Annotated in this window: 63 protein-coding genes and 1 pseudogene (1 of these 64 cut by a window edge); 33 read left to right on the top strand and 31 right to left on the bottom strand. The window is 64.7% G+C overall.

The window, feature by feature from the left end; genetic code table 11:
- Positions 1-253: pseudogene (locus J7024_RS12125) on the top strand (phosphoribosyltransferase); the annotation flags it as partial.
- On the opposite strand, the gene J7024_RS12130 reads toward J7024_RS12125, so the two are convergent.
- Positions 240-1,463 (bottom strand): polyhydroxyalkanoate depolymerase, encoded by a 1,224-nt coding sequence (locus J7024_RS12130; RefSeq protein ID WP_124829586.1) that lies wholly within the window; start codon positions 1,461-1,463, stop codon positions 240-242. The pseudogene J7024_RS12125 and the gene J7024_RS12130 overlap by 14 nt on opposite strands.
- A 169-nt stretch (positions 1,464-1,632) precedes the next feature.
- Here J7024_RS12130 and J7024_RS12135 point away from each other — a divergent pair, with 169 nt between their 5' ends.
- Complete coding sequence (locus J7024_RS12135) at positions 1,633-2,262, top strand: glutathione S-transferase family protein (RefSeq protein ID WP_234745095.1); 630 nt, start codon at positions 1,633-1,635, stop codon at positions 2,260-2,262.
- A gap of 231 nt (positions 2,263-2,493) precedes the next feature.
- A complete protein-coding gene (locus J7024_RS12140) occupies positions 2,494-2,691 on the top strand; it encodes a hypothetical protein (protein WP_096502972.1) in 198 nt (65 codons plus the stop codon).
- Positions 2,692-2,798: 107 nt separating this feature from the next.
- On the opposite strand, the gene proP is transcribed toward J7024_RS12140, so the two are convergent.
- Positions 2,799-4,283: a glycine betaine/L-proline transporter ProP gene (proP, locus tag J7024_RS12145; RefSeq protein ID WP_124829584.1), complete on the bottom strand. Its 1,485-nt coding sequence runs from the start codon at positions 4,281-4,283 to the stop codon at positions 2,799-2,801.
- Positions 4,284-4,823: 540 nt separating this feature from the next.
- On the opposite strand from proP, the gene J7024_RS12150 reads away from it, so the two are divergent.
- Positions 4,824-5,156 carry a YnfA family protein gene (locus J7024_RS12150; protein ID WP_124829583.1) on the top strand — a complete coding sequence of 111 codons (333 nt, stop codon included), beginning with the start codon at positions 4,824-4,826 and terminating at the stop codon, positions 5,154-5,156.
- Between the two features lie 34 nt (positions 5,157-5,190).
- Here the strand turns inward: J7024_RS12150 and dnaQ are convergent, their stop codons facing one another.
- From dnaQ to J7024_RS12165, 3 genes are read right to left on the bottom strand one after another with little or no spacing between them, the layout of a single operon-like run.
- A complete protein-coding gene (gene dnaQ, locus J7024_RS12155; protein ID WP_124829582.1) occupies positions 5,191-5,925 on the bottom strand; it encodes a DNA polymerase III subunit epsilon in 735 nt (244 codons plus the stop codon).
- A gap of 38 nt (positions 5,926-5,963) precedes the next feature.
- Entirely contained in the window at positions 5,964-6,407 is a 444-nt protein-coding gene (rnhA, locus tag J7024_RS12160; RefSeq protein ID WP_096502780.1) for a ribonuclease HI, read from the bottom strand.
- The gene (locus J7024_RS12165) at positions 6,404-7,216 is read right to left on the bottom strand and encodes a class I SAM-dependent methyltransferase (RefSeq protein ID WP_124829581.1); all 813 of its coding nucleotides are present in this window, start codon (positions 7,214-7,216) and stop codon (positions 6,404-6,406) included. Before J7024_RS12165 ends, rnhA begins: the two co-directional genes overlap by 4 nt.
- 18 nt (positions 7,217-7,234) lie before the next feature.
- Between J7024_RS12165 and gloB the strand changes: the two genes are divergently transcribed.
- The 8 genes from gloB (at position 7,235) to J7024_RS12205 (ending at position 17,758) form a co-directional block, all read left to right on the top strand.
- A complete protein-coding gene (gene gloB, locus J7024_RS12170; protein WP_124829580.1) occupies positions 7,235-8,041 on the top strand; it encodes a hydroxyacylglutathione hydrolase in 807 nt (268 codons plus the stop codon).
- Between the two features lie 151 nt (positions 8,042-8,192).
- Entirely contained in the window at positions 8,193-9,776 is a 1,584-nt protein-coding gene (locus J7024_RS12175) for a transglycosylase SLT domain-containing protein (RefSeq protein WP_124829579.1), read from the top strand.
- Between the two features lie 161 nt (positions 9,777-9,937).
- Positions 9,938-11,170 (top strand): MFS transporter, encoded by a 1,233-nt coding sequence (locus J7024_RS12180; RefSeq protein WP_124829578.1) that lies wholly within the window; start codon positions 9,938-9,940, stop codon positions 11,168-11,170.
- Between the two features lie 363 nt (positions 11,171-11,533).
- Positions 11,534-12,679, top strand: a complete 1,146-nt coding sequence (carA, locus tag J7024_RS12185) for a glutamine-hydrolyzing carbamoyl-phosphate synthase small subunit (protein ID WP_124829577.1) — start codon at positions 11,534-11,536, stop codon at positions 12,677-12,679.
- Positions 12,680-12,716: 37 nt separating this feature from the next.
- The gene (leuE, locus tag J7024_RS12190) at positions 12,717-13,376 is read left to right on the top strand and encodes a leucine efflux protein LeuE (protein WP_124829576.1); all 660 of its coding nucleotides are present in this window, start codon (positions 12,717-12,719) and stop codon (positions 13,374-13,376) included.
- Between the two features lie 59 nt (positions 13,377-13,435).
- On the top strand, positions 13,436-16,690 hold the full coding sequence (gene carB / locus J7024_RS12195; RefSeq protein ID WP_124829575.1) for a carbamoyl-phosphate synthase large subunit: 3,255 nt from the start codon (positions 13,436-13,438) through the stop codon (positions 16,688-16,690).
- Positions 16,691-16,808: 118 nt separating this feature from the next.
- On the top strand, positions 16,809-17,285 hold the full coding sequence (gene greA, locus J7024_RS12200) for a transcription elongation factor GreA (RefSeq protein WP_027784079.1): 477 nt from the start codon (positions 16,809-16,811) through the stop codon (positions 17,283-17,285).
- A gap of 14 nt (positions 17,286-17,299) precedes the next feature.
- Positions 17,300-17,758, top strand: a complete 459-nt coding sequence (locus tag J7024_RS12205; RefSeq protein WP_124829574.1) for a DUF4149 domain-containing protein — start codon at positions 17,300-17,302, stop codon at positions 17,756-17,758.
- A 50-nt stretch (positions 17,759-17,808) separates the two neighbouring features.
- Here J7024_RS12205 and J7024_RS12210 read toward each other — a convergent pair whose 3' ends face one another.
- Positions 17,809-18,336, bottom strand: coding sequence for a YhbY family RNA-binding protein (locus J7024_RS12210; RefSeq protein ID WP_124829573.1), 528 nt, complete (start codon positions 18,334-18,336; stop codon positions 17,809-17,811).
- Between the two features lie 193 nt (positions 18,337-18,529).
- Here J7024_RS12210 and J7024_RS12215 point away from each other — a divergent pair, with 193 nt between their 5' ends.
- The 11 genes from J7024_RS12215 to phoR all read left to right on the top strand — a co-directional run bounded on the left by J7024_RS12215 (position 18,530) and on the right by phoR (position 30,763).
- Positions 18,530-19,192, top strand: a complete 663-nt coding sequence (locus tag J7024_RS12215) for an RlmE family RNA methyltransferase (RefSeq protein WP_096502756.1) — start codon at positions 18,530-18,532, stop codon at positions 19,190-19,192.
- A 166-nt stretch (positions 19,193-19,358) separates the two neighbouring features.
- The gene (ftsH, locus tag J7024_RS12220; RefSeq protein WP_124829572.1) at positions 19,359-21,254 is read left to right on the top strand and encodes an ATP-dependent zinc metalloprotease FtsH; all 1,896 of its coding nucleotides are present in this window, start codon (positions 19,359-19,361) and stop codon (positions 21,252-21,254) included.
- A 76-nt stretch (positions 21,255-21,330) separates the two neighbouring features.
- Positions 21,331-22,224, top strand: coding sequence for a dihydropteroate synthase (gene folP / locus J7024_RS12225; RefSeq protein WP_124829571.1), 894 nt, complete (start codon positions 21,331-21,333; stop codon positions 22,222-22,224).
- Positions 22,225-22,253: 29 nt separating this feature from the next.
- On the top strand, positions 22,254-23,609 hold the full coding sequence (gene glmM, locus J7024_RS12230; RefSeq protein WP_124829570.1) for a phosphoglucosamine mutase: 1,356 nt from the start codon (positions 22,254-22,256) through the stop codon (positions 23,607-23,609).
- A 450-nt stretch (positions 23,610-24,059) separates the two neighbouring features.
- Positions 24,060-25,094 (top strand): phosphate ABC transporter substrate-binding protein PstS, encoded by a 1,035-nt coding sequence (gene pstS / locus J7024_RS12235; protein ID WP_124829569.1) that lies wholly within the window; start codon positions 24,060-24,062, stop codon positions 25,092-25,094.
- Between the two features lie 94 nt (positions 25,095-25,188).
- Positions 25,189-26,175 (top strand): phosphate ABC transporter permease PstC, encoded by a 987-nt coding sequence (gene pstC, locus J7024_RS12240; protein ID WP_124829568.1) that lies wholly within the window; start codon positions 25,189-25,191, stop codon positions 26,173-26,175.
- On the top strand, positions 26,172-27,065 hold the full coding sequence (gene pstA, locus J7024_RS12245; RefSeq protein WP_124829567.1) for a phosphate ABC transporter permease PstA: 894 nt from the start codon (positions 26,172-26,174) through the stop codon (positions 27,063-27,065). The genes pstC and pstA overlap by 4 nt, the downstream gene beginning before the upstream one ends.
- Before the next feature lie 15 nt (positions 27,066-27,080).
- Positions 27,081-27,929, top strand: a complete 849-nt coding sequence (gene pstB / locus J7024_RS12250) for a phosphate ABC transporter ATP-binding protein PstB (protein ID WP_124829566.1) — start codon at positions 27,081-27,083, stop codon at positions 27,927-27,929.
- 18 nt (positions 27,930-27,947) lie between these two features.
- A complete protein-coding gene (gene phoU, locus J7024_RS12255) occupies positions 27,948-28,652 on the top strand; it encodes a phosphate signaling complex protein PhoU (RefSeq protein WP_124829565.1) in 705 nt (234 codons plus the stop codon).
- A gap of 32 nt (positions 28,653-28,684) precedes the next feature.
- A complete protein-coding gene (phoB, locus tag J7024_RS12260; protein WP_006750313.1) occupies positions 28,685-29,386 on the top strand; it encodes a phosphate regulon transcriptional regulator PhoB in 702 nt (233 codons plus the stop codon).
- Between the two features lie 57 nt (positions 29,387-29,443).
- Positions 29,444-30,763, top strand: a complete 1,320-nt coding sequence (phoR, locus tag J7024_RS12265; protein WP_124829564.1) for a phosphate regulon sensor histidine kinase PhoR — start codon at positions 29,444-29,446, stop codon at positions 30,761-30,763.
- Positions 30,764-30,892: 129 nt separating this feature from the next.
- Here phoR and ppk1 read toward each other — a convergent pair whose 3' ends face one another.
- Positions 30,893-32,956 carry a polyphosphate kinase 1 gene (ppk1, locus tag J7024_RS12270; protein ID WP_124829563.1) on the bottom strand — a complete coding sequence of 688 codons (2,064 nt, stop codon included), beginning with the start codon at positions 32,954-32,956 and terminating at the stop codon, positions 30,893-30,895.
- Positions 32,957-33,234: 278 nt separating this feature from the next.
- Here ppk1 and ppx point away from each other — a divergent pair, with 278 nt between their 5' ends.
- Complete coding sequence (gene ppx, locus J7024_RS12275; RefSeq protein ID WP_124829562.1) at positions 33,235-34,749, top strand: exopolyphosphatase; 1,515 nt, start codon at positions 33,235-33,237, stop codon at positions 34,747-34,749.
- Positions 34,750-34,841: 92 nt separating this feature from the next.
- On the opposite strand, the gene J7024_RS12280 is transcribed toward ppx, so the two are convergent.
- The 23 genes from J7024_RS12280 to J7024_RS12390 all read right to left on the bottom strand — a co-directional run bounded on the left by J7024_RS12280 (position 34,842) and on the right by J7024_RS12390 (position 51,027).
- The gene (locus tag J7024_RS12280) at positions 34,842-35,273 is read right to left on the bottom strand and encodes a hypothetical protein (RefSeq protein WP_124829561.1); all 432 of its coding nucleotides are present in this window, start codon (positions 35,271-35,273) and stop codon (positions 34,842-34,844) included.
- 720 nt (positions 35,274-35,993) lie between these two features.
- A protein-coding gene (locus J7024_RS12285) for an IS3 family transposase (protein WP_234744731.1) occupies positions 35,994-37,081 on the bottom strand; the annotation gives its coding sequence in 2 pieces (ribosomal slippage) (positions 35,994-36,820 and positions 36,820-37,081; 1,089 coding nt in all).
- 342 nt (positions 37,082-37,423) lie between these two features.
- Entirely contained in the window at positions 37,424-38,527 is a 1,104-nt protein-coding gene (locus J7024_RS12290; RefSeq protein WP_206382650.1) for a site-specific integrase, read from the bottom strand.
- Complete coding sequence (locus J7024_RS12295) at positions 38,524-38,766, bottom strand: DUF4224 domain-containing protein (protein WP_206382651.1); 243 nt, start codon at positions 38,764-38,766, stop codon at positions 38,524-38,526. The genes J7024_RS12290 and J7024_RS12295 overlap by 4 nt, the downstream gene beginning before the upstream one ends.
- The gene (locus tag J7024_RS12300; protein ID WP_212166590.1) at positions 38,763-39,422 is read right to left on the bottom strand and encodes a hypothetical protein; all 660 of its coding nucleotides are present in this window, start codon (positions 39,420-39,422) and stop codon (positions 38,763-38,765) included. The genes J7024_RS12295 and J7024_RS12300 overlap by 4 nt, the downstream gene beginning before the upstream one ends.
- Entirely contained in the window at positions 39,419-39,658 is a 240-nt protein-coding gene (locus tag J7024_RS12305) for a hypothetical protein (RefSeq protein ID WP_212166591.1), read from the bottom strand. The genes J7024_RS12300 and J7024_RS12305 overlap by 4 nt, the downstream gene beginning before the upstream one ends.
- Positions 39,655-40,092, bottom strand: a complete 438-nt coding sequence (locus tag J7024_RS12310; RefSeq protein WP_212166592.1) for a hypothetical protein — start codon at positions 40,090-40,092, stop codon at positions 39,655-39,657. Before J7024_RS12310 ends, J7024_RS12305 begins: the two co-directional genes overlap by 4 nt.
- On the bottom strand, positions 40,089-40,487 hold the full coding sequence (locus tag J7024_RS12315; protein WP_212166593.1) for a DUF4031 domain-containing protein: 399 nt from the start codon (positions 40,485-40,487) through the stop codon (positions 40,089-40,091). Before J7024_RS12315 ends, J7024_RS12310 begins: the two co-directional genes overlap by 4 nt.
- Positions 40,484-40,699, bottom strand: a complete 216-nt coding sequence (locus tag J7024_RS12320) for a hypothetical protein (protein ID WP_212166594.1) — start codon at positions 40,697-40,699, stop codon at positions 40,484-40,486. The genes J7024_RS12315 and J7024_RS12320 overlap by 4 nt, the downstream gene beginning before the upstream one ends.
- The gene (locus J7024_RS12325) at positions 40,696-41,235 is read right to left on the bottom strand and encodes a hypothetical protein (RefSeq protein WP_212166595.1); all 540 of its coding nucleotides are present in this window, start codon (positions 41,233-41,235) and stop codon (positions 40,696-40,698) included. The genes J7024_RS12320 and J7024_RS12325 overlap by 4 nt, the downstream gene beginning before the upstream one ends.
- Positions 41,232-43,169 (bottom strand): hypothetical protein, encoded by a 1,938-nt coding sequence (locus tag J7024_RS12330; protein WP_212166622.1) that lies wholly within the window; start codon positions 43,167-43,169, stop codon positions 41,232-41,234. Before J7024_RS12330 ends, J7024_RS12325 begins: the two co-directional genes overlap by 4 nt.
- Positions 43,170-43,185: 16 nt before the next feature.
- The gene (locus J7024_RS12335; RefSeq protein WP_212166596.1) at positions 43,186-44,283 is read right to left on the bottom strand and encodes a DNA-methyltransferase; all 1,098 of its coding nucleotides are present in this window, start codon (positions 44,281-44,283) and stop codon (positions 43,186-43,188) included.
- Entirely contained in the window at positions 44,280-46,076 is a 1,797-nt protein-coding gene (locus J7024_RS12340; protein ID WP_212166597.1) for a DNA cytosine methyltransferase, read from the bottom strand. The genes J7024_RS12335 and J7024_RS12340 overlap by 4 nt, the downstream gene beginning before the upstream one ends.
- A 105-nt stretch (positions 46,077-46,181) precedes the next feature.
- A complete protein-coding gene (locus J7024_RS12345) occupies positions 46,182-46,973 on the bottom strand; it encodes a 1-pyrroline-5-carboxylate dehydrogenase (protein ID WP_212166598.1) in 792 nt (263 codons plus the stop codon).
- A gap of 9 nt (positions 46,974-46,982) precedes the next feature.
- Positions 46,983-47,306 carry a hypothetical protein gene (locus tag J7024_RS12350; RefSeq protein WP_212166623.1) on the bottom strand — a complete coding sequence of 108 codons (324 nt, stop codon included), beginning with the start codon at positions 47,304-47,306 and terminating at the stop codon, positions 46,983-46,985.
- A gap of 13 nt (positions 47,307-47,319) precedes the next feature.
- Positions 47,320-47,772: a hypothetical protein gene (locus J7024_RS12355; protein WP_234745096.1), complete on the bottom strand. Its 453-nt coding sequence runs from the start codon at positions 47,770-47,772 to the stop codon at positions 47,320-47,322.
- Positions 47,773-47,782: 10 nt separating this feature from the next.
- On the bottom strand, positions 47,783-48,094 hold the full coding sequence (locus tag J7024_RS12360; RefSeq protein ID WP_207996979.1) for a hypothetical protein: 312 nt from the start codon (positions 48,092-48,094) through the stop codon (positions 47,783-47,785).
- 2 nt (positions 48,095-48,096) lie between these two features.
- Positions 48,097-48,360, bottom strand: a complete 264-nt coding sequence (locus J7024_RS12365; protein ID WP_207996978.1) for a hypothetical protein — start codon at positions 48,358-48,360, stop codon at positions 48,097-48,099.
- A gap of 10 nt (positions 48,361-48,370) precedes the next feature.
- Complete coding sequence (locus tag J7024_RS12370; protein WP_105763283.1) at positions 48,371-48,595, bottom strand: hypothetical protein; 225 nt, start codon at positions 48,593-48,595, stop codon at positions 48,371-48,373.
- Between the two features lie 48 nt (positions 48,596-48,643).
- The gene (locus J7024_RS12375; protein WP_207996977.1) at positions 48,644-48,994 is read right to left on the bottom strand and encodes a hypothetical protein; all 351 of its coding nucleotides are present in this window, start codon (positions 48,992-48,994) and stop codon (positions 48,644-48,646) included.
- 30 nt (positions 48,995-49,024) lie between these two features.
- Positions 49,025-49,336 carry a hypothetical protein gene (locus J7024_RS12380; RefSeq protein ID WP_207996976.1) on the bottom strand — a complete coding sequence of 104 codons (312 nt, stop codon included), beginning with the start codon at positions 49,334-49,336 and terminating at the stop codon, positions 49,025-49,027.
- 117 nt (positions 49,337-49,453) lie between these two features.
- Positions 49,454-50,200: a hypothetical protein gene (locus J7024_RS12385; RefSeq protein WP_207996975.1), complete on the bottom strand. Its 747-nt coding sequence runs from the start codon at positions 50,198-50,200 to the stop codon at positions 49,454-49,456.
- Positions 50,201-50,424: 224 nt separating this feature from the next.
- On the bottom strand, positions 50,425-51,027 hold the full coding sequence (locus J7024_RS12390) for a hypothetical protein (protein WP_207996974.1): 603 nt from the start codon (positions 51,025-51,027) through the stop codon (positions 50,425-50,427).
- Positions 51,028-51,128: 101 nt separating this feature from the next.
- Here J7024_RS12390 and J7024_RS12395 point away from each other — a divergent pair, with 101 nt between their 5' ends.
- A complete protein-coding gene (locus tag J7024_RS12395) occupies positions 51,129-51,419 on the top strand; it encodes a transcriptional regulator (RefSeq protein WP_207996973.1) in 291 nt (96 codons plus the stop codon).
- Positions 51,420-51,649: 230 nt separating this feature from the next.
- On the opposite strand, the gene J7024_RS12400 is transcribed toward J7024_RS12395, so the two are convergent.
- On the bottom strand, positions 51,650-51,928 hold the full coding sequence (locus J7024_RS12400) for a hypothetical protein (RefSeq protein ID WP_105763286.1): 279 nt from the start codon (positions 51,926-51,928) through the stop codon (positions 51,650-51,652).
- Between the two features lie 85 nt (positions 51,929-52,013).
- On the opposite strand from J7024_RS12400, the gene J7024_RS12405 reads away from it, so the two are divergent.
- The 8 genes in view from J7024_RS12405 to J7024_RS12440 are tightly spaced (at most 50 nt apart) and all read left to right on the top strand, a layout consistent with a single transcriptional unit that may run on beyond the window.
- On the top strand, positions 52,014-52,304 hold the full coding sequence (locus J7024_RS12405; protein ID WP_105763287.1) for a hypothetical protein: 291 nt from the start codon (positions 52,014-52,016) through the stop codon (positions 52,302-52,304).
- Positions 52,305-52,350: 46 nt separating this feature from the next.
- Entirely contained in the window at positions 52,351-52,575 is a 225-nt protein-coding gene (locus tag J7024_RS12410; protein WP_089491029.1) for a hypothetical protein, read from the top strand.
- On the top strand, positions 52,572-52,787 hold the full coding sequence (locus tag J7024_RS12415) for a hypothetical protein (RefSeq protein ID WP_206382673.1): 216 nt from the start codon (positions 52,572-52,574) through the stop codon (positions 52,785-52,787). The genes J7024_RS12410 and J7024_RS12415 overlap by 4 nt, the downstream gene beginning before the upstream one ends.
- Entirely contained in the window at positions 52,787-52,942 is a 156-nt protein-coding gene (locus J7024_RS12420) for a hypothetical protein (RefSeq protein ID WP_181145912.1), read from the top strand. Before J7024_RS12415 ends, J7024_RS12420 begins: the two co-directional genes overlap by 1 nt.
- A gap of 46 nt (positions 52,943-52,988) precedes the next feature.
- The gene (locus J7024_RS12425) at positions 52,989-53,303 is read left to right on the top strand and encodes a hypothetical protein (protein ID WP_234745097.1); all 315 of its coding nucleotides are present in this window, start codon (positions 52,989-52,991) and stop codon (positions 53,301-53,303) included.
- Between the two features lie 8 nt (positions 53,304-53,311).
- Positions 53,312-54,145 carry a ParB/RepB/Spo0J family partition protein gene (locus J7024_RS12430; RefSeq protein ID WP_234745098.1) on the top strand — a complete coding sequence of 278 codons (834 nt, stop codon included), beginning with the start codon at positions 53,312-53,314 and terminating at the stop codon, positions 54,143-54,145.
- Positions 54,145-54,405 (top strand): helix-turn-helix domain-containing protein, encoded by a 261-nt coding sequence (locus tag J7024_RS12435; protein WP_234745099.1) that lies wholly within the window; start codon positions 54,145-54,147, stop codon positions 54,403-54,405. Before J7024_RS12430 ends, J7024_RS12435 begins: the two co-directional genes overlap by 1 nt.
- A 50-nt stretch (positions 54,406-54,455) precedes the next feature.
- Positions 54,456-54,496: the start of a hypothetical protein gene (locus J7024_RS12440; protein ID WP_234745100.1), read on the top strand. The gene runs 343 nt beyond the window's last position; only the first 41 of its 384 coding nucleotides appear in the window; its start codon is at positions 54,456-54,458; the stop codon falls past the right edge of the window.

Here is a 54,496-nt window from a genome sequence, read left to right on the forward strand (position 1 = left end):
ATCGATGCGCGTCGCGCTGCAGGCGCTGCGCGAGCGCCATCCGGCGCGCATCGTGGCCGCCGCACCCATCGCGCCGGCGGGCGCGCGGCATGCGTTCGGCGGTCTCGCCGACGCGTTCGTGACGGTGTCGCAACCGCTGCGGTTCTGCGGGATCAGTCAGTTCTACGCGCGTTTCGAGCAGACCGAGGACGACGAAGTGCGCGCGCTGCTCGACGCGGCCCGCGCGCGGGGCGATGGCGCTACGTTCGCCTGATCCCGCGCCGGCGCGTTCCGGCGCGCACGGCCTCGGCCAGCGCGAACACGCGCTGCAGTGCCGGATGGACGTCGCCGCGCCAGCGTGCGCCCGTGAACAAGCCGTAGTGGTCGCATGCGGCGATATCGATGCGGTGACGTTCGCCGGCCGCGAGGCCGCGGCACATATCGAGTGCCGCGTGCGTCTGTCCCGCGCCGGTGACGGCGTCGCACGCGCCTTCGACGGTCAGGAGCGCGACACCGCGCAGCGCGGCCGGCTCGACGCGCCGGCCGCCCACCTCCCACGTGCCGTTCGCCAGGCACATCCGCTGGAACACGATATCGACGGTATCCAGGAAGTACTCGGCCGGCATGTCGAGCAGCGCCGTGTATTCGCGCAGCGCGCGCCGCGCATCGGCCAGCCCCGTCATGTCGAAGTGCGACGCGGCGCGCGCGTAGTCCTCGATCAGCAGCATGAAGCGCTGCGGATAGAGCAGCGCGATCTCGCCTTGCTGAAGATAGGTCGGGAACACGTGCCGACCGTGGCCGGGAAAGCAGGGCGGCACGATGTCGATCAGGTGGCGGCGACACCACGTCAGCGAACGGGACGCGGCGGTGGTGCCGAGCGTCGTCGGATTGACGCGCGCGTCGAGCGGGCCGCCGATCAGCGTGATGCTCGCCGGCGGCGGCAGGCCACGCGCGGCGCGCAGCGCGAGGGCGCCGAGCGCGGGTACGGTCGCCTGGCATATGGCGACGACGTGTAGCGGCCGGTCGTTCTGTACGAGCGCATCGACGAAGCCGTCGAGCGTCGCCACGTACTCGTCGAGCCCGAAGCGGCCCGACGCGACCGGGATGTCGCGCGCATTGACCCAGTCGGTCACGCACACGTCGCCGTCGGCCAGCAGCGTCTCGACGCTCTCCCGCATCATCACCGCCGCGTGCCCGGCGAGCGGCGCGCACAGCAGCACCGTGCGCAGCGCGTCCTCGCGCGCGAAGCGCCGCAAGTGACAGAACGGCGTGCGCGCGACCAGCCGTTCGTCGACCGCCGGCCGCCGGATATCGAAGCGCGGCGGTCTGGCGGGCGGCCCGAGCAGCGGCTCGAACAGGTCGTCGTAGCACGACGACGCGGTGTGCGGCAGCGTCGCGGCCGGCCACGCATCGAACGCGTGACGCGTTGCCGCGCGCCATGCGCGCATCCATTCCCGCTGCTGCTCGACGACGGCATACCACATGGAGAACCTTGATGCGGAAGAGGCGTGAATCTGCATTATGGCCACTCCAGACGCGCAGCGGGTGCCGGATACGTGACCGAATGATGTGGGTTAAACGTCGTCGTGCTAGGCGGTGTCGCGCGGCGCTGCTACAGTCGTCGGTCCCATTCCCTCAAGCGGAGCGTTTACGATGAAGCTGATTGGCATGCTGGATTCCCCGTTCGTGCGCCGTGTCGCCATTTCGGCGAAGCTGCTCGACCTGCCGTTCGAACACGAGTCGATCTCGGTGTTCCGTCACTTCGACCGGTTCCGGACGATCAACCCGGTCGTCAAGGCGCCGACGCTTGTGACCGACGACGGCACGAAACTGATCGACTCGTCGCTGATCGTCGACTACCTCGACCATCGCGTCGCGCCGGAGCGGCGCCTGCTGCCCGACGCCGCCGATGCGCGGCTGCGCGCGCTCGTGCCGGTCGGCTTCGCGCTGGCGGCGGCCGAGAAAACGGTGCAGGTCGTATACGAGCAGGCGCTGCGGCCGGCCGACAAGCAACACGCACCGTGGCTCGAGCGCGTGTTGAGCCAACTCGAGGGCGCGTATGGCGAACTCGAGCCGCTCGTCGCGGCCGCGAGCGGCTGGCTCGGCGGCGCGCGCCTGCTGCAGTTCGACGTGACGGTGGCGGTCGCGTGGCGGTTCACGCAGTACATGGCCGCCGCGTATCCGGCGCTCGGCCGGATCGATCCGGCACGTTATCCGGCGCTCGCAGCACATTCGGCGCGTGCCGAGGCGTTGCAGGCGTTCGTCGAGACGCCGCTGGACTGAAGCCGGCGGGTGGCTGCCTGCTTTCGTGCGACGCCGCGCCGGGAAGTGCGCGTTGCATCGGTCCGTTTGCGCTGCCGAGCCGGCCGCTCGTCGCCCGTTCGGCCCCGCCGGACAAAGGAATCGTCGATTGTTCGCAGCTCCCGACAAGTGACTTCGCATTCGCGCTGTTTATCCGGACGAGTCCCGTCCCTAGAATCCACTCCATCGAATATGTATTGCCTGATGGAGCCGATGATGAGAGCGCTGATCGAATCGAGCCTGTACCACCCGTCCGTCGTGTTGCCGCTTGCCGCGCTGACGCAGTTGATGGTCGAGCGCGATTTCAATCTGAGCCAGGTCGGGCTGATCGTCGCCGCGCGTGGCGCGCAGGCCGCGGTGTCGCGCTCGCGCGCGCTGATCTTCTGCCGTCACTGCGAAGCGCACGCATGAGCGTGCCTCTTCCGTGCATATAAAAAAACCCGACCGGCGCAAGCCGGTCGGGCGGATCGGATTCGATCGAGCCCCGGCTTCGGCCGGGGCTTTTTCATTGTCGACGTTCAGGCGCGGGCGGGCGACCCGACGCTGTAGATTTCCGCGGCGTCATCCTCGCGCAACTGGCGCACGAGCTGGTGTGCCTCGCGGCGCGACGCGACGGCCGGCGGCGAGCCCTTGAGCGGCTGGCGTGCGGTTTCGGCGAGTGCGACGACCGACACGATGCCGATCACGGCGGCGCCCATCATGTAGTACGCGGGCATCATCAGGTTGTGGGTCACGTCGACGAGCCAAGCGGTGACGAGCGGCGTCGTACCGCCGAACAGCGACACCGACACGTTGAAGCCGATCGCGAGCGCACCGTAGCGGATTTCGGTCGGGAACAGCGCCGGCAGCGCCGACGGCATCACGCCGGTGAAGCACGACAGCAGCACGCCGAGGATCAGCAGGCCGGCGAACACCGACGCGGTGGTGCCCGCATGGATCAGCAGCAGCGACGGGATCGACAGCACGAGCAGGCCCACGCAGCCGGCGAGCATCACCGGCTTGCGGCCGATCCTGTCCGACAGGCGGCCGGCGGCGAGCGTCAGCGGCATCATCAGCACCATCACGATCAGCACGAGCACGAGGCTGTGCGACTCGTCGAAGTGTAGCGTTGACGACATGAAGCTCGGCAGGTACGACAGCACCATGTAGTCGGTCACGTTGAAGATCAGCACGAGGCCGACGCAGAGCAGCAGCGCGCGCCAGTTGCGCATCAGCGTTTCGCGGAAACGCGTCTTCGGCACGGCCTTGTCCTGCGCTTCGCGCTCTTCGGCCTGGCGCTTGAACGCGGGCGTTTCCTCGAGCTTCATCCGGATGTACAGACCGATCAGGCCGAGCGGGCCCGCGATCAGGAACGGCACACGCCAGCCCCACGACAGCAGCGCTTCCTGCGACAGCGACGCGGTGAGCAGTGCGACGACACCGGCGCCCATCACATAGCCGATCAGCGTGCCGAACTCGAGGAAGCTGCCCATGAAGCCGCGACGCTTGTCGGTCGAGAATTCGGCGATGAAGGTGGCGGCGCCGCCGTATTCGCCGCCGGTCGAGAAGCCCTGCACGAGGCGGGCGACGAGCAGCAGGATCGGCGCCATGATGCCGATCGACGCGTAGCTGGGGATCAGGCCGATCGCGAAGGTGCCGACGGCCATCATGATCATCGTGGCGGCGAGCACGCGCTGACGGCCGATGCGATCGCCGAGCGGGCCGAACACCATGCCGCCGAGCGGGCGCACGAGGAACGCGGCCGCGAACGTGCCGAAAGTCGCGAGCAACTGCGCGGACGGGCTGCTGGACGGGAAGAACACTTTGCCGAGCGTGACGGCGATGTAGCTGTAGACGCCGAAGTCGAACCATTCCATCGCATTGCCGATGGCCATCGCGCTGACGGCGCGCTTGAGCAGGCTCTGGTCGACGACGGTAATGTCGTCCGCGACGAGCGGGGCCTCGGCGGACGACGGGGAGGAAGAAGCAGCGGTCGGGCTGACGTGTGTTGCGGTCAAGGTCATGCACTCCTTTGACTGCGCCGAACGGGCGGGCCGTCCGACACGGTTTGCCGGCAAGCGCGATGTCGCGTGCTGCGCGTCGGGGCAAGCCTTTAAGCACTTACTGCACATCGGGCGGCAAGAAGCTGCAAGGGACTGCTTCGACGCGGGCCCGATGGGCCGTCGCGACGGTGCGCTCATGAAGAATGGGCCGCGTGATGCGAGCGGCAGATGCCGGTGCGGACCAATGTCCGGCGTTCCGGCAAGCGCCCCGGAGGGGCAACGAAACGAGAAAAGCGGGCCTGTCGGGCGGGCTTTCCTGTGGATGCAATTTCGGTCGAAGTACCGGCCCGCAACGCGCGGACGGACTTCTTTCGAAATCGAATAGACAGAGATTGAATGTTGAAACAGGCGACATGATAGCACGATGACGGACGATCGCGCAAATTGCCCCGGAATCCCCCGTGTGGTGGGGCTTCCGGGCCGACCGGCTCCGGTATGATCGGCGGCGCGCGGCGGGGTCGCGCCGCCCTCGGGACGGGGGCCGAATCTGCGAGGAACCGGATGACCGAACTGATGAAGATCGCGGCGTTGTTCGCCGTCACTGCGCTGGCCGAAATCGTCGGCTGCTACCTGCCGTGGCTCGTGCTGAAGGGCGGACGGCCCATGTGGCTGCTGGTGCCGGCCGCGCTGTCGCTTGCGTTGTTCGCGTGGCTGCTGACGCTGCATCCGAGCGCGGCGGGGCGCACGTACGCAGCGTACGGCGGCATGTACATCGCGGTGGCGCTGATCTGGCTGCGGGTCGTCGACGGTGTCGCGCTGACCCGTTGGGACGTGGCTGGCGCGGTGCTCGCGCTCGGCGGGATGGCCGTCATCGCGCTGCAGCCGCGCGCGTGAGCGCGGCTGCGGGCGTGGCCGGCGTGGCGCCGCGTCAGGCGGCCGCGGCGGTGTCCGCGTCGGCGCTCTTGCGCCACACGCAGGTGCCCTTGACGGACTTGTCGAGCTCGTCGAGCTGGGTCTGGTGCGCGGCGAGCTCGTCGTCGCTCGCGGCGAGAACGGGCAGGTCGAGCGACGCGAGCGATACGCGCTGGCCGTTCGCGGCAGCGCCGGCAGCATCCACGTCGTCGAGCATGTCGATCACGAGGCTGTCCTGGCCGCGCGTCATCGCGAGATAGACCTCGGCGAGCAGCTCCGAGTCGAGCAGTGCGCCGTGCAGTGTCCGGTGTGCGTTGCTGATGTCGAAACGGTCGCACAGCGCGTCGAGCGAGTTGCGCTTGCCCGGGAACATCTGTTTGGCCTGTACGAGCGTGTCGATCACGCCGCCGCAATGCTCGGTGAACGGCGGCAGGCCGAGCCGTGCGAATTCCGCGTCGAGGAACCCGAGGTCGAACGGCGCGTTGTGAATGATCAGCTCGGCGCCCTTCACGAAGTCGCGGATCTGGTCGGCGACTTCGGCGAATTTCGGCTTGTCGCTGAGGAATTCGGTCGTGAGGCCGTGCACCGCCAGCGCGCCCGGGTCGCTTTCGCGCTCGGGGTTCACGTAGATGTGCAGGTTGTTGCCGGTGAGCCGCCGGTTCAGCAGCTCGACGCAGCCGATTTCGATCAGGCGATCGCCCGTGCGGGGATTCAGGCCGGTGGTTTCGGTATCGAGAATGATCTGGCGCATGTCAGGTAAATCGGGAAAGACAGTAGGGCGGCCTGGGCTCAGGCCGTGAGCGATTCGACGCCGCGATTCGCGAGTGCGTCCGCGCGTTCGTTTTCGGGATGGCCGGCGTGGCCCTTCACCCAGCGCCACTCGACCTCGTGCTGCGCGACGAGCGCGTCGAGCCGCTTCCACAGGTCGGCGTTCTTCACCGGCGTTTTCGCCGCGGTGACCCAGCCTTTCTTCTTCCAGCCGTGGATCCACTCGCTGATACCTTTCTGCACGTATTGCGAGTCGGTATGGACGATCACGCGGCACGGCCGCTTCAGCGCCTCGAGCGCGGCGATCACGCCCATCAGTTCCATGCGGTTGTTGGTCGTGTCGGGCTCGCCGCCGAACAGTTCCTTTTCGCGGTCGCCGTAGCGCAGCAGCGCGCCCCAGCCGCCAGGGCCGGGGTTGCCCTTGCAGGCGCCGTCGGTATAGATGTCGATGGTGTCGGTGGTCATGAGTGTTCTTGATGGGTGGTCGGGGTGGCCGCCGGCGTCAGGCCCGGCGCGAGCACGGGCTTCTTCTTCCTGATCTGGCCGACGAGGCGCATGCCGCGCACGCGCTTGACGGCCGTGACCATGTAGACGGCGCCGAAGATCGGCCACCAGCGGTCGCCGGCGGCTTCCATGAAGCCGTAGCGGGCAAGCCATTTGTCGGTGACGAGGGGCGGACGGTAACAGCCGAACCGGCCGCGCTCCAGATCGAAGCCGAGCAGCTTGATCCAGTCCTTGAGCCGGATGAACGCGATCTGGTCGCGCGCGGCCGGCACGAACGGCCGATTGGCCATCCGGCCGAACGATTGCCGCATCCCCCACAGGCTCAGCGAATTGAAGCCGGTGATCACGAGCTGGCCTTCCGGCATCAGCACGCGTTCGGCCTCGCGCAGCAGGCGGTGAGGGTCGGACGTGAATTCGAGCGTGTGCGGCATCACGATCAGGTCGACGCTTTGCGACTCGAACGGCAGGTCGAGCAGATCGCACCAGGTTGTGCTGCGATCGGCCGGCGCATGCTCCGGCGCGTGCGCTTCGCGCGCCCACGGGTACTGGTACGGCGCGCTCGCGCCGCTCGCCGGATCGAGCACGAGCCCGCGATACGGCATGCGGTTCTCGCGCAACGCGTCGAGCTGCGGCAGCCCGAGCTGCAGTGCGTGAAATCCGAAGACGTCGGACACGATCCGGTCGAGCTGCGCCTGCTCCCAGCCCAGTACGTAGCGGCCGGGCGGCGAGTCGGTCCAGGCGGGCCAGTCTATAATTTGTCGGTCAGACATAACGATGATTGCGCGCCCATGAACGAGCTGGAATACGTGCCGGTACCGGCATTCGAGGACAACTACATCTGGCTCGTCTCGGACGGCTGCGATGCAATCGCCGTCGATCCGGGTGAAGCCGCGCCGGTGCGTCGGGTTCTTGCCGAACGCGGCTGGCGGTTGACCGCTATTTTACTCACGCACCATCACGCCGACCATGTCGGCGGTGTCGCGGCACTGCGCGATAGCCAACCGGACGATGTGCCGCTGACCGTTTACGGCCCGGCGGCAGAAGCGATCGGCGTGGTCACGCAGCCGCTCGCGGGCGGCGATCGCGTGACGCTCGACGCGCCCGCGCTCGCCTTCGACGTGCTCGACGTGCCGGGTCACACGCGCGGCCACATCGCATACTTCCAGGCGGCGGGGCGGGGCGCCGCGACCCCGCATGTGTTCTGCGGCGATACGCTGTTCTCGTGCGGTTGCGGCCGCCTGTTCGAAGGCACGCCCGCACAGATGCTCGCGTCGCTCGACGCGCTCGCGGCGCTGCCGGGGGACACGCGCGTGCATTGCGCGCACGAATACACGCTGTCGAACATCCGCTTCGCGCTCGCGTGCGAGCCGGGAAACGCGGCGCTCGCCGCATGGCGCGACGATGCGCAGGCGCTGCGCGCGCGCGGCGTGCCGACCCTGCCCACGACGATCGCGCACGAGCGCGCGGTGAACCCGTTCATGCGGGCCGGCAGCGATGCGATTCGTGCGACGCTCGAAGCCGAGCTTCACGAAACGGTGCCGGATCGCCTCGCGGCCTTCACGCTGATGCGCGAGTGGAAAAACCGTTTCCGGTGACGCATTCCGGAGGACTCCAAAGCTCAGGTTGTATCTGTAAAAATTGCTCCAAATGTAGGATTTCGCTGAGTTTTCGGTGTTTTTATTGACGTGAAGCACGCACTTCCGTAGTATCGCCTGCAATTTCCAGCCGTCGGAAGCCGAGATTTTCATGCGACTTATATTGAGCGCGCTGATGGTCCTGCTACTCGCCGCTTGTGCGAGCCAGGGCCCTGTCGCGAACAACGCCGCCGATTCGCAGGCGACGTCCACCTACCTCCGTAAATCAGCCACCGCCAAAGAAACTGTCGATGTCGACAAGCAATCCGTCGGCGACCTGACCAGTGCAGACACCGATCTCTGGGCGCGCATTCGTCGCGGCTTCCAGATGCCGGATCTGCAGAGCGACCTCGTCGACATGCAGACGACGTGGTACACGCAGCGCCCGGATTACGTGCAGCGCATGACCGAGCGCTCGCAGAAATATCTGTACCACATCGTCGAGGAACTCGAAGCGCGCCACATGCCGACCGAGCTCGCGCTGCTGCCGTTCATCGAATCCGCGTACAACCCGCAGGCGCTGTCGGTCGCGAAGGCGGCCGGCATGTGGCAGTTCATGCCGGGCACGGGCCGCACGTACAACCTGAAGCGCAACATGTGGCAGGACGAACGACGCGACGTGCTCGCGTCGACGAGCGCGGCACTCGACTATCTGTCGCGCCTGCATGACATGTTCGGCGACTGGTATCTCGCGCTGGCGGCGTACAACTGGGGCGAGGGCAACGTGCAGCGCGCGATCGCACGCAACCAGGCGGCCGGCTTGCCGACCGACTACCAGAGCCTGCGGATGCCGAACGAGACGCGCAACTACGTGCCGAAGCTGCAGGCGGTGAAGAACATCATCGCGAATCCGCAGCAATATGGCCTGACGCTGCCGGACATTCCGAACCACCCGTATTTCGTGACGGTCACCACGTCGCACGACATCGACGTCGCGGTTGCCGCGAAGCTCGCGAACCTGTCGCTCGACGAGTTCCGCTCGCTGAACCCGTCGTTCTCGAAGCCGGTGATCCTGGGCGCGACCGAGCCGCAGATCCTGCTGCCGTTCGACAACGCGGCGGCGTTCGAGAAGAACCTGAAGGCGTACAACGGCCAGCTGTCGTCGTGGACCACCTACACGGTCAGCGAGCGCGCGCGCCCGGCTGCGATTGCCGAGAAGATCGGCGTCGACGCCGATACGCTGATGTCGGTCAACAAGATTCCGGCCGGCATGCGCCTGAAGCCGGGCTCGACGATCGTCGTGCCGCGCAGCGACGACGACGACGAGGACATCAGTGCGGATGTGGCGGAAAACGCCGTGCTCGCGATGGAGCCCGACGTGCCCGACACGCGCAAGATGCTGATTCGCGTGCGTCGCAAGCAGTCGATGGCGGCGCTTGCCGGCCGCTACGGCGTGTCGGTCGGTCAGCTGAAGGCATGGAACCGCACGCACCGCGATCTGGTGATGCCGGGTCAGGCGATCGTGTTGCACGTGCCGGTCGGCCGCGCGGTGCCGGCCGAGCCGGGTCCGGAGCGGATCGCGACGTCGGTCGGCGGCGCGCATATCGAGCGTGCGAGCCTGTCGGTCGGCGGCAAGTCGCGCGGCACGAAGCACGGTGCCGCGAAGCCGGCGGCCCGTAACAAGGCGGCTCCGACGAAGGCTGCGCCGGCCAAGGCTGCACCGAAGGCTGCCACCCACAAGGGCAAGAAGAAGTAACGCGATACAATCGCGTCGCGGCAGTCCGGCCGCGCCACGCGACGCGCACTGTCATTCGACGAAACGCGAAGCAACGCCGTCACCGAGGTGACGGCGTTTTCGTTTGTGCGCGGCGCGAGCCGCTGCTTCACCGGGTTCGGAATAACAACAGGAGAGAGAGGATGTCGTCGGTGCAGGTGAGGGTACTCGCGCTGTTTGCGCTCGGGTATTTCGTGTCGTACGTGTTTCGTGGCGTCAATCTCGGCTTTGCGCCGTTCGTCACGCACGAACTCGGGCTGTCGGCGGCCGATCTCGGGCTGCTCACCAGTCTCTATTTCCTCGGCTTCGCGGGCGCGCAGATTCCGGCCGGCGTGCTGCTCGACCACTTCGGCCCGCGCCGCGTGACGGCCGGCATGCTGCTGTTCGCGGCGGCCGGCGCGGCGGTATTCGGCGTCGCGCACGATCTCGGCACGATGATGATCGGCCGGCTCCTGATCGGTGTCGGTGTCTCGGTATGCCTTGGTGCGGCGTTCAAGGCGCTCGCGCAGCATTTCCCGGTTGGCCGGCTGCCGCTCGTCAACGGTCTCGTGATGGCCGTGGGCGGCCTGGGCGGTGTCGCGGTCGGCTCGCCGCTGACCTGGCTGCTCGGCTTGACGAGCTGGCGCGTAATCTGCGGCGGACTGGCGGTGCTGACGATCGCCGTCGCGGCCGCGATCGGTCTGGGTGCGCCGGAAGCCGAGCCGCCGCGCCACCAGGGCGGGCTCGTCAGCCAGTTCAAGGGTACGTGGCACATCCTGAGCAGCGGCGCATTCTGGAAGATCTCGTCGTTCTCGATCGTCACGCAGGGTGTGTTCTACGCGATGCAGTCGCTGTGGGTCGGGCCGTACCTGCGCGATGTCGCGGGGTTCGATGCGCAGCACGCCGCAGGGCTCGTGTCGGTGCTCGGCTTCGCGATGATGGCGGGCTGCGTCGGCTTCGGCGCCGCGGCCCGCGTGCTTGAGCGGCGCGGGGTGTCGGTCCAGGCGTTTTGCGGAGTCGGCATGGCACTGTTCGTCGCCACGCAGGTCGCGATCATCGCCCGCGTGCCGCTGCCGCCGGCCGTGCTGTGGGCAGCCTACGGAATGTTCGGCGGCGTCGGGATCCTGACCTACGCGGTGCTGGCCGGTCACTTCCCGGCTCAACTGATCGGGCGCGCGAACACGACGCTCACGCTCGTGATCTTCGTGCTGATCTTTGCGTTCCAGATCGGCATCGGCGCAGTGCTGTCGCACTGGCCGGCCGTCGACGGCCATTACCCGGTCACGGCGCACGTTACCGCGTGGAGCGTGCTGCTCGCGCTGCAGCTGGCGAGCGCGGTCTGGTATGTGTGGCCCGCGCGCCGCGCTGGCAAGCACGCCGATCCGGCGGTACGCTGACGGGTAGGGCGGTCGCGAAAAACGGGGCCGCAGCAACGCGTGCCGCGTGCGACTGACGCGGCGGCGCGCACGCCGTATTCATGATCGGACGGCCATATCGATTGAAGATAAGGTCATTTTCGGGCTATAATTTGAAAGTTTGTGCTGATCAACCTCGCACCCTAGCGCCTACCTCACTCATCCCGTTCATCCGCCGCACGCCGCCTGTCGGGCGACGCCGCGAAGCCTCATGCGCCACGCGCCGGGTTCGCGTCTCGACAACGCAGGTCGCGTCCCGCTAGCGATTCCGCGCGCCTACGCTGCGCGGCGCTCGCGCGGCAGGATAAACAGGTCGGCAGCAGGGTGTTCCCCAAGGAGCCTTCCGTGTTGCCGTCTTTTTCTCCCGCCTTGCTTGCACTCGCCGACGGCACGGTCTTTCGTGGTTATTCGATCGGGGCCGAAGGCCACACGATCGGTGAAGTCGTGTTCAACACCGCGATTACCGGCTATCAGGAAATCCTGACTGATCCGAGCTATGCGCGTCAGATCGTCACGCTCACCTACCCGCATATCGGCAACTACGGCGTCAACGCCGAAGACGTCGAAGCCACGAAAGTCCATGCCGCCGGCCTGATCATCCGTGATCTGCCCACGCTCGCATCGAACTTCCGCATGGACCGCACGCTGGGCGACTACCTGCGCGACGAAGGCGTCGTCGCCATCGCCGGCATCGACACCCGCAAGCTGACCCGTATCCTGCGCGACAAGGGCGCGCAGAGCGGCTGCATCCTGGCCGGCTCGGATGACGAGGCGAAGGCGATCGAGCTCGCGCGCTCGTTCCCGGGCCTCGCGGGCATGGATCTCGCGAAGGTCGTGTCGACCGCGAAGCCGTTCGAGTGGAAGCAGACCGAATGGCGCCTCGGCAGCGGCTACGGGATGCAGGAAGCCCCGAAGTACCGCGTCGTCGCGTACGATTTCGGCGTCAAGTACAACATCCTGCGCATGCTCGCGGAGCGCGGCTGCCACGTGACGGTGCTGCCGGCCGAGGCGAGCGCCGCCGACGCGCTCGCGCTGAATCCGGACGGCATCTTCCTGTCGAACGGCCCGGGCGACCCGGAGCCGTGCGACTACGCGATCGCGGCGACGAAGGAATTCATCGAGCGCGGCGTGCCGACCTTCGGCATCTGCCTCGGTCACCAGATCATGGGCCTCGCGGTCGGCGCCAAGACGCTGAAGATGAAGACGGGCCACCATGGCGCGAACCACCCGGTGAAGGATCTCGGCGACGGTCGCGTGGTGATCACGTCGCAGAACCACGGCTTCGCGGTCGACGCGGATTCGCTGCCGGCCAACGCGCGCGTGACGCACGTGTCGCTGTTCGACGGCACGCTGCAGGGCTTCGAGCTGACCGACAAGCCGGCATTCTGCTTCCAGGGCCACCCGGAAGCGTCGCCCGGCCCGCACGACATCGGCTATCTGTTCGACCGTTTCATCGCACTGATGGACGCGGCGAAGCAGCGCAACGCCTGACGCAACCGAAGCAACCGAAGAACGGGAGATTCGCATCATGTTCGGCCACGCACTCGGCATCACGGATATCTGGACCTACGTGTTCGGCGTGATCTTCATCATCCTGCTGCCGGGGCCGAACTCGATGTACGTGCTGTCGCTCGCGGCGCAGCGCGGCGTGAAGACCGGCTATCGCGCGGCCTGCGGCGTGTTCCTCGGCGACACGGTGCTGATGGTGCTGTCCGCCGCGGGCGTCGCGTCGCTGCTGAGGGCCAATCCGCTGCTGTTCTCCGTCGTCAAGTACGGCGGCGCCGCGTACCTGCTGTACATCGGCACCGGGATGCTGCGCGGCGCGTGGCACAAGCTGCGCACGCCGGCCGGCAAGCCGGCCGACGCGCCGCGCGCGGTCGACGGCGAGCGGCCGTTTCGCAAGGCACTCGTCGTGAGCCTCCTGAATCCGAAGGCGATCCTGTTCTTCATCTCGTTCTTCATCCAGTTCGTCGACCCGGCATTCCCGCATCCCGCGCTGTCGTTCGTCGTGCTCGGAGCGATCGCGCAATGCGCGAGTTTCCTGTACCTGAGCACGCTGATCTTCGCGGGAGCACGGCTCGCCGAGCATTTCCGTCGCCGCCGCAAGCTCGCGGCGGGCGCGGCGAGCAGCGTGGGCGGCCTGTTCATCGGTTTCTCGGTGAAGCTGGCGCTCGCCACCATGAGCTGAGCGCGGCCGCCGATCCGCGATAACGCCACGACAAAGATTACTTACTGAATTCACAAGCCATGCCAAAACGCACAGACATCAAAAGCATCCTCATCATCGGCGCCGGCCCGATCATCATCGGCCAGGCTTGCGAGTTCGACTATTCGGGCGCGCAGGCTTGCAAGGCGCTGCGTGAAGAGGGCTACAAGGTCGTCCTCGTGAACAGCAACCCGGCGACGATCATGACCGACCCGAACACGGCCGACGTCACGTACATCGAGCCGATCACGTGGGAAGTCGTCGCGCGCATCATCGAGAAGGAGCGCCCGGACGCGATCCTGCCGACGATGGGCGGCCAGACCGCGCTGAACTGCGCGCTCGACCTGCACCACCACGGCGTGCTCGAAAAGTTCGGCGTCGAGCTGATCGGCGCGTCGCCGGAAGCGATCGACAAGGCGGAAGACCGCCAGAAGTTCAAGGACGCGATGACCAAGATCGGTCTCGGTTCCGCGAAGTCGGGCATCGCGCACTCGATGGAAGAAGCGACCAAGGTGCACGCCGAGATCATGGAGTACACCGGCGGCAGCGGCTATCCGGTCGTGATCCGTCCGTCGTTCACGCTCGGCGGCTCGGGCGGCGGCATCGCGTACAACCGCGAGGAGTTCGAAGAGATCTGCAAGCGCGGCCTCGACCTGTCGCCGACGCGTGAACTGCTGATCGAGGAATCGCTGCTCGGCTGGAAGGAATACGAGATGGAAGTCGTGCGCGACCGCGCCGACAACTGCATCATCGTGTGCTCGATCGAAAACCTCGACCCGATGGGCGTGCACACTGGCGACTCGATCACGGTCGCGCCGGCGCAGACGCTCACCGACAAGGAATACCAGATCCTGCGTAACGCATCGCTCGCGGTGCTGCGCGAGATCGGCGTCGACACGGGCGGCTCGAACGTGCAGTTCTCGATCAACCCGAAGGACGGCCGCATGGTCGTCATTGAAATGAACCCGCGTGTGTCGCGTTCGTCGGCGCTCGCATCGAAGGCAACCGGCTTCCCGATCGCGAAGGTCGCGGCGAAGCTGGCGGTCGGCTACACGCTCGACGAGCTGAAGAACGAAATCACCGGCGGCCAGACGCCGGCATCGTTCGAGCCGACGATCGACTACGTCGTCACGAAGATCCCGCGTTTCGCGTTCGAGAAGTTCCGCGAAGCCGATTCGCGCCTGACCACGCAGATGAAGTCGGTCGGTGAGGTGATGGCGATCGGCCGCACGTTCCAGGAATCGTTCCAGAAGGCGTTGCGCGGCCTCGAAGTCGGCGTCGACGGTCTCGACGAGAAGTCGACCGACCGCGACGAGATCGCGATCGAGATCCACGAGCCGGGCCCGGACCGCATCTGGTACGTCGGCGATGCTTTCCGCATCGGCATGACGGCCGAAGAGATCTTCGCGGAAACCGCGATCGATCCGTGGTTCCTCGCACAGATCGAGCAGATCATCCTGAAGGAAAAGGCGCTGTCGGGCCGCACGCTCGCGTCGCTGACGTTCGACGAATTGCGCTACCTGAAGCAGAGCGGCTTCTCCGACCGCCGCCTCGCGAAGCTGCTCGGCGCGTCGCCGGAAGACGTCCGCAAGCGTCGCGTCGAACTGAACGTGCGCCCGGTTTACAAGCGCGTCGACACGTGCGCGGCCGAGTTCGCGACCAAGACGGCCTACATGTACTCGACCTACGAGGAAGAGTGCGAGGCGCAGCCGACCACCAACAAGAAGATCATGGTGCTGGGCGGCGGCCCGAACCGGATCGGCCAGGGTATCGAGTTCGACTACTGCTGCGTGCACGCGGCCCTCGCGATGCGCGAGGACGGTTACGAAACGATCATGGTCAACTGCAACCCGGAAACGGTGTCGACCGACTATGACACGTCCGACCGCCTGTACTTCGAGCCGCTGACGCTCGAGGACGTGCTCGAAATCGTCGACAAGGAAAAGCCGGTTGGCGTGATCGTCCAGTATGGCGGCCAGACACCGCTGAAGCTCGCGCTCGACCTCGAGGCGCACGGCGTGCCGATCATCGGCACGTCGCCGGACATGATCGACGCGGCCGAAGACCGGGAACGCTTCCAGAAGCTGCTGCAGGACCTCGGCCTGCGCCAGCCGCCGAACCGCACCGCGCGCGCCGAAGAAGAGGCGCTCGCGCTGGCGGCCGAAATCGGCTACCCGCTCGTCGTGCGCCCGTCGTACGTGCTGGGCGGCCGCGCGATGGAAATCGTCCACGAGCCGCGCGACCTCGAACGCTACATGCGCGAGGCCGTGAAGGTGTCGAACGATTCGCCGGTGCTGCTCGACCGCTTCCTGAACGATGCGATCGAATGCGACGTCGACTGCATCTGCGACGGCGAGGCAGTGTTCATCGGCGGCGTGATGGAGCACATCGAGCAGGCGGGCGTTCACTCGGGCGACTCGGCATGCTCGCTGCCGCCGTACTCGCTGTCGAAGGAAACCGTGGCCGAGCTGAAGCGCCAGACGGGCGCGATGGCGAAGGCGCTGAACGTGGTCGGCCTGATGAACGTGCAGTTCGCGATCCAGCAGGTGCCGCAGGCGGACGGTTCGAAGCAGGACGTGATCTACGTGCTGGAAGTGAACCCGCGTGCATCGCGCACGGTGCCGTACGTGTCGAAGGCGACCAGCCTGCCGCTCGCGAAGATCGCGGCGCGAGCGATGGTCGGCCAGAAGCTCGCGCAGCAGGGCGTGACGAAGGAAGTCGAGCCGCCGTACTTCAGCGTGAAGGAAGCGGTGTTCCCGTTCGTCAAGTTCCCGGCTGTCGATCCGGTTCTCGGGCCTGAAATGCGTTCGACCGGCGAAGTGATGGGTGTCGGCCAGACGTTCGGCGAAGCGCTGTTCAAGTCGCAACTCGCGGCCGGTTCGCGCCTGCCGGAGTCGGGCACGGTGCTGCTGACCGTGATGGACGCCGACAAGCCGAAGGCCGTCGAAGTCGCGCGCATGCTGCACGACCTCGGCTACCCGATCGTTGCGACCAAGGGTACGGCTGCCGCGATCGAAGCGGCCGGTGTGCCGGTGAAGGTCGTCAACAAGGTGAAGGACGGCCGGCCGCACATCGTCGACATGATCAAGAACGGCGAGATCGCGCTCGTGTTCACGACGGTCGACGAGACGCGCCAGGCGATCGCCGATTCGCGTTCGATCCGCATGAGCGCGCAGGCGCACAAGGTCACGTACTACACGACGATGTCGGGCGCGCGCGCGGCCGTCGAGGGCCTGCGCTACCTGAAGGATCTGGAAGTCTATGATTTACAAGGTCTTCACGCTCGCCTAAACTAAGCAGTCAGTTACCTGTCGAAGCAACACGTGCCGCGGTTAAGCGGTGTTTCCGGTTCGCCGGAAACGCGCTTAATCGCGGTGATTTTTTTTATAGCCGTTTTTAGCGATTGAGCCGTTTATGAGTACCATTCCGTTGACAAAGCGTGGCGCAGAGCAACTGCGCGATGAATTGCAGCGCCTCAAGTCCGTCGAGCGGCCGGCCGTGATCAACGCGATCGCGGAGGCCCGCGCACAGGGCGATCTGTCCGAAAACGCCGAATACGACGCAGCGAAAGAAAAGCAGGGTTTCATCGAGGGCCGTATCGCGGAACTCGAATCGAAACTGTCCGCCGCGCAAATCATCGATCCCACCGTGCTCGACGCCGACGGCCGCGTGGTGTTTGCCGCGACGGTCGAACTCGAGGATCTCGAGTCGGGCGACACCGTGAAGTACCAGATCGTCGGCGACGACGAAGCCGATATCGATCACGGCCTGATTTCGGTGAGCTCGCCGATCGCGCGTGCACTGATCGGCAAGAGCGAAGGCGACGTCGCAGCGGTGCAGGCACCGAGCGGCGTGCGCGAATACGAAATCATCTCGGTCAGCTACGTCTGAAGCGGAGCGACGTGATGCCGCATCGCGTGTTCCGTCTGCTGTCGACCGTATGGGTCGGCAGCCTGCTGACGATCGGGTATGCGGTCGCGCCCGTGCTGTTCAAGACGCTGGAGCGGATGACGGCCGGTACGGTCGCCGCCCAGCTGTTTCGCATCGAGGCGATCCTCGGTGTCGTATGCGGCGTGCTGCTGCTCGCATTGTCGAATCAACAGATACGGCGTGGCAGCGGCGATTATCGTCGCGTGCGCTGGATCATCGCCGCGATGGTCGTGTGCGTGCTGGTCGGGTATTTCGCGCTGCAGCCGTTCATGAACGCGCTGCGGGTGGCCGCGATGGACTCGGGCACCGATATTGCGAACTCGCCGTATGCGAGCCGCTTCGGGATGCTGCACGGTGTCTCGAGCCTGTTCTATCTGGTCGAGAGCGTGCTGGGTCTGATGCTGATCTGGCGTTTGCCCGCGCGCGACGCCTGAGCGTCGCGGGGGGCAGGGCGGCACGGGGGTTCCCGTGCCGCGCAGCAGCATTACTTGCCCTGGTGCGGCCGCTTCGTGCTGGCCTGGCGCTTTTTCGCACGCTTCACCGTACCGCCTGCCGTCACGCGCTCGTTGCCGCGCACGACGACCTTCGTCGGCTTCGGACGACGCACGGGACTCGCGTTCGGCGACACCTTGATGACCTTGACGGTGCGCGGTGCACGGCCCTTCTTGTCGTCGACGGCCTCGGCCGCGCTCGGCAGGGTGCCGGCACGGCGACCGCGGGTCGGGGCGGCCTCGGTAGCCTCGGGCTTCCAGATCACCAGCAGCTTGCCGATGTGCTGGATCGGCGCCGCGTTCAGGCGATCGCAGATCTCGTCGTAAATGGCGACGCGCTCATCGCGCTCGTCGCCGAACACGCGGATCTTGATCAACTGGTGCGCGGCGAGGTGCACCTTGATTTCCTTCAGCACGGCGTCGGTGAGCCCTTCGGCGCCGATCAGCACGACGGGCTTGAGCGCATGGGCCTGGGAGCGCAGCGCGGAGCGCTCGGCGGGGGAAAGCGAAAGGGCGGGCATGGAAATATCGGAATCTAAATAAGGGCGCACTGCGTTGGGTGTAAACCGCGGACAGTTACCGCGTCAGCCGCGCGCCGAAACCACGTAAAATCGCGGCTTGGGCCTTGAAAGGGCCGCAGCCGCGCGAAGAAGACGCGTATTATCCGCCAAAAGCACGGCTTCACGAAGCAAATAGCAGCAATCTCTCTCTCGAATGGCAAAAAACCGCTTTAACCAGCACTGGCTGCACGACCACATCAACGACCCGTACGTCAAAATGGCGCAGCGGGAGGGCTATCGCGCGCGCGCCGCGTACAAGCTGAAGGAAATCGACGAGCAGGACAAGCTGATCCGTCCGGGCCAGGTGATCGTCGACCTCGGCGCGACGCCGGGCAGCTGGAGCCAGTATGCCCGCAACAAGCTCGCGCAGGGCAAGAAGCGTGACGCGGAGCGCGAAGGCGGCATCGATGGCACGATCGTTGCGCTCGACATCCTGCCGATGGAGCCGATCGCCGACGTTCACTTCCTGCAGGGCGACTTCCGCGAGGACGCCGTTCTCCACCAGCTCGAAGAAGTGCTCGAAGGCCGCTCGGTGGACCTTGTTATTTCGGACATGGCCCCCAACCTCTCCGGTGTGGCTTCGGCGGACGCGGCGCGCATCGAACATCTGTGCGATCTGGCGCTCGAATTCGCGCAGAACCACCTGAAGCCGGACGGGGCGCTGCTGGTGAAGTGTTTCCACGGCAGCGGCTACAGCCAGATCGTTGAAAAGTTCAAACAGCAGTTTAAGGTCGTCGCGCCGCGCAAGCCGAAGGCGTCCCGCGACAAATCGTCCGAAACGTTCATTTTGGGTCGGCAACTGAAGCATCCGCGGTAATGCGGAGCGGGGTGCCGCAAACGGGCTCCGGCCCTTGCCTGACAAGCGAATCGCTATCGCGGCGGTTGTCAATGCTTATGGCGAGGGTGGTCGGACTGGATTAGAATGACCGAGGAGCGCCGCAAGGAAAATGTAGGCGCTCGTCTACGAGTGAAGGAGTGGTGCTTTGAACAACAATATGTTTTCGAAGGCAGCAGTGTGGCTGGTGATCGCACTGGTGCTGTTTACGGTGTTCAAGCAGTTCGACAAGCCCCGCGTCCAGGAAGGTGTGTCCTATTCGCAGTTCATGGACGACGCCAAGAACGGCAAGGTCAAGAATGTCGTCGTGCAGGGGCGCAACCTCACCGTCACTCCGGCTGATGGCCAGAAATACCAGATCGTGTCGCCCGGCGACATCTGGATGGTCGGCGATCTGATGAAGTACGGCGTGCAGGTCAGCGGCAAGGCCGACGACGAGCCGAACGCACTGATGTCCGCGCTGTACTACCTCGGGCCGACGATCCTGATCATCGTGTTCTGGTTCTACATGATGAGGCAGATGCAGGGGGGCGGCAAAGGCGGCGCATTCTCGTTCGGGAAATCGCGCGCGCGGCTGATCGACGAGAACAACAACGCGGTGAACTTCTCCGACGTCGCGGGCTGCGACGAAGCGAAGGAAGAAGTGTCCGAGCTCGTCGACTTCCTGCGCGATCCGCAGAAATTCCAGAAGCTGGGCGGTCGCATTCCGCGCGGCGTGCTGCTCGTCGGCCCTCCGGGTACCGGCAAGACGCTGCTCGCCCGCGCGATCGCCGGTGAAGCGAAGGTGCCGTTCTTCAGCATCTCGGGTTCGGACTTCGTCGAAATGTTCGTCGGCGTCGGCGCGGCCCGTGTGCGCGACATGTTCGAGCAGGCGAAGAAGCACGCGCCGTGTATCGTGTTCATCGACGAAATCGACGCGGTCGGTCGCCATCGCGGCGCCGGTATGGGCGGCGGCAACGACGAACGCGAGCAGACGCTGAACCAGATGCTGGTCGAAATGGACGGCTTCGAAGCGAACTCGGGCGTGATCGTGATCGCCGCGACCAACCGCTCCGACGTCCTCGACAAGGCGCTGCTGCGTCCGGGCCGTTTCGACCGCCAGGTCTATGTCGGCCTGCCGGACATCCGCGGCCGCGAGCAGATCATGCGCGTGCACCTGCGCAAGGTGCCGATCGCGAACGACGTCGACGCAGCGGTCATTGCACGCGGCACGCCGGGCTTCTCGGGCGCCGATCTCGCGAACCTCGTGAACGAAGCGGCGCTGTTCGCCGCCCGTCGCGGCAAGCGCATCGTCGAGATGCAGGATTTCGAGGACGCGAAGGACAAGATCTTCATGGGTCCGGAGCGCAAGTCGGCCGTGATTCGCGAAGAGGCGAAGCGCGCGACGGCTTACCACGAGTCGGGCCACGCGGTGATCGCGAAGCTGCTGCCGAAGGCCGACCCGGTGCACAAGGTCACGATCATCCCGCGCGGTCGCGCGCTCGGTGTCACGTGGCAGTTGCCGGAGCACGACAACGAAACGTATTCGAAGGACTACCTGCTCGATCGCCTGGCGATCCTGTTCGGTGGCCGCGTGGCCGAGGAGTTGTTCCTGAACCTGATCAGCACCGGCGCATCGGACGACTTCAACAAGGCGACGCAGACGGCGCGTGCGATGGTGGCCCGTTTCGGCATGACCGACGCGCTCGGGCCGATGGTCTACGTCGACGACGAGAGCGACAACGGCCCGTTCGGCCGCGGCTTCACGCGCACGATCTCGGAAGCGACGCAGCAGAAGGTCGACGGCGAAATCCGCCGCGTGCTCGACGAGCAGTACAACCTTGCACGCCGCCTGCTCGAAGAGAACCGCGACAAGGTCGAAGCGATGACGGCTGCGCTGATGGAGTGGGAAACGATCGACGCCGATCAGATCAACGACATCATGGAAGGGCGCCCGCCGCGCTCGCCGAAGAGCTCGCCGGCTATCGGCGGCGACTCGCCGGGCGGCGGCACGACCGCCGAAGTGAAGCCCGGCAACGCGCCGGCGCCTGCTTCACCAGCCTGACCTCCGCTGTAGCACCGTTCACGGGCTGGTGTGGCTTCACACCGGCCCGTTTTGCATTCATCAACGCATCCCGCCCGTGTCCGATCCCGCTGTTTCTGTCCGCATCCCCGCGCCGCTCCAGTGCGGCCGTTTCTCGTTGACGTTCGAACGCCCGCTCGTGATGGGCATCCTCAACGCGACCCCCGATTCGTTTTCCGACGGCGGCCGCTTTCTTGCCCGCGACGACGCGCTGCGCCAGGCCGAGCGGATGATTGCCGAAGGGGTCGACCTGATCGATATCGGCGGCGAATCGACGCGCCCCGGCGCGCCGCCGGTGCCGCTCGACGAGGAACTCGCGCGCGTGATTCCGCTGGTCGAAGCGCTGCGGCCGTTGAACGTGCCGCTGTCGATCGACACCTACAAGCCGGCCGTGATGCGTGCGGCGCTCGCCGCCGGCGCGGACCTGATCAACGACATCTGGGGGTTCCGCCAGCCGGGTGCGATCGATGCGGTGCGCGAAGGCAACAGCGGGCTGTGCGCGATGCACATGCTCGGCGAGCCGCAGACGATGCAGGTCGGTGAGCCCGACTACGGCGACGTCGTGACCGACGTGCGCGACTTTCTCGCCGAACGTGCGCAGGCGTTGCGCGATGCGGGTGTCGCGCCGGAGCGGATCTGCGTCGATCCCGGCTTCGGGTTCGGCAAGGCCGTGATCGACGACAACTACGCGCTGCTGGCCGCATTGCCCGATACGGCGCCCGCACGGCCCGACGGGCGCGCTTATCCGATTCTCGCGGGCATGTCGCGCAAGTCGATGCTCGGCGCGGTGATCGGCGGCAAGCCGCCGATGGAGCGCGTCGCGGCAAGCGTGGCGGCCGCGTTGTGCGCGGTCGGGCGGGGCGCCGCGATCGTGCGGGTGCACGACGTCGCAGCGACGGTCGATGCGCTGAAGGTCTGGAACGCCGTGCGCGAAGCCGCGCGGCAACGATAAGTCAGAAAGACGAAGGAGGAAGGTTCGCCATGGGACGTCGATATTTCGGCACGGACGGCATTCGCGGCACGGTGGGCGAGGCGCCCATCACGCCCGATTTCGTGTTGCGCCTCGGTTATGCAGCCGGCAAGGTTCTGGCCGGCTCGGCCGACGTCGCGGCGGGTGCGCGTCCGACGGTGCTGATCGGCAAGGACACGCGCGTGTCGGGCTACATGCTCGAGGCCGCGCTCGAGGCCGGCTTCTCGGCCGCCGGCGTCGACGTGATGCTGGCCGGCCCGATGCCGACGCCGGGCGTCGCGTACCTGACGCGTGCGCTGCGCCTGTCGGCCGGCGTCGTGATCAGCGCGTCGCACAACCCGTATCACGACAACGGAATCAAGTTCTTTTCCGCGGACGGCAACAAGCTGCCCGACGACACCGAAGCCGCGATCGAAGCGTGGCTCGACAAGCCGCTCGAATGCGCGGCGTCGGACGGTTTGGGCAAGGCACGCCGTCTCGACGACGCGGCCGGCCGCTACATCGAGTTCTGCAAGAGTACGTTCCCGGCCGCGTTCGACCTGCGCGGTCTGAAGCTCGTGATCGACTGCGCGCACGGCGCTGCCTACCAGATCGCGCCGCACGTGTTCCACGAGCTCGGCGCGGACGTGATCCCGATCGGCGTCGCGCCGAACGGCTTCAACATCAACGACGGTGTCGGCGCGACGGCGCCCGACGCGCTGGTGCGCGCGGTGCGTGCGAACCACGCGGACCTCGGCATCGCGCTCGACGGCGATGCGGACCGCCTGCAGGTCGTCGACTCGACCGGCCGGCTGTTCAATGGCGACGAGTTGCTCTACGTGCTCGTGAAGGACCGCATCGCGACCGACGGCAAGGTGGACGGCGCGGTCGGCACGCTGATGACGAACCTCGCGGTCGAAGTCGCGTTGCAGCGCGAAGGCGTGAAGTTCGTGCGTGCGGCGGTCGGCGACCGCTACGTGCTCGAGCAACTGCGCGAGCACGGCTGGCAGCTCGGCGCGGAAGGCTCGGGCCACATTCTGTCGCTCGACCGGCATTCGACCGGCGACGGCATCGTGTCGGCGCTGCTAGTACTGGCCGCGCTCAAGCGCAGCGGCCGCACGCTCGCGCAGATGCTCGACGGCGTCACGCTGTTCCCGCAGAAGCTGATCAACGTCCGGATGAAGCCGGGCGCCGACTGGAAGGGCAGCGCATCGATTCGCGCGGCGATTGACGCGGCCGAGGGCGCACTGGCCGGTCGCGGCCGCGTGCTGATCCGCGCGTCCGGTACCGAGCCGGTGCTGCGCGTGATGGTGGAAGCGCAGCAGGCGGCCGATGCGACCCGCCATGCGGAGGCGATTGCCGACGCGGTGCGCGAAGCGACGGCCTGACCCGCAGCGGCGGGTGCGCGACGGTCGGCCGCGTGCGCATCGCCCCGGGGTCATCGACATGCGGCGCCTTCGGGCGCCGCGTTTTCGTTGGCCGCAAAGGTTTGCGATCCGGCCGGAAGGCGTCTTCGACGCGGATTTCGTCTGATGGAAGACGCCGTTCGACCCTGTCGTATCGGTGCTCCGGCGGCGGGCTTTCTGGCCCTGTTTTCGCCGCACCACGATTGGCTCGTGCACTCCGTCAGCGGGTGTCCGGGCGCCTCTCCCGCCCCGGCAATTCTTGCCGCCATCCCCGCCACGCGAGGCCGCCACGGCCCCGTGCGCACCGCCCGCTACACCCTTTCAACCGGTCATGTTACTGTCACGCCAGTTTCATCGATTGTCACATTACCGTCATGAGCAGCCCCTAACCTTCGCGGTGCCGTAGTCATCCGCTCACACACTGGAGGTCTCATGAAATTGATGCAAACCGCGATTGCCGGCCTGGCTGGCGCGCTTTTCGCAGTCGCCGCGCAAGCTGCCGACATCACGGGCGCAGGCAGCACGTTCGCGATGCCGATCTATACGAAATGGGCTGCTGACTACCAGCAGTCCGGCGGCGCGAAGGTGAACTACCAAGGTATCGGTTCGTCGGGCGGCCTGAAGCAGATCAATGCCAAGACGGTCGATTTTGCCGGTTCGGACGCTCCGCTGAAGGACGACGAACTCGCGAAGGAAGGCCTGTTCCAGTTCCCGACGGTGGTCGGCGGCGTGGTGCCGGTCGTCAACGTGCCGGGCGTGAAGGCCGGCGAACTGACGCTGTCGGGCCCGGTGCTCGGCGACATCTACCTCGGCAAGATCAAGAAGTGGAACGACCCGGCGATTGTCGCGCTGAACCCGAAGGTCAAACTGCCGGATACGGACATCGCGGTCGTTCGCCGCGCTGACGGTTCGGGCACGAGCTTCATCTGGACGAACTACCTGTCGAAGGTCAACGGCGAGTGGAAGTCGAAGATCGGCGAAGGCACGACGGTCAACTGGCCGACGGGCACGGGCGGCAAGGGTAACGACGGCGTCGCGGCCTTCGTGCAGCGCCTGCCGGGCGCGATCGGCTACGTCGAATGGGCGTACGCGAAGAAGAACAACATGACGTACACGGCGCTGAAGAACACGTCGGGTGCCGTCGTCGAGCCGAAGACCGAAACGTTCAAGGCAGCGGCTGCGGGCGCAAACTGGTCGAAGTCGTTCTACCAGATCCTGACGGACGAGCCGGGCAAGGACGCATGGCCGGTCGTCGGCGCGACCTTCGTGCTGCTGCATGCTAAGCAGGACAAGCCGGGCCAGGGCGCCGAAACGCTGAAGTTCTTCGACTGGGCGTTCAAGAATGGCGAAAAGGCTGCCGACAGCCTCGACTACATCTCGCTGCCGCCGGCAGTCACGGCCGAGATCCGCAAGCAGTGGAAGGTGAAGGTCACGGACGCGTCGGGCAAGCCGGTCGCCGCGGAGTAAGCAATACAGCGGTTCGCTGCCCGGCCGTGCCGGCCGGGCAGTGTGTGCGGTAAGGCCGGGCGTCACGGCGCCCGGCGATCCAGAACAGGCGCCCATGTCTGAAATTTCCTACACGTCTTCCCGGTCCGCCGACGCCGCGTCGCAACGCGCGCCGAGCCGTCTCGGCGACGTCATCTTCGGCGGCCTTGCACGGCTTGCCGCGATCGTGACCCTGCTGCTGCTGGGCGGGATCATCGTTTCCCTGATCATTGCGTCGCTGCCGACCATCCAGAAGTTCGGCCTCGCGTTCCTGTGGCAATCCGAGTGGGATCCGAACTCGGATGTCTATGGCGCACTCGTGCCGATCTACGGCACGATCGTGACGTCGCTCATCGCACTCGTCATCGCGGTGCCGGTCAGCTTCGGCATCGCGCTGTTCCTCACCGAGCTGTCGCCCGTGTGGCTGCGCCGCCCGCTCGGCATCGCGATCGAGTTGCTCGCCGCGATTCCGTCGATCGTGTACGGCATGTGGGGGCTGCTCGTGTTCGCCCCCATCTTCGCCGAATACTTCCAGAAGCCGATCGGCCGTCTCTTCAAGGACGTGTGGGTGCTCGGCCCGCTGACGGCTGGCCCGCCCATCGGCATCGGCATTCTCGCGGCCGGCGTGATCCTCGCGATCATGATCATCCCGTACATCGCGTCGGTGATGCGCGACGTGTTCGAAGTCACGCCCGTGCTGCTGAAGGAGTCGGCGTACGGGATCGGCTGCACGACGTGGGAAGTGATGTGGAAGGTCGTGCTGCCCTACACGAAAACCGGCGTGATCGGCGGCGTGATGCTCGGCCTCGGCCGCGCGCTCGGCGAGACGATGGCCGTGACGTTCGTGATCGGCAATACGAACCTGCTCGACAGCGTGTCGCTGTTCGCGTCGGGCAACAGCATCACGTCGGCGCTCGCGAACGAATTCGCGGAAGCGGAGCCGGGCCTGCATACGTCCGCACTGATGGAACTGGGCCTGATCCTGTTCGTGATCACGTTCATCGTGCTGTCCATCTCCAAACTGCTGTTGCTTCGTCTCGAGAAGGGAGAGGGCAAGAAATGAGCGAGCCCATCATGAATTTCCCGGGGCCGGACGGCGCCGTGCTCGACGCGATGCGCAGCCGTCTGCAGCGCAAGCGCAAGGTGACCAACGCGATCGCGCTCACCGCGTCGCTGGGTGCGATGGCATTCGGTCTGCTGTGGCTCGTGTGGATCCTGTACACGACCGTGCATCTCGGTATCGGCGGCCTGTCGCTGCAGTTGTTCACCGAATCGACGCCGGCACCGAACACGGAAGGCGGCGGTCTCGCCAACGCGATCGTCGGCAGCTTGCTGCTGTGCGGTTTCGGCACGCTGATCGGTACGCCGATCGGTATCCTCGCGGGCGTCTACCTCGCCGAATACGGCCAGAAGAACCTGCTGGCGGGCACGATCCGCTTCATCAACGACATCCTGTTGTCGGCGCCGTCGATCGTCATCGGCCTGTTCGTGTACGCGATCGTGGTCGCGAAGTCCGGACGGTTCTCGGGCTGGGCCGGCGTCATCGCGCTCGCGCTGCTGCAGATTCCGATCGTGATCCGCACGACCGAGAACATGCTGAAGCTGGTGCCGAACGCGCTGCGCGAAGCGGCCGTCGCACTTGGCACGCCGAAGTGGCGCATGGTGCTGAAGATCACGCTGCGCGCGTCGGTTGGCGGGATCGTGACGGGCGTGCTGCTCGCGATCGCGCGGATCGCCGGCGAAACGGCGCCGCTGCTGTTCACGGCACTGTCGAACCAGTTCTTCTCGTGGGACATGAGCCAGCCGATGGCCAACCTGCCCGTCACGATCTACAAGTTCGCGATGAGCCCGTTCGCGGAATGGCAGTCGCTCGCATGGGCGGGCGTGTTCCTGATCACGCTCGGGGTGCTCGGACTCAACGTCCTGGCGCGTTCGATCTTCTCGAAAAAGTAACGGCGGAGCAATCCGATGAATATGGCAGAGAGCCACCTGAATCCCGTCGAGCGCACTGCAGCGCCCGCCGGCACGCAAGACGCGACGCATGGCCGTCCGCTGGCGCCGCTGAACGCGAAGATCGAGGTCAACAACCTCAACTTCTTCTACAACAAGTTCCACGCGCTGAAGAACATCAACCTGCGTATTCCCGAAGGGAAGGTGACGGCGTTCATCGGCCCGTCGGGCTGCGGCAAGTCGACGCTGCTGCGCACGTTCAACAAGATGTATGCGCTCTATCCGGAGCAGCGCGCCGAAGGCGAAATCATGATGGACGGCGAGAACCTGCTGACCACCAAGCGTGACATCTCGCTGCTGCGCGCGCGGATCGGCATGGTGTTCCAGAAGCCGACCCCGTTCCCGATGTCGATCTACGACAACATCGCGTTCGGCGTGAAGATGTTCGAAAAGCTCACGCGCTCGGAGATGGACGATCGCGTCGAGTGGGCGCTGACGAAGGCCGCGCTGTGGAACGAAGTGAAGGACAAGCTGAACCAGAGCGGCTATGGCCTGTCCGGCGGTCAGCAGCAGCGTCTGTGTATCGCGCGCGGCATTGCAATTCGTCCGGAAGTGCTGCTGCTCGACGAGCCGTGCTCGGCGCTCGACCCGATCTCGACGGGCCGCATCGAAGAGCTGATCGCGGAGCTGAAGAGCGACTACACGGTCGTGATCGTCACGCACAACATGCAGCAGGCCGCACGCTGCTCGGACTTCACGGCCTACATGTACCTGGGCGAACTGATCGAATTCGGCGAAACCGAAAAGATCTTCATCAAGCCGGTGCGCAAGGAAACGGAAGACTACATCACCGGCCGCTTCGGCTGATGACGGAGAACAACAACCATGTCGGATAAACATCTGTCGAGCCAGTTCGACGCGGATCTCAATGCCGTGTCGTCGAAAGTGCTGGAAATGGGCGGCCTCGTCGAGTCGCAGATCGTCGGCGCGATGCATGCGCTGAACGAGTTCGACCGCGACGCCGCCGAGCGCGTGATCACGGCCGAGGAAACGCTGAACGCGATGGAGGTCGATATCGACCAGGAGTGCGGCAACATCATCGCGCGGAGACAGCCTGCCGCGCGTGACCTGCGTCTTCTGATGTCGATTTCGAAAACGATTACGAACCTCGAGCGCGCCGGCGACGAGGCCGAGAAGATCGCGAAGCGCGTGCGTCGCCTGGTCGACGAACCGGCCGCGCGCACGGTGAACATCGCCGAGATCAAGGTGTCGGGCGAGATGGCCGTGACGATCCTGCGCCGCGCGCTCGACGCGTTTGCGCGCCTCGATACGGTGGCCGCCGCGCAGATCGTCAAGGACGACAAGGAAATCGATCAGGAATTCCGCGCGTTCGTGCGCAAGCTCGTGTCGTACATGCAGGAAGATCCGCGCACGATCTCCGTCGGCCTCGAATACCTGTTCATCGCGAAGGCGATCGAACGGATCGGCGATCACGCGAAGAACATCGCCGAGTTCATCATCTACATCGTGAAGGGCACCGACGTGCGGCACCAGCCGCGCGACACGCTCGACCGCGAAGCCAACAGTTAACGCGTCCACGTACAGGAAAAAAAGAGGTGCCGATGCCCAGCAACATTCTCGTCGTTGAAGATGAGCCCGCGATTTCCGAACTGATCTCGGTGAATCTCCAGCATGCCGGTCACTGCCCGATCCGCGCGTACAACGCGGAGCAGGCGCAGAACCTGATCAGCGATGTGCTGCCCGATCTCGTGCTGCTCGACTGGATGCTGCCGGGCAAGTCCGGTATCGCGTTCGCGCGCGACCTGCGCAACAACGAACGGACCAAGCACATCCCGATCATCATGCTGACCGCGCGCGGCGACGAGCAGGACAAGGTGCTCGGCCTCGAAATCGGTGCGGATGACTATGTGACCAAGCCGTTCTCGCCCAAGGAACTGATGGCGCGCATCAAGGCCGTGCTGCGCCGCCGCGCGCCGCAGCTGACCGAGGATGTCGTGTCGATCAACGGGCTGCGCCTCGACCCGGCCACGCATCGCGTTGCCGCGCATGGCGACGGCAGCGAGATCAAGCTCGATCTCGGCCCGACCGAATTCCGCCTGCTGCATTTCTTCATGACGCACCCGGAGCGCGTGCACAGCCGCACGCAACTGCTCGATCAGGTCTGGGGCGATCACGTGTTCGTCGAAGAGCGCACCGTCGACGTTCACATCAAACGATTGCGCGCGGCCTTGAAACCGGCCGGCTGCGATGCGATGATCGAGACCGTGCGCGGCAGCGGCTACCGGCTCGCGAAGCACGCGTAACGTATCCGGACATGCCGTGTGCCACGGCATGCCGTTCATTCTTTCGAGCGCTGAATCATGAACATCATCTGGGCGCGCTTTCTGGTGTCGCTCGTGCTGCTCGTGCTGATCAGCGTATTGGTCGGCGTGTTCGCCGGCCCGACCGCGGCCCTCGGGTTCGCGGTCGTGATGCTGGTCGCACAGGGCTTCTTTAGTACCTTCCATACGCAACGCCTGTGGCGTCTGCTCGATGCGCCCGTCTATGGCGAGGTGCCGAGCGCACCGGGCATCTGGGGCGAAATCTACTACCGGCTGCACAAGCTCGCGAAGCAGTGGCACGCGCAGGTGCGGCAGGTCGAGCAGCAGCACTCGCGCTTCATCCAGGCGATCCAGGCGTCGCCCAACGGCGTCGCGATGCTCGACGATCGCGATCAGATCGAGTGGTGCAACGCGATCGCCGAGGTGCACTTCGGCCTCGATGCGAAGCGCGACCTGCGCCAGCACATCACGAACCTGGTGCGCCATCCGGATTTCGTCCGCTACCTGAACGCACAGCATTACGACGAGACGCTCGTGATGCGCGGGATGGGTGATTCGCGGCAGAACGTGCTGGCCGTGCAGGTGTTTCCGTACGGCGAGAACCGCAAGCTGCTGCTCACGCAGGACATCACGGAACTCGAGCGTACCGACGCGATGCGCCGCGACTTCGTCGCGAATGTGTCGCACGAGCTGAAGACGCCGCTTACCGTGTTGTCGGGCTTTCTCGAGACGATGCGCGAGCTGCCGCTGAACGAGGAAGATCGCGCGCGCTATCTCGAGATGATGGAGCAGCAGGCATCGCGGATGCGGCACATCGTGACCGACCTGCTGGTGCTCGCGAAGCTCGAGGGCGAGAGCAAGCCGCCGACCGATCGTGCGATCGACATGCGTGCCGTGTTCGACCATCTGAAGGAGGATGCGCAGACGCTGTCGAACGGGCATCACGAGATCGCGTTTAAGATCGACGAGACGCTCGGCGTGACGGGCGCGCAGACCGAGGTGTTCAGTGCGTTCGCGAATCTCGTCACCAACGCGATCCGCTATACGCCCGATGGCGGCAAGATCTGCGTGACGTGGCGACGCGAGGGCGCGCAGGGCGTGTTCTCCGTCACCGACAGCGGCTTCGGCATTCCCGCCGCCGACCTGCCGCGGCTCACCGAGCGCTTCTACCGCGTCGACCGCAGCCGCTCGCGCGATACGGGCGGCACGGGTCTCGGGCTCGCGATCGTCAAGCACGTGCTGCAGCGGCACGACTCGCACTTGTACGTGCAGAGCGAGGAAGGGCGCGGCAGCACGTTTACCGCACGCTTCCCGGCGGCGCGGATCATCGCGATCCGGCCGGCTGCGTTCGAAGCGTGATGGCTTGATGCGCGTCGAGCGTGTCGTTCAAGCGCGCGACCTGAAATGAAAAAGGCACAGCCCGCGGGCTGTGCCTTTTTCATTGGCTGCGCGGCGCGCCAAAACGCGCGCGCCGCATGCGTTGCCTTCCTACGAGCAGAATTTCGCGAGCAACCCGAGCTGCGCATTGCGGATCGTCTTGCCCGCGCGGCGCCGGCGGTAGTGGCCGTCGCTGTGCATCAGCCATGCCGACTGGTTGTCGCCGAGGCAGACCGACAAGCCTTCGGCGATCACGCGGCGCTTCAGCTTGCGCTCGCGAATCGGGAACGCGACTTCGACGCGGCGGAACAGGTTGCGGTCCATCCAGTCGGCGCTCGACAGATAGACGTCCTCGGCGCCGCCCGCATGGAAATAGTAGATGCGGTGGTGTTCGAGGAAGCGGCCGACGATCGAGCGCACCGTGATGTTTTCCGACAAACCCGGCACGCCCGGCTTCAGCGCGCATACGCCTCGCACGATCAGGTCGACCTTGACGCCGGCCTGCGATGCTTCGTACAGCGCGGCGATCACCGACGGCTCCAGCAGCGCGTTCATTTTCGCGACCACGCGCGCGCGCTTGCCGGCGCGCGCATTGTCGATTTCCGCGCGGATCGATTCGATGATGCGCGGATGCAGCGTGAACGGCGACTGCCACAGATCGTGCAGCGTCAGTTCGCCGCCGATCCCGGTCAGTTGCTGGAACACGTGGTGGACATCCTCGCAGATCTTCTGGTCGGCCGTCATCAGCCCGAAGTCGGTGTAGAGGCGGGCGGTGCGCGGGTGATAGTTGCCGGTGCCGAGGTGCACGTAACGGCGCAGCGATGCCTTGCCGTCCTGCACGACGCGCCGCACGATCAGCATCATCTTCGCGTGGCACTTGTGGCCGACCACGCCGTACACGACATGCGCGCCGACGGCTTCGAGCTGCGACGCCCAGTTGATGTTGGTTTCCTCGTCGAAGCGTGCCAGCAGTTCGACGACGACGGTCACTTCCTTGCCGTTGCGCGCGGCTTCCATCAGCGCGTCCATCAGCGGCGAATCGGTGCCGGTGCGGTAGATTGTCTGCTTGATCGCGACGACGCTCGGGTCCTTCGCCGCCTGCTGCAGCAGTTCGAGCACCGGCTGGAAGCTCTCGTACGGGTGGTGCAGCAGGATGTCGCCGTCGTCGATCGCGTCGAACATCGTCGGCGTATTCGTGATCGCGGGTGGAATCGATGCGGTGAACGGTGCGAACTTCAGGTCGGGGCGATCGACGAGATCGGGAATCTGCATCAGGCGCACGAGGTTTACCGAACCGGTTACGCGATAGCAGTCCTTGTCGTCCAGCACACTTTCCTCGAGCAGGCGTCGCACGATGTGCGGCGGCGTGTCGGCCGACACTTCGAGCCGCACCGCGTTGCCGAGGTGGCGCGCGGGCAGTTCGCCCTGCAGCGCGACGCGCAGGTTCGTGATTTCGTCCTCGTCGACGAACAGTTCGCTGTTGCGCGTGATGCGGAACTGGTTGCAGCTCTTCACGACGAGTTGCGGGAACAGTTCGCCGACGAAGCGCTGCATGAACGAGCTGAGCAGCACGAAGCCATGCTCGAAGCCAGACAGCGCCTGCGGCATGCGCACGACGCGCGGCAGCGCGCGCGGCGCCTGCACGATGCCCATGACTGCCTGGCGGCCGAACGCATCGCGGCCTTCGAGCTCGACGACGAAGTTCAGGCTCTTGTTCAGCACGCGCGGGAACGGATGGGCGGGATCGAGACCGATCGGCGTGAGCACCGGCAGCAGTTCGTCGAAGAAGTAGCCGCGCGCCCACTCGAGCTGCGCGTCGTTCCACGTGTCGCTCGCATGGAAGTAGATGCCTTCCTGCTCGAGCGCGGGCAGCACGGTTTCGTGCAACATCGTGTACTGACGGTGGACCAGTCGCTGCGCGCGCTCCACGACGAGGTCGTAAGCATGCTGTAACGACATGCCGTCGGGCGTCAGTGCACCGGGATTGTCGCGGATCTGTTCCTGAAGGCCGGCCATCCGGACTTCGAAGAATTCGTCGAGGTTGCTGCTCGTGATGCAGATGAAGCGCAAGCGCTCGAGCAACGGAATTTGCGGGTCGGCCGCCTGGGCCAGCACACGCTCGTTGAAACCGAGGATGCCCAGTTCACGATTGAGAAGCGGATAACGGACGGACATCGGCAGAGTAGGGGGTGGTTCGGGCGATGATTCGAAAGGACGCTCGGAAACTCTCACGATACGATGACGTGCAAATGACAATGTTGTATTTATATCGGGAAATTCTACGCTGGAACCATTTTGTCTCATAAATGTTTCGGACATATACAATCTACAGGGCTACATGCCCGTGAAGCATGGCAACGGCAAGCGTTCCACGCTTAAAATGTCGCCTTTGACTGATCGCCCTGCGGTGCCCGAGCGGCGACTGCGGGGGAACGCGCACGGAGCCCCTTCTGATGGTTACATCTCCCCACTTGCTGGCTGCCGTGGATCTCGGCTCGAACAGCTTCCGGCTGATCGTCGGACGTGTCGAGGAAACGCCGGCGGGCAGCCAGATCTACCCCGTCGATGCGCTGCGTGAGCCCGTGCGACTGGCTGCGGGCCTGTCGAGCGACAAGATGCTCGATCGCGCATCGCAGGAGCGTGGCTGGGAAGCACTCAAGCGGTTCGGCGAGCGCCTGCGCGACTTCCATCCCGATCACGTGCGCGCTGTGGCAACCAACACGCTGCGTGTCGCGAAGAACGCGGGCGAATTTCTCGGCGAGGCGGAAGCGGCGCTCGGTTTCCCGATCGAAGTGATCGCGGGCCGGGAAGAGGCGCGCCTGATCTATGCGGGCGCCGCGCATTCGGTGCCGGCGAGTGCCGGCAAGCGGCTCGTCGTCGACATCGGCGGCGGCTCGACCGAATTCATCATTGGCTCGCACTACACGCCGATCGTGATGGAGAGTCTCTATATCGGTTGCGTGAGTCACAGCCGTGCATTCTTCCCGGCCGGCAACGTCGACGAATACACGATGCGGCAGGCCGAACTCGCGGCCAAGCGCGAGATCCAGATCATTTCCAGCGAGTACAAGAAGGCGGGCTGGGACCAGGCGATCGGTTCGTCCGGTACCGCGCGTGCGCTCGCCGAACTCGTCGAGGCGAACGGCTTCAACGACCCGGGCATCACGCACGGCATTTCGCGCGGCGGCCTCGAACGGCTGAAGCGCGCGCTGATCAAGTCCGAGAACGTGAACCGGCTGAAGCTGATCGCGCTGAAGCCTGATCGCGTGCCGGTGCTTGCCGGCGGCCTCGCGATCATGCTTGCGGTGTTTGAGGAACTGGGCGTCGACTACGTCGACACCACCGACGGCGCACTGCGTCTGGGCGTGCTGTATGACCTGCTCGGCCGGACTCAGCACGAGGACATGCGAGCGGTGACCGTCGAGGGCTTCACGCGTCGCTATGGCGTCGATCGCGCACAGGCCGGGCGCATCGGTACGCTTGCGGGACGTTTCTACGACGAACTCGACGAATCCGACGACGAAGCGCGTGAGGAAGGCCGGATGTTCCTCGGCTGGGCCGCCGCGTTGCACGAGATCGGCTTGTCGATTTCGCACAGTGCATATCACAAGCATTCGGCCTATATCGCGAGCAACGCGGACATGCCGGGTTTCTCGCGTACCGACCAGGCGCGCCTCGCCGCGCTCGTGCTCGGTCATGCGGGCAAGCTCGGCAAGCTGTCGCAGGCGCGCGAGGTCGAATGGCCGCTGCTGTTCTGCCTGCGGCTCGCGGCGCTGCTGTGCCGGCGCCGGACCGATGCCGGGCTGCCGGACATATCCGTGTCGCAGATGAAGAAAGGCGGCTATGAGGTGCGGCTGCCGAGCGCATGGGTCGAGCAGAACCCGCTGACCGACTACAGCCTCAGCCAGGAAGCGGCCGAGTGGGAGAAGGTCGGTATTCCGTATCGCGTCGTCTATACGGGCGCGTAATGGGGTGGTGAGGGGTGGTGAGGCCGTCGCGGCGACGCACGCCGATGCGCGCCGACGCGCGCTGCCGCGGTCCTGGATGCGTTGCGACGCGTTCAGTCCGAGCACACGATCGCGGTCAGGAACGGGAATGCCTGCTTGACGGTCGCGTCGCTGCCGGCCTTGCGCACGGCCTGTTCCACCGCGGTTTTCGTGCCGCGCACCACGACGCCGTACGCCCACTCGCCGATCGGCGTGCCGTCGCCTGGCTGGAAGATCGGATCGTTCGCCTGATAGCCGAGCACGACGTACACGCCGAAGCCGTATGCGGTCAGCGGATGGTTTGTGCGGAACGCGTTCACCGAATTCGATTCGACGTGCATCGGCTCTGACTGGATGTCGCCGGCAGCGAGCAGCGGTGCGACGAACTTGTGGCCGTTCGAATGGCAGTCGAGCGCGCCGTCGATCGATTTGGCCGACGCGGCGCCGGTCGCGCCGAGCGCGAGCAGCGCGCCGAAGAGGGTGGCCTTGATAGCGTGTTTTTTCATGCGCGGTTGCGGGTTGGTCGCGGACATTATCGCGTGTTCCCGCAAGATTCGTGCGCGGGTTGCGCGCCGCGCGGCTCGTGACGGCCGGCAAAACGAAAAAGGGTTGCAAGCGCGATGGCTTGCAACCCTTTTCGTATATCGTGGTCCGAGCGATAGGATTCGAACCTACGACCCTCTGATCCAAAATCGGCTGTTCCTACTATTTTCAACGCCGCAGGCGATCGATGGAAATTATAAATCATTGATTTGATGTGGAACTTAAGCTCATTGCGATTTTCTGTTCCGACCCGCAACGCTGCACGTAGTAGCAAAATGCTGTGGGGGGGTGATCGATTTGACACCGGAAGCGGAAAAAAGCCGAATTCTGGAAAGCCCCGCCGGTTAAGGAAGAGCGCCAATCATTGAGAAGTAACGGCCGTCGAAAATTTTGCAAAAAAAGCGCGCGAAATAGGATGTTTTCGCGCGCTTTTTGACATCGGAATGCGCAGGGCTGCCTATTTGGCCCCGGTTCCCCAACTCGCCAACTTCATATGGTTCGCGCAGTTGCGCTCGTACTCCTTTGCCTGGGCGGCCACCTGCCGCTTCTTCTCAAGCTCGGCGTCCACGGGTGGCCCGTTCAGCGGATATGCAGTGTTCCAGGCATTGAAGATGGATGCTACGTAGAGCTTGCATGTTTGGTCGGGTAATCCCCCCGTTTTGCACGGGGTTCAGAAGTAGAAACTAAGCGGCCATGGCCAACCGCTGCTTTGGCGTAAATCCGCCCAGGGCCATGTTCGGGCGGTCATGATTGTAAGTCCACATCCAATCGGTCGCGAAGCGCTGCACGTGGTCCAAGTCTTCCCAGTGGTACTGCGACAGCCATTCGTACCGTACGGTCCGGTTGAATCGTTCGACATACGCATTCTGCTGCGGCTTGCCCGGCTGGATGTAGTCGAGCCTGATGCCGTACTGTCGGGCCCATTCGATGATCGCCGCGCTCAGGTACTCGGGCCCGTTATCGCACCGAATCGCTTTGGGCCTGCCGCGCCAACCAATGATCTGCCGCAGCGCACGGATCACGCGTTCGGACGGCAATGAGAAGTCGATCTCGATGCCGAGTGCCTCGCGGTTGAAGTCGTCGATCACGTTGAACAGCCGGATGCTACGTCCGTCGGCAAGTTGGTCGTGCATGAAGTCCATCGACCAGACCTGATTGACGGCAGACGGCACCGCCAGCGGTTCCGGGACCTGCCTGACCAGTCGCTTGCGCGGCTTGATTCGCAGGTTCAACTCCAGTTCGCAATAGATCCGGTACACGCGCTTGTGATTCCAGCCGAAGCCTTTCACGTTGCGCAGGTACAGGAAGCACAGTCCGAAGCCCCGGTTCCGGTGGTTGTCCGTCAGGCGCAGCAGCCAGTTCGCAATCTCGTCGTTCTCGGCGCTGCGCCGACCGACGTACCGATAACAGGCCTGGCTGATCCCAAATGCCTCACATGCCAGCCGGATCGATACGCCCCGGCTGCACACCGCATGCATGGCCATCTCACGCCGGCAAGATGGCCTCAATCTTTTTTTGCGAGCGCCTCCGCTACGATCTCGGCCTTGATCTTCTCCTCGACGTACATCTTGCGCAGCCGGGCGTTCTCGGCCTCCAGTTCCTTCATCCTCGCGATCAGCGAAACGTCCATGCCGCCGTACTTCGAACGCCATTTGTAGAACGTCGCCGTGCTGATGCCCAACTCCCGGCACAGGTCCGGCACCGACAGCCCCGATTCCACGCGCTTGAGCGCGTCCATGATCTGGCTGTCCGTGAATCTCGATTTCTTCATTCCGTAGAACTCCCTCAACAAGAAAATTCTACTTCTGATCACACCGGTTTCTCGGGGGGATTACCATGGATCGACCTAGGCTGAATCGGGTTACATGATGGTTACATGAACCGAATAAAGAAAAAGGGGTTACACGCTTTTGGCATGTAACCCCTTGATTCCTTTGGTCGGAGCGATAGGATTCGAACCTACGACCCTCTGATCCCAAAGCAGACATTACAGAATGCCTGTAATGCTTATCCGACAAGGCTTTCCGCGCCGTTGCCCCCAAATTGTTGCACTTAAAACGAGCAAGTTCTGGCGCGGGTTTGCGGACCACTGTAGGGCAATTTTTGGGGACAATCAAGCGCTCGCGCGCACTGGTATATGTAGACGAACTTCGCTCGTCGGTACATTTCTGGACTTGATGTAATCGAGCGTCTGCTTCTCGTTCGTGTGCGCGGCAGCTTCCTTCAGCGCCTCGATGTCGTAGCCCGCGTTCTCGGCGTCCGTAAGCGCCATCGCGCGGATGTCCTTGATCGTGTACCGGACGTCTTCCAGCCCGGCCCGCTTCTTCGCGACCTTCCACGCCTTGAGGACCGTGTTCGCCGCGTACGGCTTCCCCTGTTTCGTGTGAATTACGTGCACACCCTTGACCCTGCCGATTCCCCGCGCGCGCTCGAGCACCGCCTCGATCTCGGGCGTGATCCTGAAATCGACCGTCACGCCACTCGAATCCTCGGTTTTTGAGGGCCGGAAGTGAATCACGCCGGCGGCACGGTCGACCCACGAGCAGCCGTCCGGATCCTTCGGATCGACGGTCCAGCGTAGGTTGCGGATTTCGGTGGAGCGCTGCGCGGTGAGGTAGCACAGGTCGATGAAGCACTGCATCATCGGACCGGTCGGCACCTTGGCGGTGAGCTGACGGCCGCCGCGCTCATATGTGAACGTCAGCATGCAGTCCCGGATCGCTGCGAAATGGTCGCCGGTAATCAGGGTCGAGCGCGGCTTCGGCTTCTTCAGCTTGACGTCGCGGCACGGGTTCGTCGTGAGCAATCGCTGGTCGATGCACCAGTCGAAGAAGCCGGACAGGAACGAGCGCATTACGCGCTGCATGGCCGGCTTGCCCTTCCAGTTGTCTTTCAGGAACTGGCGCACATACGGCACGTCCATCTGGTCGATGTCGACGTCCGCGAACCCGCGCTTCACGTAACGGCCATAGGCCGGCCACGCCTTTTCCTTGTGGTCCTTCTCGTGCAGCCGCACGTACTTGTCGACCAGGTGGGGAATGTTGCCCGTGCCGTCGATCTTCTCGACCTTCGCCTTCTCCGCGGCGAGCCGCTCGAGCATGCGCACCTCACCATCCTCGACACGGCAGAGGCGCTTCCACTTTTCGGTATAGGGCTGGACCCAGTAGTACGAGCCGTCGCGCACGTAGACGCGGAGCGGCAGTTTTCGCTTTGTCATGCGACTCGAAGGGCAGATCGAAGGGCCGGCCGCTCGCGCGTGCCGGGCGCGTCGCCGGCGAGGCCGGCTTTCTTCGCTTGAAGCGATTCGAACGTCGACCATGTCATGATGACGGCGCCGTTCGCGGCGGTGACGACGTCGATCCCGAACGTCGCCTTGAACCACTCGGCCTGCTTGCCGTATCGTTTTTTTCCGGTCACGCGGACGAGATCGGCCTGGTTCATCAGGCGCTCGCTCATGATTCGATCCTCCGAAATTCGATGCGCCATACCCACGGGTTCACGTCCCAGCCGTGCCCGCGCGCCGCGTTCAGGCTGTCCCACAGGTCGTGAAAGGCGCGGATGCTCGGCGGCCGGTCGGCGCCGCGACTGCCACCGAGGCAGTATCCGACCTTGTGGCGTTCTTCGATCGTCACGCCTTCGGCGCGTGCATCCGACTCGCTGATGTGCTGCAGGCGCTCGACGCGCACGCCGGTGATCTCGAGTGTGATGCGGGCGGCGGCGCGCGGCATGTGGATCGATGGCCGCCATTCGCGGCGAATGCCGTCGGCCGATCGCTCGAGGTCGGGGCCGAGCGGATCATCGAGGTAGTCAGCGCGATAGAAGACCAGGCAGTCGCTCTCGTACGGGCCGAACGGATGATTGCTGTGTTGCCACGTCTCGCGCACGTAGAGGCGATCGCCAATCTCGCCCTGCGGGCACGGGTGGGACCAGTCGAGCAACGAACCGCCATCGAACGCCCAGTAATGCGTTCTCGGATCCGGATGGTGGAACGTGAAGACCTCGCGCGTCGCGCCGGGCGGCTGGTGCCTGACCACGCGGCGCGTCTGAGTCTTGCGGCCTTCGAGGATGGCGCGCACCATCGGACCGCTGAATAGGATCGGACGCTCTTTCATCGGACGCTCCGCAGATAGCACTGCAACTGCGAGACATACTCGTCGTGCGTCGGATGATCGGCAATGACCAGCGTGCAGTGGTGGCTGGAGAAGACGCCGCCGCCGATGGAGCGCTCGGGCATTTCGCCGGCGGCGATGAGCGCGGCCATGTTGGTGAGTGCGTTCGCCAGATCCTGGGGCGTATCGGCCTGGATGGCAGCCTCGAACTGAACTGCGCGTTTCGGTACTTCGCTCACGACGTCACCTCGACCGGTTCGATCAGGTTCGCCGCCACCCACTGGCGCATGCGGGTCCAACGTTCCTCAGGTGTCTCGAAGACGGTTTTTCCTAGCGCACGATCCCAGTGATGGCCGCATTCATCGTTCTCGAAAACAACTTCGGCAGCTAGGGCGGGAGCAATGTTGAAGGCGCGGGCGACTGCCTCTCTGTCCTCTGGGTCGATGATCTTGAGATCGAGTCCACGAGCGTGTCCGAGCACCCCAAGCGTGCAGAAATCGCCGTCCGCGGCCTGAAGCTCATTGGTGATCAAACGCTTTTCCGGCATTGCGTCCAGCGCTGCGGCGAGATCTCGCAGGAGCGCCTGTCCGCGCTTACCACGCATCGCGCGCATGACAGCTCCGCGCCACAGTTCGACGTTCTCGCAATCGTCGCTATATCCACTTCTGCTCATGACTGGGACTCCGTGAGGTTGTCGGCCGCCGCTGCAGCTGCGCGAGCAGCGTGGCGGTCCGCGATGAACATCTTCAGCCACTCGACCGCGTCATCGGGCGAGCCGAGCGAGCCGGTGACCTTGCGGCGCTTGTTCATCGCGCCGCATTGCTCGAAGGTGATCGCGACCGCGCCGGCGGCGATTGCGGCGGCGCGCTTGCTTATCGCGATGTCGAAGTGCTCGTCGCGCGTGCCGCGGTGCTGGATCCACTTCGGATTGACGTCGATCGCGCGGACCATGGCGAGCAGCTCGTCGGAGGTGTCCGCGATGAGGTGCGACATCTTGTAGACGCGGCCGCTAGCCGTTTTGAATTCGCCGATCGGGTAGCGATACATGTCGTCGACGTAGACGGTCATTGCATCACCTTGGGCGCATGAATGGTGATGTCGCGCTGTTCGACACCATCGATTCTGATTTCCTTGTTCACGTCGTGACCTTCTCGGCGCACCAGCTCGAGCGTCAGACCCACGAAAACGCCAGTGACAAATGCGAGGACATCGGTGACGGGCGCATCGTCCAGCGCGCGATCGATCGCTTCGCCGAGAGCTTCGATTGCTGCGCGGCTCATGCCTCACCTCCAGCGCGATCGAGGCGTTCGATCTCGGCGAGGATCAGGCCGCCGGCCTTGACTAGGTTGCGACGGTTGGTCGTCGGTTTCCACCATTTGCGAGACCAGTCCGCAGGCCACAGCTTGTTGAATAGCCCGCACATGTCGAACACGAACAGTTCCGCCAACAGGTAGCATGCGGCCGCGAAAGCCATTTCCCCGTTGTCGTGCTCGTCGTCATGTTGGGGCGTCCAGCCTTCCTGTTCGACCTGCCGACGGCGCTCGCCGATCACGTCGTGCACGGCCTGCGTGTCATACGCCACCCATGCCGGCGGCTTTCCACGGGGCGGCTTCCACTGCTCCGCGCCATCCTCGTAGGTGTAACCCTTGGCTTCGAGGGTGCGCACTGCTGCGTTGCGCGCGCGAAGCGCGGCCTCGCGTGCATCGTCGCGTGCCTTGCGCATCTTGAAGAAGCCGCATGGCTCGACAGTGCCGCGCTCGATTTCTCGATCGTCGCCGCAATCGTTGAGGCAATCGCAATTCGGTTTCTGGCTCATGATTGGTCCCCAGTGGTCGCGGCGTCGATGGCGAACTGAAGCGCCGGCCGCATGTTGTGGATGCCCAGGCTTTCGAAGTACGTGCCGATCTCACGCACGATTTCAGGCGTCACAGGCTCGCGGCCGAACTCCATCGCGGACAGCTTCGAGGGCGACAGCAGCAGGGCTTGCCCCATGTCGTGCAACGAGGTCTGCGCGACGATTCGCAGCGCACGCACGAGCATCCCGTACGGCGTGAGCGGATTCGCGAGGCTCGGTTGGTCCACCGTCACCTCGGCGCGCGTCTCCCCTTGGGCCAAGATTCGCTCCAGTTCTTCGGGCGGCGTGTCGTAGCCGATGCCGGTCGGGTTTTCGCTGCGCCGCGGTTCCGACTGGCCCGGATGGGTGGCGAGAATCGATCGAAGCACTTCCTGCTCGTATGGCGTTGACGTGCGCGCGAGGCTTTCGAGCGTGCTGCGCTGCTCGTCCGTCAGCCCCTCCCGAGCGTCTGCCTGCGCGGGAGGCTGCGGGCTATCGAACAGATCGCGCACATCGTGCGTCCCGCGAAAGTCTTCTGCACGAAGCCGCTCTGCCGCCTCCTTGGTGCATTCGATCCATGGATAAGGCTTCCCATTGACGATCGGTCGGTATTGCCACGCCACCGGTTCCGCCGCCTGCGCGGGGGCCGTGTACAGCCAATAGCTACCGTCAGGCGTATCGCTTTGCTCGAAGGTGAACGCGCGAACGCGACCGCCGGCAATCTCGACTGTCCCTACGCGCTCCGCCCCCGTCTCGTTGGCGGATGCGCGCGCATCGCGGAGCGCATGCTGAATCAGCGCGTCTACCGCCATCGCACTTCCAAACTCGACATAGCCGCCTTCGGTGATGCGGCCACCGACATGCGCGATGCGTTCTGCGAGTGTCAGCTCGCTTTGGGCGGCAGGCTGTTGCGCGGTCATTCCGCAATCTGCGCACTTGCCGTCCGCCCACGTCCATTGGTGCGAGCACGTTTGCGTCTCGTTGGCAGACGCGGCGCGCAAGAAGAACTCGACCATGATGGCGTTTTTATCGTCGCCCGCCTGCGCGTTGAACTGGTCCTGATGGGTCTGGATGTAGTCCCATGCAGGCTGGAGCGTATTGACGAGATTATCAAAAACCCATTTCGGCACCGTCTCGTTGGCGACCGAATCGCAGAACGCTACCGGGCGCACCTTCCAGCCTTGCACCAACTGGTCGTGCTTGCCGTCGAAGTCGGCCGTGAAGCGCGATACATGGCCGGTCGGCGAAATCCACGCCCAACCGATCGGCGCGCCCGTCTCGTTGGCAGATGCGGCGCGGTTCGCGAGCGCGCCACCGCACAGCGTTCCAGCCCAAGTAGGCGCATGTACGAGTACGGTCATAGGCCGTTTCTCGCAGCACCTGACGGCCTCTTTGCTGGCGGCTTCGAGCGTTGGGGCTCGCTCGATCAGCACGCCTTCAGCCATTTCCACTCCGTCGACGAAACGGTGGAAGTGGTACGCCGCCCGCTCGTCCGCCGGCGCGGGTGCGGCGGCGCGCTCCCGCCTGCAAGAGCCATCCGTGCGCTGCTCGCATGGGCCTAGACCGCTGCACATGCACGGCGCCCGCTCGTCCGCCGGCGCGGGTGTGACATTGCCCTGCGGTGCGATGATGGCGTTGCAGTTCTCCAGCGCGGCCGATACTGCTTCGCGAATGCCGGGCGCATCGTTCGCAAGCCGGGCCACTTCGTCCGTGAATTCCTCGGTCAGCCCGTCGTATGGGATCGGCGCTGCTGCGGGCTGCTGGACTGGGGATGCGGCGAGCAAGTCGCGCTGGAGGGAGCGCAGTTCTTCGGCGAGATACTGGCTTCCAACTTCATCGAGGCGATGCGCGCAGGCGATCAAGATTGCGGATTGATCGTTCGTCAGTGCGCCAGCTCGGTAATTGTTTTCCGTCATGGTGGTCCTCAGGTGATCAGGCGAGCGCGAGTCCCGGCTGACGCAGCCGATCGCGTTGCAGGGATTCGTAGTCGGGATTCAGTTCGCAGCCGATGAAGCGGCGCCCGAGCCGCTGCGCGACCTGCCCGGTCGTGCCGGTGCCGAAGAACGGATCGAATACGACGTCGCCCGGCCGGCTGCCGGCGAGCACGCAGGGTTCGACCAGTGCTTCGGGGAAGGTCGCGAAGTGTGCGGCCGCGTAGGGCTGCGTGGCGACGGTCCAGACGGATCGACGCATGCGGCGACCATCGCCGGCATCGTCACGGTATGCCGCATCGCCTCGGCCATCGCGATGGAACGAGCCGTGTGTCCCAACGCCGGTGTCCCAGCCACCCGGAACCTTCACGCGACGATTGCCGACGACTTTCCGCTGTCCGAGTTGCCCGTTGTCGGTCTCTCCGCCGACGTAGCAGCCGCCGCGAAACGTCGCGGCATCCTCGTAGCTCGAACGCGGTTCGCGCATTGCGTCCGTGTCGAAGTAGTAGCGCTCGCTCTTGCTCAGCAGGAACAGGTACTCGTGGGCCTTCGTGCAGCGGTCGCGCACGCTCTCCGGCATGGGGTTCGGCTTGTGCCAGATGATGTCCTGTCGGAGATACCAGCCGGCGTCCTGCAGCGCGAACGCGAGGCGCCACGGCTGCCCGACCAGATCCTTCGGCTTCAGCCCGGCGACACGCACATCGGAGCGCGGCACCGGCACATCGTCGCGCCGGCGGCTCGCCGTCATGGCGCGGTTGGCTTCGGCTTGGTTGCGCCGCGTGCCGTTCAGCGTCGAGGCGGTTTCCGGACCGCAGCGCGATCCCGCATAGCTATCGCCCATGTTCAGCCACAGCGTGCCGTCATCGGCGAGCAGCTCGCGCGCGAGATCGAACACGCCGACCAGGGTGTCGATGAACTCGCGCAGCGTCGGCTCCTGCCCGATCTCGCGATGCTTGTCCGGGTGGCCGTCCGGCAGGTACGAGCGCAGACCCCAATACGGCGGCGACGTCACGATCGTCTGCACGCGCACGCCGTCGGCGATCATCGCGCGCATCAGATCTCGGCAGTCGCCGCGGTGGGAATGGTTGAGCCAGGTCATGCAGCGACACCTGCGATCAATTGTTCATGCGCGAAATTCGCGCGGATGAGCGCGGTCGCGACGTCGGGGCAGACGCTGTTGCCGATCATGCGCACCTGCGCCGACTTCGACAGCGGCTTTCCGTTGATGACCGGGTCGAGCACGTAGCTGTCCGGGAAACCTTGCGCACGCGCGAGCTCGCGCGGCGTGAGCATGCGCATGCCGATGTCGACGATCGCGTAGTCCTCGCCGTGGATCGTCACCAGGCCGATACGGTCGCGCGTCGGGATCGTATGCAGCGGCTCGCGCGCGTCCTGCCACTGGCCGCCCTCGCCGTAGTACTTGATCAGGAACGCGCGGACCTCGGCATGATGCGTGCCGCCGGCGCTGATCGTATGCAGCGGCTCGTCGGCCGGTGCTCCGTCTCGGCAGGTGCCACGCAGCTTGACGAGGTGCGATACCGCGACCGTCGTATCGGCTTTGCTGGTCAGCGTCGCCGTCGGCTCGCTGGCATCACGCGGGCGAGATTGCCCAGCACGGCCACCGCAGCCGACCAACTGCGCCGTCACCAGGTGATGGTGGTCCTGCGTCGTGATCGTGCCGATTGCCGCATCGAGCGATGAGCCCGGCGATTCATGGCCGCCGTAGTGCTTCGCGAGGAACGCAGTCACGGCCGCATGCTTTGCCGCCCCGGCGACGATGGTGCCGAGCGGCTTGTCGAGCCCCGGCACGCGTGGCGCTTGGCCCTGCCGTTCGCCGTAGCCGGTCTGGATCAGCGTCGCGGCGACGACGCCCATGGCGTGCGCCGCGCCGGCCGGCCGTGCGCAGTCACCGCCAGCGGTCACGGTGTGCAGCGGCGCGTCGGCTGCACTGCCGACGCTGTTCGCGCGGAACTTCGTGATGTGCGCAGCGACGAGTGCCTGCTCGCCGCGATTCGCTCCGGTGACGGTCGCGAGCGGGGCGTCGAGGCACGCGGCGCGGTCGGCGCCGTGATGCGTGAGGTGGATCACGAATGGATCCGCATTGTTCACGACGAACTTCATGATGCCGCGCGCGATACGGCGCAGCGTTGCATCCTTTAGCGGCCGCGCGCGCTCGAAGATCGACGGGCAAGGAATTGACCAGTCGATGACGTCCGTTCCGGCCGTGCGCCATGGCTGCAGCGTGCCTGCGCGTACGGCCGCGCTTTTCGGATCGCCGTGCGTCGGCGTCGGCCAGACGATCGGCAGCCCGTCGCGGCGCGCGACGAGGAACAGGCGCTTGCGGATGGTCGGAGCGCCGAAGTCGCATCCGCGCAGCTCGCGGTACTCGACGCGGTATCCGTGGCGCTCGAGCGCGTTCACGAACGAGCGGAATGTACGACCGCGGTTCTTCGGGCACGGCCGGCCGTCGGCGCCGAGCGGCCCCCATGTCACGAATTCCTCGACGTTCTCCAGCATGATCACGCGTGGCTTCACCGTCGCGGCCCAGCGAAGCGCGATCCACGCGAGCCCTCGGATCTTCTTGGACACCGGCTTGCCGCCCTTCGCCTTGCTGAAGTGCTTGCAGTCCGGCGACAGCCAGACGAGGCCGACCGGCTGATTCCCCGTGATCTCGACGGGGTCGACGTCGAACACGCTCTCGCAGAAATGCTTCGTGCGAGGATGGTTCGCCGCATGCATTGCGAGCGCTTCGGGGTCGTGGTTGATCGCGATGTCCACCGGCCGCCCGAACGCGCGCTCGAGGCCAGTGCTAGCGCCGCCGCCGCCGGCGAAGTTGTCGACGATCAATTCACTGCCGAGATCCAGCTGCAATGTCATGGAGTCGCGTTTCATTTGTAGTACCGGATTGGTGAGAAAGAAGGGTGCCGTACCGGCCACCCCCTCAAAACCAATGCTCTCGGGGTGGGAGCATCGGGGCTACTGCAAAACGGGACGGCGTTACTGGCGGCGCGGGCGCCACTCGGCACCGCGCACGATGCGGCCGATCGGTTCGAGTACGAGCACTTCGGTTTCGCGCTCGCCGCTCACCAGGACGCGGCCGCGCCGCTGGGCTTTCTCGATCGTGGTGTGCCGCATCGGTTTGGAATTTCGACCGACGGTCACGAACACCTGTCCGAGCGGGCGCACGTCGCCGCTTAGCGAGTCGATGCGTTTTTCGAGCTCGGCGTTGTTCGCCTTCAGGCGCGCATTCACTTCCTTCAGCGAAGCGTTTTCGGCGGCGAACTCGTCTCGTTGAACCTGCGTGCCCTTCAGCAATTCGAGAACCATCGTGATGGCGGTGACGGCATGCGCGCCAGCGAAATAGCTGCCTCGTGCCTCGTGGGCGATCAGCGCGTCGTCAAGCGCCTTGAGCCCCTGAAGGATCTCGAGTGGGTCGCTACGCCCGAGCAGATCGCGAGCTGCGTCGATGATGTGCTGCACGGTCGAGGGTGCCGTGCCGGTCGACGATTGATCGGCTTCGCCGTCGACGTTACTGGCAGGGTGGCTGACGACTTCGGCCGGCGGCGCGGCGTTTTCGGTCGCGGGGCGCACAGGCCGATCGCCTTGCGAGAGCCAGTACACGTACTCGTTGCCGCCGCCGGCGCGCTTTTCGCGCTCGACGAGGCCATTGCCGTGCATCTTGTTGAGCTCGCGGGAGACGTCCAGTTGCGGCATGTGGATCGCGAGAGAGATATTCTTCGCGGTCGCTTCGCCGGCGTGAGCGAGGTGCTGTTCGATCAGGTCGCGCATGTATTCCTCTCAGCCTTGGCGCAGTTCGCTATCGGATTCGCCCGCGATTTCCCCGTCCGGTCCGAGCGCGAACGGTTCGCCGATTCGGCTTTGCGACAGGGCACGCGCGGCCTCGAGCATCACTTCCGTATCGCGAGCGTCGATCTGAAGGGCAGCGCGGTTGCGCAGACGCTCGACGAGCTCTGCCGTGCTGTACGGGGCGACCACGTACGCGAGGGCAAACCGTTTGAGCGCTTCCAGTGTCCCGCTTACGGTCTGGTATTCCACGGTCCCGATACGCGCGTCGAGCGTCACGGCCAAGCCGGAGCGTCGAGCGATGTCAGCGATATCCATGGCCGCCCCCGGATCAGTGAAGGGCGTGAACCGCAGGGTTCGCCTGCGTGCCGATCGTCTCGACTTCTTCGGCGGTCGGCAGCCACGAGATAACGGTGTCGCTGATCACGTCCAGGACACGGCGGCGTTGCTCCTCGCGGCGAACGGCTTCGGCGCGCATCAGTTCCATCGCCTTGATCCAGCCCGGATCCGCGCGCGGGTCGTCCAGCCAGACGGCGGACCATTTCCCGGCGCCAAACTTCGCGTCGAAGAGCTCTTGCGTTTCGGCCCGGGTCCGTGCGATCAGAAAGGCATCACTGCCCGGCGCATCGCAATCGTCGATGACGTGCATGGCGAAGCGCGCGAACGGCAGGGTCCAGTCGTCGAAATGGGCGACACCGGCGACCAACCCGTCGTCCGAAATGGCGACGATCGGGTGCAGGAGGTCAGTGGGACGGCGGTCGTTGAACACGTAGACGATCTTCATTTCGGGTACCTCAGACGTTGCGGTGATCGCGCTTCGCGGCGCGAAGATGGGCTCGCGCGATGCGGTAGGCGTCACGCAGAGTCAGGTTCCCCGCTTGCAGGTCGGCCATGACCTGCCACAGGGTGGGATATGACGGCGCGCCGTCGACCGTAGGTTCTTTAGGACGCCCGGCGCTGGCGGCGTGGTCGACGCTGAAATACACGGGAGTTTTCGACTTGCGGTCCATGGCGACTTGATCGGCGAGACGCGCGATCTGAAATAGGCAGGCCGCGATGAGCAATCCCAAAATGAAGATCAGCGCGATAAGGGTCCGGTATTCCACGGTCAATCCTCGTCACAGTCGTTCGCGGCACGCCGCTTGATGTCGAAATCGACGCCGTGATCAGGCGCCGGGCGAACAGGCCGCGCGTTGCGTCTCGACTGAACGTCGCGGATCTTCGGGTTCGGGTGCAGCTGCGCACGGACTGCGGCTTGAATGGCGGCGCGCAGTGCGGGGTTCGATAGCGCCTGTTCCGGCGATCCCGCTCCGAGCGTTGCGCAGGCCGGGGCGAGCACGTCGTCAGGGAGGCGGGTCGGGGTGGGGCGCATCGCAGCCTCGTTACATGCAGCGCGACACCGCGCACTGGACCTCGGTCTGTGCCGCCTGGTCCTGGTACTGGAAGTAGCCGAGGACGAGCAGGTAGACGAAGAACACGCCGAGGACCGCGAGGACGTTGCGAAAGACGCGGAAGAGGCGGCGCGCGATGCGCAGCCCGCGCGTGTCGTGCTTCACACGCTTCCAGGTGATCAGAGGTTCCGCGGTGGGTTGGTTCGTCGTATTCATGGTCGATCCTCGATGTGGTGTGATTGCCCTCAGGGCGGGCGCGGTTGGTCAGGCGGGCGTGCGGTCAATCGCGATCGGCCATCCGAACGCGTCGTGGATTTGCGCGGCATAGGCGCGGGCGCGTTCGACCGTCGCGAAGTCTCCGACGCAATCGGGGCTGCGCCCAGGGCGATTGGCGTAGTGCAGATAGACGCTGTAGAACGCGGGCACGTCGTCCGGCTCGGTGCACGGTTTGACGATGCCGTCATTGACGAACATCATGCCGCCGATCTTGATAGCGTCGAATGCGTCCGCGCCGCACCGGCCAATGAGCCAGCGGGCAGAGCGGCATTCCTCTAAGTCGCCGATGGTCGGGCCGACGCAATCGTCGTCGATATTGCCGAAATTGATTTGTTGCACGGTCGTTTCTCCTGTAGCGGGCGGGGATGGTCAGGCGAGCCACTTCGCGCCGAGCGCGATCAGGTTCTTCGGTTGCCACGTCGCCCAGCTCTTGAGCTGATCGCGGAGAGCCTTCGGCGTGACGTTCATTTCGGCGGCTTTCCGCTTGATCAGCTCGGGATCGGCGAAGAGCCGCATGAGAACCGGCTTCGCCGCTTCCTTGTCCTGCTTCAGCTGCGCGATCAGCGCCTTGCGAGCTGCCTTTTCTGCCGCTGCTTGCTCGCGCTTGTACGCGTCAATCTGGGCGTCAATGTCGCCACGCTTTGCGAGCGGCAGATTCAGCAAACCGTGATCGAGGGCCATCGTCGTTCCCCTTCGTGTTGCGTCTTGTGTTGATACGAATATTAGAACTTCTCTTTTGTGTTGTAAAGAGAAGTTCTAATATTTCTTCGCGGCACGAGGCGATGCGTCGTTGGCGCCTTACTGGGCGGGGGATTGGCCGTTACGGGCGAGGACGTCTTGGCAGTTGACGATTGCGGCACCGGCCTGACGCCGAAGCAGTAGGTCTGTCGTTCCAGAGACTGCGGCTATGCGGTCGTCTTGGGCCAAGACGCGACGAGCATTGGCAATGGTGCGTCTGCAATCGGCTACTGCTTGCTTGGCGGCCGCGGCCTTGCCGGCGGGAGAATTTTGAAAATCGATAGCTTCTTGGGCTTGCGCTTGACGCGCACGTTCGTCGGCGTCGCGCGCTGCCTGGGCCGCCAGTTCGACGTCGCGCTCATATAGATAGGCGGCGGCCTGTTGGCTATTTACATCGGCCAATGGAAGACCACTGTTGCGGACGTACTGAAGGATTTCGCGCTCGAATCGGTCCGTCGGCGAGAACGACTGGGTTAGGATGCCGGTCTTGAATCGTTCAGTCGTCACGACGTAATAGCCGAATCCCGCGGCGGTCTGCTTTGGAGTGAGGTGCAGGATGGCAGTGACACGCATGGATGGCGGATCGAACTGCTGCCGAGTCGACAACGGGATTCCCGGCGCAGTTACCGGGATTGTCGGCCGCACTTCGCCGTCACGCTGGCAATAGAGGCCCGTGCGCTCGTATTGCGACGCGCACTTTTTGTCGACAATCTCTTGCGGGGCAAGGATTGCCGTCGCAGCGAAAGCTGATGCCTGGCACAGGATTCCGCAGGCGGCGAACCCGCGGCAAATACGAGCGAAGAGCATGTTTTCTCCATCAAATCGAGGCGACATCCATCAACTCGGACAGCAGAGCCAGTAAACCACGCATAAGACGCGGTGCTGCCCTGGCATCAACATCGATCATGCCGTACTCGATCTCGTCATGGTCGGTGATCTTGCTGTAGACGGAGGCTACGCGGGGTTGTTCAGCGCGTTCGGAAACGTACGCGCTGACGCGCCGTCGTCGAAAATCGACGGCGACGACGTTGCTATCTGGTTCCCTTACGCCTGATGTCACCCGACTGACCCCGTGCCGGTTCTACAAGAATCCGAGATTTCGTGTGCCGTTGCGGGGAGCTCGTTTTGTCCGTCAGACGAAGGATACCGAGAAGAAGATCCAGCTTCTCTTCGGATAGGAGGCCCTCTCTCTCCGCTTTTGCCAGTTCAGCCTTGAACATAGCAAGCTTCTGGCCTTGCACTGTATTTAACGCTTCCTGAGCAGGGCGGCTAGCAGGGTTTGTCTCGCCTTCATATTCGCTTACAGCTGCCGTTAACTTTTCGGATGCAGCGTGCGTTTCCGGCTCAGTACGGGCTTGGTTGAAGTCCGTGAACGGCTTCATGAGCCGCGGGCTGATCTCTTCAGCCTTCGCGCCAATCTGGGCACAAATGCTAATGAGCGCCTTCAAGTTCAACGGGATGATGCCACGCAGGTATTGACCGATTAGGCCTTGCGAGCCGAGTTCGGAGGCAGCGCCGAGCCACTGTTGCGTCGCGCCTGGATGTTCGTCCTTGTACTGTGCCCAGGCAGTGCGGAGCCGAGCGGCTTCGGCGCGCTCTTCGTCCGTCAGGGGGCGTTTCTCTACCGTAGCCATAGCGCGATTCTAATGAGCGTTGCTAATACATGGCTGGCCTCGACGATTAGAAGCGCTTTTTTCTCTTTACTAATAAAGAGAGAAGTTCTAATATTCCGGCCATGGATCTTCCAACCTTCCTTTCCAACGGCAAGCACCGGCAGCGATGGCTCGCCGATGCACTTGGTGTCACGCAGGGGCTGATCAGCCAATGGGTGCGCAAAAAAGCGGTACCGCCGCCGGGTCGTTGCGTTGCAATCGAACGGTTGACCGGTCGCAAGGTGACACGCCAGGAGCTGCGCGATGACTGGATGGATATCTGGCCTGAGCTTGTTCAGGCACCGGCCGGGACGCCGGATCGAAAGGATGGGCAAGTTCATTCCAAGGACGGACGTGATGGCTCGAAACGGTAAGCCGGCGGCGCGCGACAGTTCGCTTGACACGCTGCGCGATGAAACGCACTTCGCCCAGGACTGGGGCGAGTGCGCGACGCAGCGTCCCGAAGAAATTCGCTGCTTTGGATTGGCGGGAGCTTCGCTCCCGCTTCTGGAGGAGCGAGAGGTAATCAGGACTGTCGAGGCTGATTTCTCGGCTGCGGCGAGTTCGACACCGCAGCCGCTCGTGAGCTGTGATGCCCGCGAAATTATTGAGCAGCGGGCGGCAGAGATTCGCGCCATCGGGCCACGGCCGACACTGCTATGTCGAAGGCGGAAACATACGACTCGGTGGGAGCGGATGAAAACAACGCTGCGACGTTGGATCGATCGAGCTTTTTGATCACCGTTTCGAGTGTCGCTTCCGGATCGGCGCTGTTCAGGATCGTGTGTTTGAGGGCGATCGCCAATACGTCGCTCCGTGCACGAAGTGTATCGATCTCTGCGATCAGGTATTTGAAGTTGTCGGAAATTTGTTCGTCGGTCATGAGTGCCTCGGTTATTGAAGGATTGAACGTGTGGAAACGCAATTCTGACACGACCGAAGGCGCTCACCAGATTTAGGGAAGAGGTATGGAACTGCGGAAGCTTCAGCACGTGATCGACGAGCTCACCGACGCGATTGGTCGCTGGCCTGAGCTTGTGGATGACGTTTTTGCTTTCGTGTTCGACGGCGGCGGCGTCCGCGAGAGCATCTATTCGATTCGCGCCGCTTGCGGCAACGAGGTGAAGGTCGGCGACATGATCGTCACCGACGTGCGGGTCGACATTTTCGCTGCGCCCCAGCTGACGCAATTTGCCGCTGCAGTTGCTCAGGGAGTCGTTCCGTGTATGCCGCTCGTTGGCGGCGCGGGACATCAATAACGGAAGGGCAGTTTTTCGCATTTTTCTAGCAATAAGGGTGATCGTCATGTCCAAACGTGCCGAGTACAAGAACGAAGTGAAGACAAGGCTGACCGACGAGGAATACGACGCGATGCAGACGTTCAAGGCTCTGCACGGTATCGACTCCGACGCGGCCGCGCTCGCACGCATCACGCGCCTGTTACTGCTTGGCGTTGTTGGCACTTTGCCGGCTCGGCTCGTCGGCGTCAGTGCCGATGTGGGACAGATTGGCCCGCGGGTGCGTGCATGACGAACGACTCGGTGGAGCAGCCGATCATCCTGCCGATGGCCGAAGCCGCGGATCTCGCGACGAAAGCAGCACAGCAGGGCGTATCAACCCCCGAATACCTCGGAATTCATGTGCTGCGCAGCGCCTACGGCGTCATGCACCCGATCGTGGTCGCTTTCGAACAGCGGCCTAAGCAGGGGCAAGTTGGGACACAACCCGACGAGGAGTCCTAATGTTTCACGTGAAATCGTTCGTCGATATCGTGCTGCAGGCGAGCGCGGCCGCGCTTGTCGTCTGCGCCTTCTTCCCCATCCGTCGGCACATTCGCCTGCAGCTGCTCGCGGTGTTCGCCGGCTTCCTCTCCGCCTTTCTCATCTTGTACGCCTGACATGGCCCGGTTCCACTGCCGCTGCCGCCGTTGCGATCGTCGTCGGGTGCTTCTCGACAAGCCGGGCGTGCTGGAGCAGTCGGCTTATCCGGAATGTCTCTGCGGCGCCCGCGACTGGCGCATCGACAAATGGATGATGGAACGCAACGCGGGAAAGACGCGCTGCGACTGCGGCGGTTACTGGTTCCCGCATCGCATGGGCTGCTTTTACTGCTGGCATCGCAAGGATGGCAGCGACCGATTGCCGGGGCACCCTGATTTCTGGACCCGCGATATGACGCAGGAGCAACACGACGCGCTCGTTGCACAGCATCGCGCGGATTTGCAAAAAGCCGATTTCCCGTTCGAGGCGGCTGCGTAGGAGAAGACATGGCAAAGAATTCCATCGACGCATACGGCGCGCGCGGCAAGAGCAACGTGCTGTATTTCGATCCCGAAGACCTGGTGCTGATCACCGATCCGGATCACCCGCTGTACGACCGGCGCGTGCACCTGCCGCCCGACGAACCGACCGTTCGCAACATCATGGCGCTCGGCGTGCTCGAGACGATCCTGATCCACAAGGATCCGGAGACGGGCGAGGTCATCGTGGTGGATGGCCGGCGGCGCGTGATCAATGCGCGCGAGGCGAATCGCCGCCTGTACGACCTTGGGAAAGAACCCATTCTCGTACCAGCGCTGCCGAAGCGCGCGGAGAAGGGAACGCTCGCCGGGATGATGGTTTCCGCGAACGAGATCCGGCGACAGGACACGCCGATCAACCGCGCCGAGAAGATGCAGCGCATGCAAGACACCGGTCACGACGAGGAAGCGATCGCGATCCACTTCGGCGTCGATCCGCAAACCGTGAAGCAGCAATTGCGGTTGCTCGAGTGCTGCGCCGACGTGCGCAACGCGCTCGAAGCCGATCAGATCACGGTCACCGCGGCGTTGCGCCTTTCGAGGATGACGCCCGACCAGCAGCGGGCGAAGGTCCGCGCGCTGATCGCCGCAGCGGAAGGCAAGGTCGGGCACGCGCGAGCGCGTGCGCAGCGCGCGGTGCTGTCGTCCGGCCCCCGGATGAAGACGCGCGCGGAGATTGTGCGCGAGCTGGAGCAGAGCAAGGGCGAGCGCGCCGAAGCGCTGCGATGGGTGCTCGGCGGCGTTGCCGAGCCTGTCCAGACTGTCGACCACCGCCAGATGTCCATCGAGGAGACCGCCTGATGTCGTTCCACCTTACCAATCAAGCCTGGGACGTCGAGCTCCGCTCGAACCAGAAGATCGTGCTCCTTGCCCTGGCACATCTCGCCGTGCAGTCGACTCGCGTGTGTGCGCCAACGGTGCGCAAGCTCGCGTTCATGTGCGGGCTGTCCGATAGCGGCGTGCGCGACCAGCTGAAGCAGCTCACCGACGCCGGCTTCGTGGAGTCGACGGTAATCGATGGCGAGCCCCACTACCGCGTCACCGTGGGACAGCTGAAGTGATCGAATCAGTCATCAAGCCACGTCGGCCAAAGGCAGATGGGTGGAAGTTTATGGGACCGGCGTCGCCCGAAGCGACGCTCGGCTACGAGGG

Source organism: Burkholderia sp. WTPI3, assembly GCF_021483755.1.
Taxonomy (GTDB): domain Bacteria; phylum Pseudomonadota; class Gammaproteobacteria; order Burkholderiales; family Burkholderiaceae; genus Burkholderia.

Coding starts and splice junctions, on each gene's coding strand:
- J7024_RS12130 (WP_124829586.1), bottom strand. CDS start 1,463: ATGTGGTATGCCGTCGTCGAGCAGCAGCGGGAATGGATGCGCGCATGG.
- J7024_RS12135 (WP_234745095.1), top strand. CDS start 1,633: ATGAAGCTGATTGGCATGCTGGATTCCCCGTTCGTGCGCCGTGTCGCC.
- J7024_RS12140 (WP_096502972.1), top strand. CDS start 2,494: ATGATGAGAGCGCTGATCGAATCGAGCCTGTACCACCCGTCCGTCGTG.
- proP (WP_124829584.1), bottom strand. CDS start 4,283: ATGACCTTGACCGCAACACACGTCAGCCCGACCGCTGCTTCTTCCTCC.
- J7024_RS12150 (WP_124829583.1), top strand. CDS start 4,824: ATGACCGAACTGATGAAGATCGCGGCGTTGTTCGCCGTCACTGCGCTG.
- dnaQ (WP_124829582.1), bottom strand. CDS start 5,925: ATGCGCCAGATCATTCTCGATACCGAAACCACCGGCCTGAATCCCCGC.
- rnhA (WP_096502780.1), bottom strand. CDS start 6,407: ATGACCACCGACACCATCGACATCTATACCGACGGCGCCTGCAAGGGC.
- J7024_RS12165 (WP_124829581.1), bottom strand. CDS start 7,216: ATGTCTGACCGACAAATTATAGACTGGCCCGCCTGGACCGACTCGCCG.
- gloB (WP_124829580.1), top strand. CDS start 7,235: ATGAACGAGCTGGAATACGTGCCGGTACCGGCATTCGAGGACAACTAC.
- J7024_RS12175 (WP_124829579.1), top strand. CDS start 8,193: ATGCGACTTATATTGAGCGCGCTGATGGTCCTGCTACTCGCCGCTTGT.
- J7024_RS12180 (WP_124829578.1), top strand. CDS start 9,938: ATGTCGTCGGTGCAGGTGAGGGTACTCGCGCTGTTTGCGCTCGGGTAT.
- leuE (WP_124829576.1), top strand. CDS start 12,717: ATGTTCGGCCACGCACTCGGCATCACGGATATCTGGACCTACGTGTTC.
- carB (WP_124829575.1), top strand. CDS start 13,436: ATGCCAAAACGCACAGACATCAAAAGCATCCTCATCATCGGCGCCGGC.
- greA (WP_027784079.1), top strand. CDS start 16,809: ATGAGTACCATTCCGTTGACAAAGCGTGGCGCAGAGCAACTGCGCGAT.
- J7024_RS12205 (WP_124829574.1), top strand. CDS start 17,300: ATGCCGCATCGCGTGTTCCGTCTGCTGTCGACCGTATGGGTCGGCAGC.
- J7024_RS12210 (WP_124829573.1), bottom strand. CDS start 18,336: ATGCCCGCCCTTTCGCTTTCCCCCGCCGAGCGCTCCGCGCTGCGCTCC.
- J7024_RS12215 (WP_096502756.1), top strand. CDS start 18,530: ATGGCAAAAAACCGCTTTAACCAGCACTGGCTGCACGACCACATCAAC.
- glmM (WP_124829570.1), top strand. CDS start 22,254: ATGGGACGTCGATATTTCGGCACGGACGGCATTCGCGGCACGGTGGGC.
- pstS (WP_124829569.1), top strand. CDS start 24,060: ATGAAATTGATGCAAACCGCGATTGCCGGCCTGGCTGGCGCGCTTTTC.
- pstC (WP_124829568.1), top strand. CDS start 25,189: ATGTCTGAAATTTCCTACACGTCTTCCCGGTCCGCCGACGCCGCGTCG.
- pstA (WP_124829567.1), top strand. CDS start 26,172: ATGAGCGAGCCCATCATGAATTTCCCGGGGCCGGACGGCGCCGTGCTC.
- pstB (WP_124829566.1), top strand. CDS start 27,081: ATGAATATGGCAGAGAGCCACCTGAATCCCGTCGAGCGCACTGCAGCG.
- phoU (WP_124829565.1), top strand. CDS start 27,948: ATGTCGGATAAACATCTGTCGAGCCAGTTCGACGCGGATCTCAATGCC.
- phoB (WP_006750313.1), top strand. CDS start 28,685: ATGCCCAGCAACATTCTCGTCGTTGAAGATGAGCCCGCGATTTCCGAA.
- phoR (WP_124829564.1), top strand. CDS start 29,444: ATGAACATCATCTGGGCGCGCTTTCTGGTGTCGCTCGTGCTGCTCGTG.
- ppk1 (WP_124829563.1), bottom strand. CDS start 32,956: ATGTCCGTCCGTTATCCGCTTCTCAATCGTGAACTGGGCATCCTCGGT.
- ppx (WP_124829562.1), top strand. CDS start 33,235: ATGGTTACATCTCCCCACTTGCTGGCTGCCGTGGATCTCGGCTCGAAC.
- J7024_RS12280 (WP_124829561.1), bottom strand. CDS start 35,273: ATGAAAAAACACGCTATCAAGGCCACCCTCTTCGGCGCGCTGCTCGCG.
- J7024_RS12290 (WP_206382650.1), bottom strand. CDS start 38,527: ATGACAAAGCGAAAACTGCCGCTCCGCGTCTACGTGCGCGACGGCTCG.
- J7024_RS12295 (WP_206382651.1), bottom strand. CDS start 38,766: ATGAGCGAGCGCCTGATGAACCAGGCCGATCTCGTCCGCGTGACCGGA.
- J7024_RS12300 (WP_212166590.1), bottom strand. CDS start 39,422: ATGAAAGAGCGTCCGATCCTATTCAGCGGTCCGATGGTGCGCGCCATC.
- J7024_RS12310 (WP_212166592.1), bottom strand. CDS start 40,092: ATGAGCAGAAGTGGATATAGCGACGATTGCGAGAACGTCGAACTGTGG.
- J7024_RS12315 (WP_212166593.1), bottom strand. CDS start 40,487: ATGACCGTCTACGTCGACGACATGTATCGCTACCCGATCGGCGAATTC.
- J7024_RS12320 (WP_212166594.1), bottom strand. CDS start 40,699: ATGAGCCGCGCAGCAATCGAAGCTCTCGGCGAAGCGATCGATCGCGCG.
- J7024_RS12325 (WP_212166595.1), bottom strand. CDS start 41,235: ATGAGCCAGAAACCGAATTGCGATTGCCTCAACGATTGCGGCGACGAT.
- J7024_RS12330 (WP_212166622.1), bottom strand. CDS start 43,169: ATGACGGAAAACAATTACCGAGCTGGCGCACTGACGAACGATCAATCC.
- J7024_RS12335 (WP_212166596.1), bottom strand. CDS start 44,283: ATGACCTGGCTCAACCATTCCCACCGCGGCGACTGCCGAGATCTGATG.
- J7024_RS12340 (WP_212166597.1), bottom strand. CDS start 46,076: ATGAAACGCGACTCCATGACATTGCAGCTGGATCTCGGCAGTGAATTG.
- J7024_RS12345 (WP_212166598.1), bottom strand. CDS start 46,973: ATGCGCGACCTGATCGAACAGCACCTCGCTCACGCCGGCGAAGCGACC.
- J7024_RS12350 (WP_212166623.1), bottom strand. CDS start 47,306: ATGGATATCGCTGACATCGCTCGACGCTCCGGCTTGGCCGTGACGCTC.
- J7024_RS12355 (WP_234745096.1), bottom strand. CDS start 47,772: ATGAAGATCGTCTACGTGTTCAACGACCGCCGTCCCACTGACCTCCTG.
- J7024_RS12365 (WP_207996978.1), bottom strand. CDS start 48,360: ATGCGCCCCACCCCGACCCGCCTCCCTGACGACGTGCTCGCCCCGGCC.
- J7024_RS12370 (WP_105763283.1), bottom strand. CDS start 48,595: ATGAATACGACGAACCAACCCACCGCGGAACCTCTGATCACCTGGAAG.
- J7024_RS12380 (WP_207996976.1), bottom strand. CDS start 49,336: ATGGCCCTCGATCACGGTTTGCTGAATCTGCCGCTCGCAAAGCGTGGC.
- J7024_RS12385 (WP_207996975.1), bottom strand. CDS start 50,200: ATGCTCTTCGCTCGTATTTGCCGCGGGTTCGCCGCCTGCGGAATCCTG.
- J7024_RS12390 (WP_207996974.1), bottom strand. CDS start 51,027: ATGGCTACGGTAGAGAAACGCCCCCTGACGGACGAAGAGCGCGCCGAA.
- J7024_RS12395 (WP_207996973.1), top strand. CDS start 51,129: ATGGATCTTCCAACCTTCCTTTCCAACGGCAAGCACCGGCAGCGATGG.
- J7024_RS12400 (WP_105763286.1), bottom strand. CDS start 51,928: ATGACCGACGAACAAATTTCCGACAACTTCAAATACCTGATCGCAGAG.
- J7024_RS12405 (WP_105763287.1), top strand. CDS start 52,014: ATGGAACTGCGGAAGCTTCAGCACGTGATCGACGAGCTCACCGACGCG.
- J7024_RS12410 (WP_089491029.1), top strand. CDS start 52,351: ATGTCCAAACGTGCCGAGTACAAGAACGAAGTGAAGACAAGGCTGACC.
- J7024_RS12415 (WP_206382673.1), top strand. CDS start 52,572: ATGACGAACGACTCGGTGGAGCAGCCGATCATCCTGCCGATGGCCGAA.
- J7024_RS12420 (WP_181145912.1), top strand. CDS start 52,787: ATGTTTCACGTGAAATCGTTCGTCGATATCGTGCTGCAGGCGAGCGCG.
- J7024_RS12430 (WP_234745098.1), top strand. CDS start 53,312: ATGGCAAAGAATTCCATCGACGCATACGGCGCGCGCGGCAAGAGCAAC.
- J7024_RS12435 (WP_234745099.1), top strand. CDS start 54,145: ATGTCGTTCCACCTTACCAATCAAGCCTGGGACGTCGAGCTCCGCTCG.